Annotated in this window: 44 protein-coding genes and 5 pseudogenes; 17 read left to right on the top strand and 32 right to left on the bottom strand. The window is 71.1% G+C overall.

Annotated features, from left to right (window positions below; genetic code table 11):
- Positions 1–249: response regulator transcription factor (locus tag NFU81_RS30280; RefSeq protein WP_251496797.1), on the bottom strand; the 249-nt coding region annotated here is incomplete at its 3' end.
- Between the two features lie 221 nt (positions 250–470).
- Between NFU81_RS30280 and NFU81_RS30275 the strand changes: the two genes are divergently transcribed.
- Positions 471–986, top strand: coding sequence for a flavodoxin domain-containing protein (locus tag NFU81_RS30275; RefSeq protein ID WP_251496793.1), 516 nt, complete (start codon positions 471–473; stop codon positions 984–986).
- Positions 987–1,028: 42 nt separating this feature from the next.
- Here the strand turns inward: NFU81_RS30275 and NFU81_RS30270 are convergent, their stop codons facing one another.
- Positions 1,029–2,018 (bottom strand): Acg family FMN-binding oxidoreductase, encoded by a 990-nt coding sequence (locus tag NFU81_RS30270; protein ID WP_251496789.1) that lies wholly within the window; start codon positions 2,016–2,018, stop codon positions 1,029–1,031.
- Positions 2,019–2,274: 256 nt separating this feature from the next.
- Between NFU81_RS30270 and NFU81_RS30265 the strand changes: the two genes are divergently transcribed.
- Entirely contained in the window at positions 2,275–2,898 is a 624-nt protein-coding gene (locus NFU81_RS30265; protein WP_251496786.1) for a hypothetical protein, read from the top strand.
- A gap of 153 nt (positions 2,899–3,051) precedes the next feature.
- Here the strand turns inward: NFU81_RS30265 and NFU81_RS30260 are convergent, their stop codons facing one another.
- Positions 3,052–3,891, bottom strand: coding sequence for a universal stress protein (locus tag NFU81_RS30260; protein WP_251496856.1), 840 nt, complete (start codon positions 3,889–3,891; stop codon positions 3,052–3,054).
- A gap of 592 nt (positions 3,892–4,483) precedes the next feature.
- Between NFU81_RS30260 and NFU81_RS30250 the strand changes: the two are divergent.
- Both NFU81_RS30250 and NFU81_RS30245 read left to right on the top strand, forming a co-directional pair.
- Positions 4,484–4,639: pseudogene (locus tag NFU81_RS30250) on the top strand (FMN-binding protein); the annotation flags it as partial.
- Complete coding sequence (locus NFU81_RS30245) at positions 4,632–5,024, top strand: hypothetical protein (protein WP_251496783.1); 393 nt, start codon at positions 4,632–4,634, stop codon at positions 5,022–5,024. The pseudogene NFU81_RS30250 and the gene NFU81_RS30245, both read left to right, overlap by 8 nt.
- A gap of 231 nt (positions 5,025–5,255) precedes the next feature.
- Here the strand turns inward: NFU81_RS30245 and NFU81_RS30240 are convergent, their stop codons facing one another.
- The 3 genes from NFU81_RS30240 to NFU81_RS30230 all read right to left on the bottom strand — a co-directional run bounded on the left by NFU81_RS30240 (position 5,256) and on the right by NFU81_RS30230 (position 7,064).
- Positions 5,256–5,789 (bottom strand): DUF2231 domain-containing protein, encoded by a 534-nt coding sequence (locus NFU81_RS30240; RefSeq protein ID WP_251496780.1) that lies wholly within the window; start codon positions 5,787–5,789, stop codon positions 5,256–5,258.
- Positions 5,790–5,851: 62 nt separating this feature from the next.
- A complete protein-coding gene (locus NFU81_RS30235; protein WP_251496777.1) occupies positions 5,852–6,154 on the bottom strand; it encodes a hypothetical protein in 303 nt (100 codons plus the stop codon).
- 172 nt (positions 6,155–6,326) lie between these two features.
- The gene (locus NFU81_RS30230) at positions 6,327–7,064 is read right to left on the bottom strand and encodes a YoaK family protein (protein ID WP_251496774.1); all 738 of its coding nucleotides are present in this window, start codon (positions 7,062–7,064) and stop codon (positions 6,327–6,329) included.
- A gap of 378 nt (positions 7,065–7,442) precedes the next feature.
- On the opposite strand from NFU81_RS30230, the gene NFU81_RS30225 reads away from it, so the two are divergent.
- The 5 genes from NFU81_RS30225 (at position 7,443) to NFU81_RS30205 (ending at position 11,785) form a co-directional block, all read left to right on the top strand.
- Positions 7,443–8,165, top strand: a complete 723-nt coding sequence (locus NFU81_RS30225) for an alpha/beta fold hydrolase (RefSeq protein ID WP_251496853.1) — start codon at positions 7,443–7,445, stop codon at positions 8,163–8,165.
- A gap of 219 nt (positions 8,166–8,384) precedes the next feature.
- Positions 8,385–9,503, top strand: coding sequence for an LLM class flavin-dependent oxidoreductase (locus tag NFU81_RS30220; protein ID WP_251496850.1), 1,119 nt, complete (start codon positions 8,385–8,387; stop codon positions 9,501–9,503).
- Positions 9,500–10,132 carry an FMN reductase gene (locus tag NFU81_RS30215; protein WP_251496772.1) on the top strand — a complete coding sequence of 211 codons (633 nt, stop codon included), beginning with the start codon at positions 9,500–9,502 and terminating at the stop codon, positions 10,130–10,132. The genes NFU81_RS30220 and NFU81_RS30215 overlap by 4 nt, the downstream gene beginning before the upstream one ends.
- Positions 10,133–10,146: 14 nt before the next feature.
- Positions 10,147–10,470, top strand: a complete 324-nt coding sequence (locus NFU81_RS30210; protein ID WP_251496769.1) for a GNAT family N-acetyltransferase — start codon at positions 10,147–10,149, stop codon at positions 10,468–10,470.
- Positions 10,471–10,825: 355 nt separating this feature from the next.
- Positions 10,826–11,785 (top strand): hypothetical protein, encoded by a 960-nt coding sequence (locus tag NFU81_RS30205; RefSeq protein WP_251496767.1) that lies wholly within the window; start codon positions 10,826–10,828, stop codon positions 11,783–11,785.
- 533 nt (positions 11,786–12,318) lie between these two features.
- Here the strand turns inward: NFU81_RS30205 and NFU81_RS30200 are convergent.
- The 13 genes and pseudogenes from NFU81_RS30200 to NFU81_RS30140 all read right to left on the bottom strand — a co-directional run bounded on the left by NFU81_RS30200 (position 12,319) and on the right by NFU81_RS30140 (position 24,690).
- Complete coding sequence (locus tag NFU81_RS30200; RefSeq protein WP_251496765.1) at positions 12,319–13,746, bottom strand: sugar porter family MFS transporter; 1,428 nt, start codon at positions 13,744–13,746, stop codon at positions 12,319–12,321.
- A 79-nt stretch (positions 13,747–13,825) separates the two neighbouring features.
- The gene (locus NFU81_RS30195; RefSeq protein WP_251496763.1) at positions 13,826–14,461 is read right to left on the bottom strand and encodes a histidine phosphatase family protein; all 636 of its coding nucleotides are present in this window, start codon (positions 14,459–14,461) and stop codon (positions 13,826–13,828) included.
- A gap of 41 nt (positions 14,462–14,502) precedes the next feature.
- Positions 14,503–14,649 (bottom strand): annotated as a pseudogene (locus NFU81_RS30190) (NAD(P)H dehydrogenase); the annotation flags it as partial.
- A gap of 124 nt (positions 14,650–14,773) precedes the next feature.
- Entirely contained in the window at positions 14,774–15,739 is a 966-nt protein-coding gene (gene gnd / locus NFU81_RS30185) for a phosphogluconate dehydrogenase (NAD(+)-dependent, decarboxylating) (protein ID WP_340188954.1), read from the bottom strand.
- Positions 15,736–16,668 carry a glucose-6-phosphate dehydrogenase assembly protein OpcA gene (gene opcA / locus NFU81_RS30180; protein WP_251496759.1) on the bottom strand — a complete coding sequence of 311 codons (933 nt, stop codon included), beginning with the start codon at positions 16,666–16,668 and terminating at the stop codon, positions 15,736–15,738. Before opcA ends, gnd begins: the two co-directional genes overlap by 4 nt.
- Positions 16,665–18,206 (bottom strand): glucose-6-phosphate dehydrogenase, encoded by a 1,542-nt coding sequence (gene zwf / locus NFU81_RS30175; RefSeq protein ID WP_251496757.1) that lies wholly within the window; start codon positions 18,204–18,206, stop codon positions 16,665–16,667. The genes opcA and zwf overlap by 4 nt, the downstream gene beginning before the upstream one ends.
- Positions 18,207–18,210: 4 nt before the next feature.
- Positions 18,211–18,474 (bottom strand): hypothetical protein, encoded by a 264-nt coding sequence (locus tag NFU81_RS30170; RefSeq protein ID WP_251496755.1) that lies wholly within the window; start codon positions 18,472–18,474, stop codon positions 18,211–18,213.
- Positions 18,475–18,502: 28 nt separating this feature from the next.
- Positions 18,503–20,578, bottom strand: a complete 2,076-nt coding sequence (tkt, locus tag NFU81_RS30165; protein ID WP_251496753.1) for a transketolase — start codon at positions 20,576–20,578, stop codon at positions 18,503–18,505.
- 59 nt (positions 20,579–20,637) lie between these two features.
- The gene (locus tag NFU81_RS30160; protein ID WP_251496750.1) at positions 20,638–21,213 is read right to left on the bottom strand and encodes a Dps family protein; all 576 of its coding nucleotides are present in this window, start codon (positions 21,211–21,213) and stop codon (positions 20,638–20,640) included.
- A gap of 606 nt (positions 21,214–21,819) precedes the next feature.
- Complete coding sequence (locus tag NFU81_RS30155; protein ID WP_251496847.1) at positions 21,820–22,269, bottom strand: DUF5709 domain-containing protein; 450 nt, start codon at positions 22,267–22,269, stop codon at positions 21,820–21,822.
- 196 nt (positions 22,270–22,465) lie between these two features.
- Positions 22,466–23,338 (bottom strand): alpha/beta fold hydrolase, encoded by an 873-nt coding sequence (locus tag NFU81_RS30150; RefSeq protein ID WP_251496747.1) that lies wholly within the window; start codon positions 23,336–23,338, stop codon positions 22,466–22,468.
- Positions 23,339–23,531: 193 nt separating this feature from the next.
- Positions 23,532–23,714 (bottom strand): annotated as a pseudogene (locus NFU81_RS30145) (hypothetical protein); the annotation flags it as partial.
- Between the two features lie 4 nt (positions 23,715–23,718).
- Positions 23,719–24,690 carry an alpha/beta hydrolase gene (locus NFU81_RS30140; protein ID WP_251496744.1) on the bottom strand — a complete coding sequence of 324 codons (972 nt, stop codon included), beginning with the start codon at positions 24,688–24,690 and terminating at the stop codon, positions 23,719–23,721.
- A gap of 417 nt (positions 24,691–25,107) precedes the next feature.
- Here NFU81_RS30140 and NFU81_RS30135 point away from each other — a divergent pair, with 417 nt between their 5' ends.
- On the top strand, positions 25,108–25,968 hold the full coding sequence (locus tag NFU81_RS30135; RefSeq protein ID WP_251496741.1) for a LysR family transcriptional regulator: 861 nt from the start codon (positions 25,108–25,110) through the stop codon (positions 25,966–25,968).
- A 59-nt stretch (positions 25,969–26,027) separates the two neighbouring features.
- Here the strand turns inward: NFU81_RS30135 and NFU81_RS30130 are convergent, their stop codons facing one another.
- From NFU81_RS30130 to NFU81_RS30115, 3 genes are all read right to left on the bottom strand, one after another.
- The gene (locus tag NFU81_RS30130) at positions 26,028–27,272 is read right to left on the bottom strand and encodes an MFS transporter (RefSeq protein ID WP_251496738.1); all 1,245 of its coding nucleotides are present in this window, start codon (positions 27,270–27,272) and stop codon (positions 26,028–26,030) included.
- A gap of 465 nt (positions 27,273–27,737) precedes the next feature.
- Positions 27,738–28,175 (bottom strand): tetratricopeptide repeat protein, encoded by a 438-nt coding sequence (locus NFU81_RS30120; protein ID WP_251496735.1) that lies wholly within the window; start codon positions 28,173–28,175, stop codon positions 27,738–27,740.
- A gap of 133 nt (positions 28,176–28,308) precedes the next feature.
- A complete protein-coding gene (locus tag NFU81_RS30115; protein WP_274037746.1) occupies positions 28,309–31,095 on the bottom strand; it encodes a helix-turn-helix transcriptional regulator in 2,787 nt (928 codons plus the stop codon).
- Between the two features lie 197 nt (positions 31,096–31,292).
- Between NFU81_RS30115 and NFU81_RS30110 the strand changes: the two genes are divergently transcribed.
- The 4 genes from NFU81_RS30110 (at position 31,293) to NFU81_RS30095 (ending at position 37,422) form a co-directional block, all read left to right on the top strand.
- Complete coding sequence (locus NFU81_RS30110) at positions 31,293–34,109, top strand: helix-turn-helix transcriptional regulator (protein ID WP_251496729.1); 2,817 nt, start codon at positions 31,293–31,295, stop codon at positions 34,107–34,109.
- 107 nt (positions 34,110–34,216) lie between these two features.
- Positions 34,217–35,215, top strand: coding sequence for an alpha/beta hydrolase (locus NFU81_RS30105; protein WP_251496727.1), 999 nt, complete (start codon positions 34,217–34,219; stop codon positions 35,213–35,215).
- A gap of 153 nt (positions 35,216–35,368) precedes the next feature.
- Positions 35,369–36,349, top strand: coding sequence for an AraC-like ligand-binding domain-containing protein (locus tag NFU81_RS30100; RefSeq protein WP_251496724.1), 981 nt, complete (start codon positions 35,369–35,371; stop codon positions 36,347–36,349).
- Entirely contained in the window at positions 36,331–37,422 is a 1,092-nt protein-coding gene (locus NFU81_RS30095; RefSeq protein WP_251496721.1) for an AraC-like ligand-binding domain-containing protein, read from the top strand. The genes NFU81_RS30100 and NFU81_RS30095 overlap by 19 nt, the downstream gene beginning before the upstream one ends.
- 176 nt (positions 37,423–37,598) lie before the next feature.
- Here NFU81_RS30095 and NFU81_RS30090 read toward each other — a convergent pair whose 3' ends face one another.
- The 7 genes and pseudogenes from NFU81_RS30090 to NFU81_RS30065 all read right to left on the bottom strand — a co-directional run bounded on the left by NFU81_RS30090 (position 37,599) and on the right by NFU81_RS30065 (position 41,888).
- Positions 37,599–37,976 (bottom strand): nuclear transport factor 2 family protein, encoded by a 378-nt coding sequence (locus NFU81_RS30090; protein ID WP_422665324.1) that lies wholly within the window; start codon positions 37,974–37,976, stop codon positions 37,599–37,601.
- 75 nt (positions 37,977–38,051) lie between these two features.
- Positions 38,052–38,293: pseudogene (locus NFU81_RS41405) on the bottom strand (IS630 family transposase); the annotation flags it as partial.
- A 98-nt stretch (positions 38,294–38,391) separates the two neighbouring features.
- Entirely contained in the window at positions 38,392–39,120 is a 729-nt protein-coding gene (locus NFU81_RS30085; protein ID WP_251496719.1) for an alpha/beta fold hydrolase, read from the bottom strand.
- Between the two features lie 36 nt (positions 39,121–39,156).
- Positions 39,157–40,128: an alpha/beta hydrolase gene (locus NFU81_RS30080; protein ID WP_251496716.1), complete on the bottom strand. Its 972-nt coding sequence runs from the start codon at positions 40,126–40,128 to the stop codon at positions 39,157–39,159.
- 141 nt (positions 40,129–40,269) lie between these two features.
- Positions 40,270–40,614, bottom strand: a pseudogene (locus NFU81_RS41400) (helix-turn-helix transcriptional regulator); the annotation flags it as partial.
- Positions 40,615–40,894: 280 nt separating this feature from the next.
- Positions 40,895–41,683 carry an alpha/beta fold hydrolase gene (locus NFU81_RS30070; protein WP_251496714.1) on the bottom strand — a complete coding sequence of 263 codons (789 nt, stop codon included), beginning with the start codon at positions 41,681–41,683 and terminating at the stop codon, positions 40,895–40,897.
- 28 nt (positions 41,684–41,711) lie between these two features.
- On the bottom strand, positions 41,712–41,888 hold the full coding sequence (locus tag NFU81_RS30065) for a KR domain-containing protein (protein WP_251496711.1): 177 nt from the start codon (positions 41,886–41,888) through the stop codon (positions 41,712–41,714).
- Between the two features lie 1,344 nt (positions 41,889–43,232).
- Between NFU81_RS30065 and NFU81_RS30060 the strand changes: the two genes are divergently transcribed.
- Positions 43,233–46,022 (top strand): AAA family ATPase, encoded by a 2,790-nt coding sequence (locus tag NFU81_RS30060; protein ID WP_251496709.1) that lies wholly within the window; start codon positions 43,233–43,235, stop codon positions 46,020–46,022.
- Positions 46,023–46,070: 48 nt separating this feature from the next.
- Here the strand turns inward: NFU81_RS30060 and NFU81_RS30055 are convergent, their stop codons facing one another.
- Positions 46,071–46,538: an SsgA family sporulation/cell division regulator gene (locus tag NFU81_RS30055; RefSeq protein ID WP_251496706.1), complete on the bottom strand. Its 468-nt coding sequence runs from the start codon at positions 46,536–46,538 to the stop codon at positions 46,071–46,073.
- Between the two features lie 659 nt (positions 46,539–47,197).
- Here NFU81_RS30055 and NFU81_RS30050 point away from each other — a divergent pair.
- The gene (locus NFU81_RS30050) at positions 47,198–47,452 is read left to right on the top strand and encodes a hypothetical protein (RefSeq protein WP_251496704.1); all 255 of its coding nucleotides are present in this window, start codon (positions 47,198–47,200) and stop codon (positions 47,450–47,452) included.
- 11 nt (positions 47,453–47,463) lie between these two features.
- Here the strand turns inward: NFU81_RS30050 and NFU81_RS30045 are convergent, their stop codons facing one another.
- Positions 47,464–48,147, bottom strand: coding sequence for a hemerythrin domain-containing protein (locus tag NFU81_RS30045; RefSeq protein ID WP_251496702.1), 684 nt, complete (start codon positions 48,145–48,147; stop codon positions 47,464–47,466).
- Positions 48,148–48,198: 51 nt separating this feature from the next.
- On the opposite strand from NFU81_RS30045, the gene NFU81_RS30040 reads away from it, so the two are divergent.
- Complete coding sequence (locus NFU81_RS30040; protein ID WP_251496697.1) at positions 48,199–48,825, top strand: TetR/AcrR family transcriptional regulator; 627 nt, start codon at positions 48,199–48,201, stop codon at positions 48,823–48,825.
- Positions 48,826–48,945: 120 nt separating this feature from the next.
- Here the strand turns inward: NFU81_RS30040 and NFU81_RS30035 are convergent, their stop codons facing one another.
- Entirely contained in the window at positions 48,946–49,734 is a 789-nt protein-coding gene (locus tag NFU81_RS30035; RefSeq protein ID WP_251496694.1) for a TetR/AcrR family transcriptional regulator, read from the bottom strand.
- Positions 49,735–49,765 lie beyond the last annotated feature (31 nt).

The following is a 49,765-nucleotide window of genomic DNA, read 5'->3' as shown; positions in this document are numbered from 1 at the left end:
GGCCGACCGCAGCTCCCGGCACACCGAGATCCCGTCGCCGTCGGGCAGCCGCACGTCCAGCACCGCGACGTCGGGCCGCAGTGCCGGCCCGCGGGCCACCGCGTGGTCCGCGGTGCCCGCCTCCCCGACGACCTCGATGTCCGGCTCCGCGTCCAGCAGGTCGTGGACACCCCGGCGTACGACCTCGTGGTCGTCGACCAGGAAGACCCGGATCGGGGAGTCGGGGGAGAACTGCCGTGCGTCGCTCATGTCGGACCCTCGCCCTGCCGTCTGCCGCCTCGGACTTCCGATCATCAGCCCTTCGACGCCTCTCGCACTAGGGCCGAACGGACCCCGGTGAGTCGGACACCGGGACCGCCGGAGAGCCCGCAGAGGTCGCGGTGCAGGTAGATGTCGAGGAAGGTGACGGTGGAACGGCGGCTCGGGCCGGCCGGGCATGGTCAGTGACGGGCAGAGGCGAGGTGAGGTCGATGAGCACGCCGCACGTTCTCGTCGCGTATGCATCGAAGAACGGCTCGACGGAACAGATCGCCGGGTGGATCGCGGACGTCCTGTCCGCCCGGGGGACGGTGGCCGACGTACGGCCGGCTGGGCAGGTGGACGGTCTGGCCGGATATGACGCCGTAGTGCTCGGCTCCGGGGTGTACGCGGGCCGCTGGCTGCGGGACGCCACGCGTTTCGCGCGCCGGAATCGCAAGAGGCTGCGGGAACTGCCGGTGTGGCTGTTCAGCAGCGGACCGCTCGACGCCGAGGTGGCCGATCGCGCGCCCGCCCTCGTCCGCGGCGCCGTGCGGGTCGCCGACATGGTCGACGCCGCCGATCAGGTGACATTCGGCGGCCGGTTGGACGACAGCGCGCGCGGTTTCGTCGCCCGGCAGATCCTCAAGCAGGGCAAAGGGGGTGACTTCCGGGATCGGGATCGGATCCGCGCCTGGGCGTCGGGCATCGCCGACCAGATTGCCGCAGCGTGGGGCCGATCGGCGTGAGGCGGTTCGTGCGTGACGGCTCTCCTCGCGTCTCCGCCCCGGTCAGTCCGGCCCGGGTTCGACGTCCTCCAGGACGTCTCGGACGGGCCGACGGGGGCTTGCCGGGCCTTCCGGGCCGTAGCCGAGCCTGATGAGCATCTGCACGTGCCGGCCGCCCCCGCGCGGGTCGCGAAGCGCCCACCTGATGTCGGGCCACTCGAGCCCCTGGTGGAGCAGCGAGGCGCGCACACCGTGGACGGTGGCGACCAGCAGGGCGCGCTCCAAGGCCTGTCCGGCCCGCAGCCAGTCCGCGTGGTGGTCGTGGGTGGTGGTCAGCACTGCGATGACGGGGTGCTGCTCGAAGCGGGTCGAAGGCTGCTGGTCGGCCGGGCGGAGCGCTGAGAAGTCCCGTACCGGCAGTCGCGCGTTCGCGTCCTGCGGGCCGAGCACCGCACCGGGCAGTCCGTCCTGGGCGCCGTCGCGTACCCAGCTGCGGCTCTCCGTACGATGTTTCGGGTCACTCACGGCGAAGCGCTCGGCCTCCGCGGTGAGCTGGAGGATGCGGCTGGTCTCGCCGGGCTCCGGCAGGCGCAGCCGCGCGCCTTCTGCGTCGGCCGCCTGTGCGATCTCGCTGAGGACGTCCGCCGGGACCTGCCGCCCGGAGAAGGGGACCCGGGAGCTGTGCCGGCGCCACAGGGCGTCGTAGAAGTCTTCGTCGAGGTGCCGGGCGGTTCGGGGCGCACCTGCGAGCCGTACGGACACGAGGTGGTCCGGTTCGCTCGGCCGGGGAAGCAGCCGTATCACCGGCTCCCAGCCGAAATGCCGGACGGCGACCCGCAGATTGAAGACGGCGGCACCCACCGATATGTGCAGGGCGCGGCCCTGCGGGTCCGCCTCCCGCAGCGCCCGCTCCGGCGCGGCGCGGACCTCGATCGTCGAAGTGTCGGGGTCGAGCCGATACCGCCAGGGCTGTGTGTTGTGGAGGGAGGGTGCCGCCACAGCCGCCCGGATGAGTGTCTCCAGCGTCGCCGCGTCCAATGTCGTGGTCTGCATACCGGTCTCCTTGCGCCGCCTCACCTTCCAGCATCACGACGGGCGAGCCGGCGCGGCAGGGGTCCGTCGGTCACCGGTCCGGGGCCGGTCGGCCCCACGGCGGTGTAGCGGGGGTTTGCGCGGCGGAGGCGGCCGCACCATCAAAGGGCCGTTCGGCCCAGGGGCAGGGGCCGTAGGCCCCCAGCGGCGACATCGCAGTGCACAAGACAGTAATGGCGTACCGAGCCCCTACCATCTGAAACAGCAGGGAGTCATCATGGCCGTCCACGACCACGCCCGGCAGCGCACCGGATTCCACCTTCCCACCTGGAACAGGACATTCGCCGACGGCGGGAGTGGCACGGCGACCGCCGCCGCCGACGCCACCTTCGCCGCCAGGTCGCTGGCCGCCGTGCGAATCGCGATCGGCTTCATCTTCCTGTGGGCCTTCCTCGACAAGACCTTCGGCTGGCACTACGCCACCCGATCCGGCAAGGACTGGATCGATGGTGGCTCGCCCACCAAGGGCTTCCTGTCCGGTGTCTCGGCCGGCCCCCTCCAGTCCTTCTTCCACGACATAGCCGGAAAGGGCTGGACCGACTGGCTGTTCATGCTGGGCCTGCTCGGCATCGGCGTCGCCCTCGTGAGCGGCGTGGCCCTGCGCCTCACCGCCGTCGCCGGGACTGCCCTGATGGCGATGATGTGGGCCGCCGAATGGCCGCCCGCACAGCACCTGTCGAGCGGCGGCCCCAGCATGTCCTCCAACCCGCTCGTGGACTACCACGTCATCTACGCCCTGGCGATGATCCTCTTCGCGCTCACCGCCGCCGGTACCACCTGGGGCCTCGGTCGCCTCTGGGCACGGATCCCCTTCGTGCACCGCAACCCCTGGCTCCGGTGATCCACGGGACCCGAAGAGATCGGGGCACCGCCACAACGGCGGTGCCCCGCACGGCTGTCCACGAGCTGGTTCCTACGGTGAGCTGAACCGCCGACGACCGGGGTCCTCCCGTGCACACCGTGCCGGAGGACCCCGGTCAGCCGCCCGCCCGGCTCAGCGCCGCGGGGCGAGGAGCAGTGGGCAGCGGGTGTGATGGGCTACCGCATGGGGAACGCCGCCGAACCGTCGGCCGGTACGTGCCTCACCGCGGCCGACCACCAGCAGACCCGCGCCGCCGGAGGCCCGCACCAGCGCGTCCGCAGGTGCCAGCAGACGCAGGTCCGGTAGGACGTCCACGGCCGGGTACTTCTTCTTGCCGCCGCGCAACGCGTCCTCCAGCACCTGCAGTTCCTGGTCCTCGCACTCGGCCCGGTCCTCCTCCACGGGCATCAGCGGCCGCTCGTCGAACGGGGCCGGAAGGCGCCAGCCGCTCACCGCCCGCAGCCGTGCCTCCCGCCGCCGGGCCGCGTCGAACGCGAGGTCGAGCGCCTGCGGGTCCGGGTGGTGCCCGTCGACGCCGACCACGACCTCCCTTACGCCGCTGTCGTGCGCCCAGCCGACCGGAACGAGTGCCACCGCGCAGTGCGAGCCCGCCGCGACGCCCAAGGCGACGGATCCGAGCCGCAGCCCGGCGAACCCGCCGCACCCCCGCGCCGCGACCACCACGAGCTCCGCCCCGCTGCCTACATCGTTGAGCACCTCTTCTGGGACACCTGTGAGCTCCCGCCCCACCACATCGAGACGAGGGTGCAGGTGCGCCACCTCCGCAACCGCCTTCTCCATGAGCCGCACAGCCGACGGCTGGCCCACGTCTGCCTCCGGCGCACTGCCGAACACGGCACCGTGGCGGGGCACCACCATCACCACACGCAGCGCGTACCCACGCGCCACAGCCTCGCCCGCCGCCCAGTGCAGAGCTGCCAGACTCGCGTCCGACCCGTCGGTCCCAGCCACCACATAGCGCGTCACTGCGTCCCGCCTCCCGCCTCCCGCATCAGTCCCGTGGTATCGGCTCCGCGGGTACTCCCTTCCCACACTCGCCGATCCCGCCCGGTCGGGCCTACCGGCTGATCGGCCCGCACCGGGATCCAGAGGTCCCGCCGGGCGACGAGGCGCTCCAGGTCGTGCCGTCCGCGGTGACCGCGAAGGCGCGGGTGCCAGGCAGCGACTCCAGCCAGCCGTGCCCTCTCCACCCCCACCCCTTGACCAGCCCGGTGGGGTCGAAGCCGTCTGCGTACGGCGCTGAACCAGCCGTCGCCGCGCCGCTCGGCCGCCTCGCAGAGCCCGAGCACCTCCCAGGCCTCGGGGGGCACGCGGACAGCGCCGGTGTCCCGGCCGCCAGCCGGCTGACCTGGCTCTGCGGCCGGTAGGTCGAGAAGACCTCGTCGACGTGGCCGAGCCGGCGTGGTCGGCCAGACGAAGACCGTCGTGCTGACGTACCCGGCATGCTCGAGGGCACGATCGGCGGGCTGCTCCTGCTCGGCCTCAAGCCGCACACGACCAGCGCCACCACCGCCCACATCGCGGCGCCGGCGTCCAGCCAGTCCGCGATCAGGAGATCACCGGCTTCGCCGTCCCCCAGCTCACCCAGGAGGCGCCGGCGGCGCAGAGCCCGCGGATCGACACCGTCTCGGGGGCGACGTACACCAGCGAGGGCTACATCCAGTCCCTGCAGAGCGCCCTGGACCGGGCCGGTGGCTGACGGCGGTGCCCGGCTGCGCCGGGTCGAGCACACCACGGGTACGGGCCTGGACCGGGTGTCCCCACCGGACGAGGGCGACGTGGACGACCGGCAGGCACACCGTGTAGCGGCCCAAGGAGGAGTGCCGGCGGGCCGTCGACCTCACCCGGCTCGTGCTGGACGCCGTCGACGACCCGCGCGGTGGGACCCGGCCACCGCTGGGCACGCCACCTGCCGGAAGCCCCGATCACGACGGCCGGCGACCCGCTACGGCTCCAGCAGGGTCACCGGGAACCTGCTCGCTGACGCCGGGCTGCACACCCGGCTCGGCAGCCGGGTCACCGTCCGGCTCCGGCAGGACGAGGCGGCCTCCCGCCTCGTGGTCGAGGACGACGGCCCCCGGTAACCCCCAGGTCATCTGCGACACCGTCGTCGAGCGCTTCGCCCGCGCCGACCACACCCGACCGGGGCCGGAAGGCCACGGCGCCGGCCTCGGCCCCGCAATCGTCCGCGCGGGCGCCACCGCCCATAACGGATCGGCAGAGGTACGAAGCCGCCCGGGCGCGACCGCGTTCATCGCCACACCGCCCAGGCACTACCAGCCGGGCGGGCAAACCCTCGGTTTCGTGCGTGCCCGTCAACCGTGGTGGCCTTCGGCGGACTTGTCGTAGCTGTCGTGCCAGGCCGCCTTGGCACCGGACTCGCCGATCCGATAGACGTCCACGACGGCACCGGCGGAGACAGCGACGGCCAGCACGACGGCCGCCGTGCGCAGCACGGTCGGCGAAGTCCAGCGGGCAGCGCCCGCTGAGGACACGCCCTCGGCCGTCTCTGCGCTCTGCGCGAGACGGCGGCCCAGCCACCAGATGGCGAGCGTTATCAGGAAGAGAGCGACGGCCCAGGGCAGCAGGCCGTCGCCCAACTCCGTGTGCTTGCGTACCAGCGGATCATTGCCGACCCGCGACTCCAGCCACTCGCCCGCATGCGTGGTGACTGGCACCAGCCCCAGCGTCACGAGCCCGAGCAGCGGCAGCGCCAGACCCATGCGCCGGGCAAACTGGGGCCGAACCGCACCGACCACCGCGGCCAGTGCGGTCAGCGGCACCAGCACCACAACTGCATGCACGAAGAGGACGTGCGCGGGCAGACCGTCGATGTGTGTCAGGCTCATGGGCGTCTCCACGGAAGAGGGCGTGCGCGAGGAGCCCGCCGGGAGATCCCGACAGGCGCCGCTCACGGAGAGATCGCAGCCTTCCACGCCAACTTCTGAGCTTCTTCTGAGTGTCGGACGTCGGTTCCTTCGGCGACGGGCGCGCCGGTGGGGCCCAAATCTCGGAGTCGGTCCTTGGCCTGCGGGTTCGTGGTGATGTCAGCCGGCATCCGGTACTGGTTGACGAGCCCGCCGGCGATGCTGCCCTGCTGGGCCGCGGGCAGATGCATGCGGGCGAAACGGCGGGAGGTGTCCTCGGAGGATCTCAGGGCCGTCACGCACATCATGCGGGCCATGTGGCGGTCGTTGTCGTTGATCAGGCTCATCCGCCCGCCGGTGGCCCCGATCGCGGGGCGCAGGTCGACATCGCAGTGTCCGAGGCAACCGCGTTCCTGCGGCAGACCTCGATGCTGGTGCCCTTCGGGGCGGAGGCCTGCATGGCTGCGACGTCGGCGAGAAAGTCAACTGCCCCAAGCACTCGTGCCGCAGTGCGGCTTCTCAGGGCTGCGGTTTCGTCCACACGGCGTTCGACGCCGACAGTCGGTGCGCGGTCAGGGACGTCACCACGAGCAGCAGCAGCGAGAGGCCCAGAGGGACGGCGAGTTCGGAGTGCAGTAGCAGTACAGCACCAGCCAGCGCTCCCAGGAACATGACCAGTACCGAGAGGATTCGCCGCCCCGGTCGAGGTGCGGCGCCGCCGGCTGGGTGGGAGTCCGCGGCCAGGCCCGTCAGTGTCAGGGTCAGGACGGTCGTGGTCAGGTCGGGGACGCCCAGGCGCCGGGCGACCGCGTTCTGTATGCCCATGGCGAGGCCCAGCACCACGATCAGGGTGTACTGGACTGCGGTGGGCACGTCGCCGTGGGACACCAGGGCCGTGACGACGGCAACGGCGACCAGCGCGGACTGGATCGCCGCGGTGACGGCGAGCAGCTGCCCGCGATGCGCCGCGAACCGGGCGCCGAGCCGGCCTCCCGCCAGCGCACCGACGAGGAAGGCGGCGATCGCGACGACGGAGGCGAGTGCGGACAGGCCTTCGGCGCCGGCCAGAGCGAACCCCAGGAAGACCACGTTTCCGGTCATGTTGGCAACGAAGACATGCCCGAGCGCCAGGTAGCTGACGGCGTCCACCAGGCCGGTCACCGCCGTCAGCATCAGCATGAGCGGCGGCAACGGGCCGTCTCTGTCGCCCTTGGGCGGCGCCAGCGTGCGGGCCACATCAGTCAGCAGCTCAGGCATGCCGAGTTGTTCCTTCCGTCTCGGAGGAGGGATGCAGCACCACACGTGTGAGCAGTCCGCTGGCAGGTTCCACCACGCTATTTCCTGCAGATGTCTCCATGTGTTCCGGGAGTGCACTGGAACCGTGCCGACCGTGCACTGTGCCTCGGGGTGCACTGTCAGGTGAGGGCCAGTGCACGGGTGGGTAATTCTGCTCGCTCAGGGGATCTAGCGTGGGCAGCGGAATCCGCGCAGGTCCATTGCATCTGCCTCGGAGTCGTTGCGGGCGCACCCACGACCGCCCGGTCCGTGAACCGGCCGTTGGCGCGCGGGCCGCGGTGGTCTTCGCCGGACCCGACAGCCCCCGCTCACCAGCACCAAGGAGAGAGAGAAATGAACATGGCCACCGAGCACACCCCTACGGTCGTCCTCGTGCACGGCGCCTTCGCCGACGCCGGCAGCTGGTCAGGCGTCATCGCGGAGCTGCAGGACCACGGCGTTGCAGTGGTGGCACCGCCCAACCCGCTGCGCGGCCTGGTCTCCGACGCTGCCTACATCGCCTCCGTGGCGTCTCAGATCGACGGTCCGGTGGTCCTGGTGGGCCACTCCTACGGCGGTGCGCTCATCACTGTGGCCGGTACCGCGGCAAACGTCGTCGGACTCGTCTACGTCGCGGCCTACGCCCTCGAAGAGGGCGAGAGCCTCGGCGAGCTCCAGGGCCGCTTCTCCCTCTCGGCGCTGGTGAGCAACCTCAAGGAGGCGACCTACCCCGTCGAGGGCGCCGAGCCCGCGGTCGAGGTCACCATCGAGCCCGAGGCGTTCCCGGCCATCTTTGCCGCGGATGTCCCGGCCGCCGTCACCAAGGTCCTCGCGGCAGCTCAGCGCCCGCTGGCCGCAGGCGCGTTCGGCGAAGCGGCCTCGGCCGCCGCATGGAGGACCAAGCCGTCCTGGGCTCTCATCGCCGGCGCGGACCAGGCGATCAATCCGGAGGTGGAGCGCTTCGGCGCTCAGCGGGCCGGGGCGACGATCGTCGAGCTCGACGGTGCCTCGCACGCGGTCGCCGTCTCGCAGCCCAAGGCCGTGGCGGAGCTGATCCTCGACGCGGTACGCGCGACGAGCTAGCCGGTTTCTCCAGGGGTGCGGACCGACCTCGGCCGGTCCGCACCGCTCGTCGCGAGTCCCCCGCCACGAGCGGTGGTCCGCACCGCTCGTACAGGCGTCCCTTTGCCACGAGCCGCAGCGACGATGCCGGCGACGGCAGCGATATCGAGTTCAGGGACGCGCCCCGAAAGCCTCCCGGAGAGAGTCCGAGTGACACCAGAGCCACGCAGTTCAGCAACGATCCAGTTCGGGATCTTCGCGGTGGGTGACGTCACCACCGATCCGACCACGGGCAGGACGCCGAGCGAGCACGAACGGATCAAGGCGATCACCGCCATCGCGCTCAAGACCGAGGAGGTGGGGCTGGACGTCTTCGCGACCGGCGAGCACCACAATCCGCCCTTTGTGCCGTCGTCACCCACGACGATGCTGGGCTGGATCGCGGCCCGCACCGAGAACCTGATCCTGTCCACCTCCACCACCCTGATCACCACGAACGACCCGGTGAAGATCGCCGAGGACTTCGCGATGCTCCAGCACCTGGCCGACGGCCGCGTCGATGTGATGATGGGGCGCGGCAACACCGGGCCGGTCTACCCCTGGTTCGGCCAGGACATCCGGCAGGGCATCCCGCTCGCGGTGGAGAACTACGCGCTGCTGCACCGGTTGTGGCGCGAGGACGTGGTGGACTGGGAGGGCCGGTTCCGCACCGCGCTGCAAGGCTTCACCTCCACGCCGCGGCCGCTGGACGGCGTACCGCCGTTCGTCTGGCACGGTTCCATCCGCTCGCCGGAGATCGCCGAGCAGGCCGCGTACTACGGTGACGGCTTCTTCCACAACAACATCTTCTGGCCGTCCGACCACACCAAGCAGATGGTCGACCTGTACCGCACGCGATTCGCGCACTACGGGCACGGCACGCCGGAACAGGCGATCGTGGGGCTCGGCGGGCAGGTGTTCATGCGGAAGAACTCGCAGGACGCGGTCCGCGAGTTCCGCCCGTACTTCGACAACGCCCCGGTATACGGCCACGGGCCGTCGCTGGAGGACTTCACCGAGCAGACGCCGCTGACCGTCGGCTCGCCGCAGCAGGTGATCGAGAAGACGCTGTCCTTCCGCGAGTACGCCGGTGATTACCAACGCCAGCTCTTCCTGATGGACCACGCGGGCCTGCCGCTGAAGACGGTCCTGGAGCAGATCGACATGCTCGGTGAGCAGGTCGTGCCGGTACTGCGCGAGGAATTCGCCAAGGGCCGCCCGGCAGGCGCGCCGGACGCGCCCACCCATGCCTCGCTGGTCGCCCGGCGCGACGCGGAGGCCGCCGGCGGGGCCGGGAAGCAGACGGAGTCCGTCAAGTGAACCGCGAACCGATCAAGCTCGTGGTCGTCTCGGCGGGGCTGAGCACCCCGTCCTCCTCCCGGCTGCTCGGCGACCGGCTCGCCGAGGCCGTGCGGCAGTCCGCAGCGGACGGCGGCCGCCCAGTCGAGGTGCGGGTGGTCGAACTGCGCGACCTGGCAGTGGACGTCGCCCACAACCTGGTCGCCGGCTTCGCCGGGCGCACCCTGGCGGAGGCGATCGAAGCGGTGGCCCAGGCCGACGGGCTCATCGCCGTCACGCCGGTGTTCAGCGCGTCGTACAGCGGGCTGTTCAAGTCCTTCTTCGACGTGTTCGACAACGACGCGCTCACGGGCACGCCCGTCCTGATCGCCGCTACCGGCGGCACCGCTCGGCACTCACTGGCGCTGGAGCACGCCCTGCGACCGCTCTTCACCTACCTGCGCGCCGTGGTCGTGCCGACCGCCGTCTACGCCGCCTCCGAGGACTGGGGCGGCAGCGGTGACCCGCTGATCGACACACTGCCGACCCGGATCGCCCGCGCCGCGGGCGAACTGGCCGGCCTGCTCCTGGCAAGGCCGCCCGCGCCCCGCGCGGCGGCGGGTGCGGTCGTCCAGTTCGAGCAGCAACTGGCCGCCCTGCGGCCCGAGTAGGAAAGAGCAGCACCATGGCAGCACGAGTCGCGGACAACCCGGACAAGTCGCGCTACGAGATCTTCGAGGCGGTGGACGAGGGGGGCGCGCAGCAGCGTGCCGGTTTCGCCGAGTACCACCTGTACGGCAACGAGATCGCGTTCATCCACACCGAGGTGGACCCCCGCTTCGGTGGCAGGGGCCTGGGCGGGATCCTCGTCCGCGGCGCGCTGGACGCGGCGCGCGACCGGGGGCTGGAGGTCCTGCCGTTCTGCCCCTTCGTCCGGGGCTGGATCGGCAGGCACCCCGAGTACCGGGAGCTGGTCCCCGAGGGCCAGCGCGCGCGCTTCGGTTTCTGACTCCCGCTCCGGCCTCCGAGGATCGGGGGAGCCGAAGGACCGGTCGACGGTATGGGTCGGGTCGGACGCGAGCGGGTGCCCGTATTCAGGTGGAGCGCACAACACTGAGGGACTTCCTCGGGCACAGCTCACGACGAACGCCGCGTGCGGCTGTCGCTGGCGTACAAACGGGGCCGACCCCGGCAACCTGGAGCTGACCTGCGCCATCAACGGTGAGGAAGTGCAGCACGGGTACACCGGGCACCTCATCATTCTGCGGCAGAGGTTCGTCGACCCGATCGCAATTCTCCCCCCGACCACCTCGACGGCGATTTCCGACTGATTCTGAGAGAGAAGACACATGAAGGGAACCATCATGCGAACGCGCATCGGCCTCCTGGCCACTGCTGCCGCGATGACGCTCGCCGGGACCGCCGTCGGCCCCGCGCTCGCCTCCGGTACCGACTCGACGGCGGACGCGCGCTTCGTGACGCACCTGGACATGGCCGCCGGCCAGCGGCCGGAGAACATCACTCTGGAGTCCGGGGGTGCCGTGGACGTCACCTTCGCCTACAGCCGTCAGGTCGCCCGCATCAGTCCCGACGGCCGGGCACGCATACTCGCGACCCTGCCGGAGCCCCCGGCCGGCGCCACTACCCCCGCGTTGTCGTCTCCGTTCCTTGGCGGAATCGCCCGTGCCCACGACGGGACGCTGTACTTCCTGTACGCCACGGGCAGCAACAACCTGACCGGCCTCTGGCGTCTGTGTCCGGGCGGTACCCCGAGGCGCATCGCCGCGCTGCCGGCCGCGGGCCTGCCCAACGGACTCGCCTTCGACGAGACCAAGGGACTGCTCTATGCGGCCGACTCGGTGCTGGGCACCGTCTGGCGCATTCCGCTGACCGGGGGTACGCCCACCAGGTGGGCCACGGCACCCGAGTTGGCCGCCGCGGGGTTCCTGGGCGCCAACGGAGTCAAGATCCACAACGGTGCAGTCTGGGTATCCAACCTGGACAAGGGCACCGTGCTGCGCATCCCGATCGCCCGCTACGGTGGCGCCGGCCCGATCGAGACGCGGGCCACCGGTCTCGTCAACATCGACGACTTCGCATTCACCGGCCGCGGTGACACACTGCTCGCCGCGATCAACGCGGACAACGAGGTGGCCCTGGTGAGGCCGAGCGGTAGTCACACCGTCGTGCTGACCGGCGTCGACGGGCTGGAGAACCCCACCTCCCTCGCGATACGGGGCAATACGGCCTACATCGCCAGTGGCGCCTACTTCACCAACAACGACCCCAACATCCTTGCCGCCCGGATCACCTCCGGCAGCTAGGACTGCGGAGGGCGGCCCCATCCGGGCCGCCCTCCGCACACGCGTCGACCGCCGACCCGGCCCAAGGCTCCGGCAGCGTGTACGACCGTGACGGACCACCCGTGCGTGACACCGGCTTCATTTCCTTTACGACCCGTTCGCGACCGCGCCCATGGGGACGACGGTTGCCACGCTGGCAGCCGGGGCACTGGCCGTCTGGGCGGACTGGCGCGCTGCTTTCGCCAAGACCGCTGTCGGGACCGCCGTATTCCTGGTGCTTCTTCGGGGTGTCCTGCTGCCGGCCGGCGACGGAGCACGTCGCGACGTCCGCAGCGCCTTCACCGCCTGGCCCCTGTGGACTTCTTGTCTCGGGTTTCTCGAGGGCGCGATTCTGCTCGACGGAACCAGGGAGTGGCCGAGGCGAGGACCACTCCTGGTGGGCACTGTCAGGCCGTAGCGTGCGTGCGCGCGGTCGCCTGCCGCTCGCAGGGGGGTGTGGTGCTCGGGTCCAGCGAGGCCCCATGACCCCACCCCCCGACCCCTGGTAGGGCTGCTCAGCCCAGATCGGCCAGTTCCTTGCCGTTCGTCTCGCGGACGAACCTGCTGATGAAGCCGAACGACAGTACGGCGAACGCGGCGTAGAAGCTGTAGGTGGCCGACAGGTTCCAGTCCGACATGCGCGGGAAGCTCTCGGTAACCGCCCAGTTGGCGATCCAGTTGAACGCGGTGGCCGCGGACATGGCGGCGGCGCGGATCCTCAGCGGGAACATCTCGCCGACCATGACCCACAGGATGACGCCCCAGGAGACGGCGAAGAAGAAGACGAAGGTGTGCGCGGCGATCAGTGCCACTGTTCCCTGCGCGTCCGGGATGGACAGGCTGCCACCACTGCCGGTCTTGTAGGAAAACGCCCAGGCGGCCAGGGCGAGAGAGACCGCCATTCCGGCCGACCCGATGAGAGCCAGCGGCTTGCGGCCGATCCGGTCGATGAACAGCATCGCCACCACAGTTCCCACGATGTTGACCACCGAGGTGGACAGGCTGATCAGCAGCGAGCTGGACTGCTCGATTCCCACCGACTGCCACAGGACCGAGGAGTAGTAGAAAATCACGTTGATGCCGACGAGTTGCTGGAAGACAGCCAGACCGATGCCGGTCCAGACGATCGGCAGGAGACCGAAGCGGCCACCGAACAGGTCGCCGATGCGGGGCTTGTCATTTCCGTCCAGGGACCGTCGGATCTCCGTGATCCGGGCCTGTGTGTCCACGTCGTCCCCCTCCACGTCGCGCAGCGCGGCGCGGGCCTGGTCCAGGCGTCCGGTGGTGATCAGGAAATGCGGAGACTCGGGAATGCGGCTGGTGAGGACGACGTAGACGACGGCTGGAACCACGGCGGCCATGAGCATCCACTGCCACGCCTCCAGCGGGCCGAGGGAACTCTGGCTCGCTCCTCCGGCGCGTTGGGCGATGACCCAGTTGACGAGTTGGGAGGCGGTGATGCCCAGCACGATCGCGGCCTGCTGGAAGGAGGCAAGACGTCCGCGGTACCGAGCGGGGGCCACCTCGGCGATGTAGGTCGGGCCGATCAGGGACGCGAGCCCGATCGCCACACCGCCTACGCCTCGCCAGACTCCCAGGCCCCAGACGGAGAATGGCATCGACGAACCGATCGCGCTGATGGCGAAGAGGGCGGCGGCGATGTGCATGACGCGCAGTCGGCCGATGCGATCGGCGAGACGGCCGGCGACGGCCGCCCCCACGGCGGACCCCACGAGAGCGGAGGACACTATGGTGCCGGTCTCCGAGGACGAGATGTCGAAGTGGTGCTGGATTCCGGTGACGGCGCCATTGATGACGGCGCTGTCGTAGCCGAAGAGAAAGCCTCCGATCGCCGCGGCGGCGGCGATGAAGGTGACGCGGCGGAGGCTTGGGCCGGCCGGCTGCACCGCGGTTCGGATGTCCTGGGATGCGCTGGAGGTCATGGGAGCGTGCTCCGTTTCGAGGCGCCCCGTCCGGCATGCCGAATGCCACCGGCCGGGGGAGTGATGGAAGCTGTCGGGATCAGAAGGCTGCGAAGGTGGCGGGTGCCTCGGCGACGGAGGGGTGCCTGCTGTTCCACTCGGTGATCACAGGGCGGCCGTGCTCGGTACCGAGGTGGCTGACCGCCCCGGTGTCGATGCGGAACAAGGCACCGGCGGCGGGCGGCAGGCCCAGACGCCGGGAGGTGAGTACCCGGAGGAAGTGGGCGTGGGCGACGAGGACCACGTCGCCGCCTGCCGGGTCGTCGAGCAGCGGGCCGATCCGGGAGAGGACCCGGTCGGCGCGAGCACCGATGTCCTCCGGCTGTTCCCCGGGGTGCCCGGGCGGGCCGGGGATGACACCGTCGGTCCACAGGTTCCAGCCGGGGCGGGTGCGGTGGATCTGGGCGGTGGTGACGCCTTCGTAGCCGCCGTAGTCCCACTCGTGCAGGTCGGGTTCGATCGTGGCACGACGCAAGCCGGCGAGTTCGGCGGTGCGTTGAGCGCGCTGGAGCGGACTGGTCAGTATCAGGGCGGTCGGCCGTCCGGTGAAGTGCCGGGCGGCCGACCGTGCCTGGTCCTCACCACGCGCGGTGAGTGGCAGGTCCGTGTAGCTGGTGTGCCGACGCGAGACAGTCCACTCGGTTTCGCCGTGGCGGACCAGGACGAGGTCACCCATGGTGGGTCATCTTCTTTCGGGCCTTGTGCGGCCGGGAGGGATCAGGCGGCGAAGCCGGCCTTGAAAGCGCTCGTGAGCAGGACCACGCGCTCGGCCTGGTGGCGGGCGGCGTTGCGGGTCTGCTCGCCGATGGGGTTGTTGCCCTGGGCATCGACATGCGAGGTGCCGTACGGGTTGCCGTCGACGAACGTGACGATGAGCTGCGGTTGGGGCGCCGGCCCCAGGTGCCCGTGGGGGAGGTTCTCTTCCTTGGGGTCGACGACTCCGGCGGCGATCTTGGTGCCACCGAGGTCGACTCCGACAGTGGGGCCGTCAGTCTGCATGGTCACCAACGCCGTCCGTGTTCTCGACCGCGTGGCCGCCGAACTGGTTGCGCAACTGGGCGATCATCTTCATCTGCGGGGATTCGTTCTGGCGCGAGGCGAAGCGGGCGAAGAGGGAGGCTGTGATCGCCGGCAGCGGCACGGCGTGGTCGATGGCCGCCTCGACGGTCCAGCGGCCCTCGCCGGAGTCCTGGGCGAAGCCCCTGACCTTGTCCAGGTGCTCGTCCTGGTCGAGGGCGCCGACAGCGAGGTCGAGCAGCCAGGAGCGGATGACCGTGCCTTCCCGCCAGGAGCGGAAGACCTCGCGGACGTCGGTGACCGAATCGACCTTCTCCAGCAGCTCCCAGCCTTCGGCGTAGGCCTGCATCATCGCGTACTCGATGCCGTTGTGGACCATCTTGGAGAAGTGCCCGGCCCCCACCTTGCCCGCGTGGACGTAGCCGTACGGGCCCTCCGGCTTGAGCGCGTCGAAGATCGGCCGGACCCTGGCGATGTGCTCGGCGTCGCCGCCGACCATCAGCGCGTAGCCGTTCTCCAGCCCCCACACGCCGCCGGAGACACCCGCGTCGACGAAGCCGATTCCCTGGGCGAGCAGTTCGGCGGCGTGCCTCTCGTCTTCGGTCCAACGGGAGTTGCCGCCGTCGACGACGGTGTCGCCGGGCGCGAGGAGCTCTGCGAGTTCGTCGATGACGGACTGGGTGGGAGCGCCGGCCGGGACCATCACCCAGACCGTGCGCGGCGCTTGGAGTTTGTCGACCAGTTCGGACAGGCTGCCTGCGTCGGAGAGTTCGGGGTTGCGGTCGTAGCCGACGACGGTGTGGCCTGCGCGGCGGATCCGCTCGCGCATGTTGCCGCCCATCTTGCCGAGACCGACGAGTCCGAGCTGCATATCAGTTACTCCCGTGCTGTGCGTAGTCGGCCAGATCCCCGCTTCGCGGGGGCAGCGCGGTGTCATGCACCGATCTTCACGTCCTCGGCGGTGGCGCTCAGAGCGGCGGCGTAAGCCTCGTCCGGGTCGAGACGGCGCAGTTCCTCGGCGATCAGCTCGGCCGTGCTGCGGACGCGCAGGGCGACGGTGCGGGTGGGCTGGTGGGGGATGGACAAGGTGGCCAGGGCGCCCCCCGGGCGGTCGATGACGATCTCGCCGTCGGCGGTGTGCAACCGCACACCCGTGACGACGGGACCCTTGGTCACCACCCGCTGCACCGGCACCCCGAGCCGGTCGGCGAGCCAACGGGCCAGCAGTTCCGCGCTCGGATTCTCCGCCTCGCTCTCCACGACCGCCCGGGTCACCGTGGCCCGGGCCTGGTCGAGGGCCGCCGCCAGCATCGAGCGCCACGGGGTGAGCCGGGTCCAGGCGAGGTCGGTGTCACCGGGCGTGTACGTGGTCGCGCGTACGCCCAGCTCCCGGAGGGGCTCCTCGACGGCGTACGAGTCGGTGATGCGGCGGTGAGCCAGCGCGCCGAGCGGATCCTTCACCGGGACGGCGGGGGCGTCCACCGGCCACCAGACGACCACCGGCGTGTCAGGCAGCAGCAGGGGGACGACGACGGAGCCGGCGTGTTCGGTCAGCTCGCCGTACAGCCGCAAGAGGACGGTCTCGACGCTGCCCGCGTCGCTGCCGACACGTATCTCGGCGTCGAGGTGGGTCCTGCCGCGGCGCTGCTCTTTGCCGGTCGGTCGCTTGATGACTGCCAGGACGCGTGAGGGGTGCTCGCGGGAGGCGTCGGAAGCGGCCTTGACCGCGTCATGCGCGTTCTCCTCGTCCGTGACGATGACGAGGGTGAGCACCTTGCCGACGGCAGGGCTGCCGTTGGCCCGGCGTGCCTGGACCAGAGCTTTGTTGATCTTGCTGGCTGTGGTGTCGGTGAGGTCGATGTTCATGGCCGACGCCAGCTCCTTCCGTCTTGTGCGAGCATCTGATCCGCCTCGACCGGCCCCCAGCTTCCGGCCGGATAGTGGGCCAACCGGCCGTGCTTTTGCCAGTACTCCTCGATCGGGTCGAGGATCTTCCAGGACTCCTCGACCTCCTCGGTGCGGGGGAAGAGGTTGGCGTCGCCGAGAAGGACGTCGAGGATCAGCCGCTCGTACGCCTCGGGGCTCTCTTCGGTGAAGGACTCGCCGTAGGCGAAGTCCATGGTCACGTCGCGGATCTCCATCGAGGTGCCCGGCACCTTGGACCCGAAGCGGACGGTGACGCCCTCGTCGGGCTGGACGCGGATGACGATCGCGTTCTGGCCCAGTTCCTCGGTGGCCGTCGAGTCGAACGGGGAGTGCGGGGCACGCTGCAGCACGACCGCGATCTCCGTCACCCGCCGGCCGAGCCGCTTGCCGGTGCGCAGGTAGAAGGGGACTCCCGCCCAACGCCTGTTGTCGATCCCCAGCTTGATCGCGGCGTAGGTGTCGGTCTTCGACGCGGGGTCGATGCCGTCCTCGTCGAGGTAGCCGATGACCTGCTCGCCACCCTGCGAGCCCGCGGAGTACTGCCCGCGCACGGTGTGCCTGCCCAGGTCGGCGGGGAGCGTGGCGGCCTTGAGGACCTTCAGCTTCTCCGTGACCAGGGACTCGGCGTTGAAGGCGGACGGTTCCTCCATGGCTGTCAGCGCCAGGAGTTGGAGGAGGTGGTTCTGGATGACGTCCCTGGCCGAGCCGATGCCGTCGTAGTAGCCGGCGCGGCCGCCGATGCCGATGTCCTCGGCCATGGTGATCTGCACATGGTCGACGAAGGACCGGTTCCAGATCGGCTCGAACATCTGGTTGGCGAAGCGCAGCGCCAGGATGTTCTGGACGGTCTCCTTGCCCAGGTAGTGGTCGATGCGGAACACCTGGTCGGGCGGGAAGACCTCATGGACGACCTGGTTCAGCTCCTTGGCGCTGGCGAGGTCGTGGCCGAACGGCTTCTCGATGACCGCACGCCGCCACGAGCCCTCGGGGGCGTCGGACAGGCCGTGCTTCTTCAGCTGCCGCACCACCTGCGGGAAGAACTTCGGCGGAACGGAGAGGTAGAAGGCGTAGTTGCCACTGGTGCCCCGGGTCACGTCGAGCTCGTCGACGGTCTCGCGCAGCTTCTTGAACGCCTCGTCGTCGCCGAAGTCGCCGGGAACGAACCGCATCCCCTCGGACAACTGGCGCCAGACCTCCTTGCGGAAGGGGGTCCGGGCGTGTTCGCGTACGGAGTCGTGCACGATCTGGGCGAAGTCCTGGTGCTCCCACTCGCGGCGGGCGAAGCCGATCAGCGAGAAACCCGGCGGCAGGAGACCGCGGTTGGCGAGGTCGTAGACGGCCGGCATCAGCTTCTTGCGGGACAGGTCGCCGGTGACGCCGAAGATGACGAGACCGGACGGTCCCGCGATGCGGGGGAGGCGACGGTCCGCGGGGGAGCGCAGCGGGTTGGCCCAGCCGTCGACCCCGATGTCTGACATGGTGTCAATCTCTTTCAGTGGGAGGTTGCTTGTGCTCGGTGGTGGCGAGGGCCGACTCGGCGAGATGAGGCGCGCATCCGTCACCTTGTGCGGTGGCCACCTGGAAGGTCGACGGGGTGGTGGTGACACCCACCACGTGCCGCCGGCCGGCGCGTTCGGCGAGGTTGGCGGCCCCGGACCGCTTGCGCGACAGGCCGTCCAGCCAGATCGAGATGCCCTCGTCGGAGAGGCGCTCGAACGCTCCCGTGGTGCGGGTCGTTTCGGACAAGGCGATCATCTTCTTTCCGGCGATCGGATCAACCGCGGGCGGCAGCCAGTGATTCCCGGGCTGCGGCGGCGACGTTCTCGGGGGTGAAGCCGAATTCGGCGAACAGGGTCTTGGCCTCGGCGGAAGCGCCGAAGTGTTCGAGGGAGACGATGCGTCCCGCGTCACCCACGAACCTGTGCCAGGTCAGGCCGATCCCGGCCTCGACGGCGACGCGAGCCTTCACCGACGGCGGAAGGACGCTGTCGCGGTACTCGCGCGGCTGCTCCTCGAACCACTCGACGGACGGCATCGACACGACCCTGGTGCCGATCCCCTCGGCCTCCAGCAGCTCACGGGCGGCGACGGCGAGCTGGACCTCGGAGCCGGTGGCGATGAGGACGACAGCGGGGGTTCCCGTGGAGGAGTCGTCCAGGACGTAACCGCCGCGCGCGGCGTCCTCGTTGGGCGCGTAGGTCGGAACGCCCTGGCGGGTGAGGGCCAGGCCGTGCGGGGACGGATTGGCGGTGTGGCGCCTGAGGATCTCGCCCCAGGCGATGGCGGTCTCGTTGGCGTCGGCGGGCCGGACGATGTTCAGGCCGGGGATGGCGCGGAGCGAGGCGAGGTGCTCGACCGGCTGGTGTGTCGGGCCGTCCTCGCCGAGGCCGACGGAGTCGTGCGTCCACACGTACGTCACGGGAAGCCGCATCAGCGCGGACATGCGGACGGCGTTGCGCATGTAGTCGGAGAACACCAGGAAAGTGCCGCCGTAGACACGGGTGTTGCCGTGCAGCGCGATGCCGTTCATCTCTGCGGCCATCGAGAACTCGCGGATGCCGAAGTGGATGGTACGGCCGTACGGGTCGGCCTCGGGCAGCGGGTTGCCCCTCGGCAGGAAGGAAGACGTCTTGTCGATGGTGGTGTTGTTCGAGCCGGCCAGGTCGGCAGAGCCGCCCCACAGCTCGGGCAGGACCGCGCCGAGCGACTGGAGCACCCTGCCGGAGGCGGCCCGGGTGGCGACCGCCCTACCGGGTTCGAACACCGGCAGTGCGTGTCTCCAGCCCTCTGGCAGCTGACCGGCCACGACCCGGTCGAGGAGCTTCGCGCGCTCCGGTCGGGCGCCGCGCCACTTGTCGATCTGCCTGTCCCAGGCCGCGTGCAGCCCGGCGCCGCGGTCCAGGGCCGCGCGAGTGTGGGCGAGGACCTCGTCATCGACCTCGAAGGTCTTGTCAGGGTCGAAGCCGAGTACCCGTTTGGTTGCCGCGACCTCGTCCGCGCCCAGCGCGGAGCCGTGCGCGGCCTCGGTGTTCTGGGCGTCCGGGGCAGGCCAGGCGATGATGGTGCGCATGCCGATGATCGAGGGACGCCCGATCTCGGCGCGCGCCGCCTTGAGCGCCGCGTACAGCGCGTGCACATCGATGTCGCCGCTCTCAGCGGGCTCGATGCGCTGCGTGTGCCAGCCGTACGCCTCGTACCGCTTCAGCACGTCCTCGGAGAACGCGGTGGCGGTGTCGCCCTCGATGGAGATGTGGTTGTCGTCGTAGACGAAGACGAGGTTGCCGAGCTTCTGGTGACCGGCGAGGGACGACGCCTCGGCGGAGACCCCTTCCTCGAGGTCGCCGTCGGAGATGATCGCCCAGATGGTGTGGTCGAAAGGGGACTCGCCCGCGGGGGCGTCCGGGTCGAACAGGCCGCGCTCGTAGCGGGCGGCCATCGCCATGCCGACGGCGTTCGCGACGCCTTGGCCCAGCGGGCCCGTGGTGGTCTCCACGCCGCTGGTGTGGCCGTGCTCGGGATGGCCGGGTGTGAGTGAACGGTGGGTACGGAAGGACTTGAGGTCGCCCAGCTCAAGGCCGTACCCGGCGAGGAAGAGCTGGGTGTAGAGCGTCAGGGAGGTGTGGCCCGGGGACAGGACGAACCGGTCACGGCCGGCCCAGTCCGCGTCGGCCGGATCGTGACGCATCACCTTCTGGAAGATCGTGTACGCGGCCGGGGCCAGGCTCATGGCGGTGCCGGGGTGGCCGTTGCCGACCTTCTGTACGGCGTCGGCTGCCAGGATGCGGGCGGTGTCCACGGCCCGCTGGTCCAGGTCTGTCCATTCGAGACCGCGGCTTGAAGGCTTGCTCATCCTGATCAAGCTCTCTCTGTCGGCGTAGGGGTTCAGGTGTGCACGTGGTTGAGCTGCGGTCAGGCGCGGACAAGGGGTGTGTCGACCAGGTGCTCGGCCAGGAACCAGGCCTGCAGCTCACCGGTGCGGATCACCTGGGAGACCAGCAGGTCGTTGCTGCCGTCGTCGCCCAGCTCGGCAGACCGGGCAGCGGCGTCGTGTGCCTGGACGAGGATCGTCTCGTGGGCCTCCAGCAGCCGCGACAGCATGGCCGGGACCTCCTCGACCCCGTCCGGTGGCCGTGGGATGGAGGTGATCTCGCTGACGTGCCGCGGGTCGGCCACGGCCACACCGCCCAGGCTCTGCACCCGCTCGGCCAGGGTGTCGACGAGTTCCAGCTGCTCCCCGGCGTGCTTGTCCAGCACCAGGTGCAGCTGGTAGAAGGTCGCCCCGCGGACCAGCCAGTGATGCTTCTTGTAGAGGGAGTAGAGGATGTGCGTGTTCGCCAGCACCTGGTTCAGGCGCTGGCAGGCATACATACGCGTGTCGTAGGACAGTCCGATCGGGAACTGCTTGACGGTCCCGAACTCCTGGATGACCGCGCCCTTCTGATGCAGCCACGGCTGGCTGCTCCCCGGGGTGGTGTGAGTGCTCATGTAAGGGGTCTCCTGCAAGTGGATGGGTGCCGGCGTGTGCTTACGCATCGACGCTATGTCCAGCTCCGGGGCTCGTGTTGCCCGAGAATGCATGCGGATGTGCCCGGCAGTGCACGGGGGTTCGGCGGTGGCGGCCGGGTGGGAGGACCTGGCCGCATGTGAGGACCGCGTCTTCCGGACGGCGAACGAGCGGTGCGACACGGTGCTGGCGCCGGTGCTGAGCCAGCCGCCGTTTGCCCCCCGCACATGGCCCGCCACACATCTACCTCGCGCCCGTCGCGGATCTGCAGCTGCGCTCGCTGCCAGCCGGCTACGTGCTCGCGGGAGGCCCGGTGCCGGAGGATGAGCTGACCGGGTTTTTCGCGCGGCCGGCCCGGGGGAACGAGGGCATCCAGGGTCTGGACGACCGGCTGGTGGCCCGGTGAGCCGCGTGGTCGCCGGGCCACCCTGCCCGAGGTGGGGCGACGAAGAGATGACCTACGGGCCGGGCCGTCGACTGCCCGTGGCCGACCGTGCGGGTCGAGGGACACACGGCGAGCGCGGGTCGGATGACGAGGCAGGGCCGGTCCGAGCGGGCACCGGCCCTGTCCTGCGCCCGCCGTCCCGTCAGTAGGTCTCGGAGTCGGGGATCAGGTGTATCGCAGCCTCCTCGGCCGATGCCCCGGCGCCGTCCAGGCCGATGTCGAAGGCAATCAGGTCGGATTCGGTGTTCCCGTGGCTGCCCTCGTCAGGCGCGACCAGCCGTCCGGCGCGCTCGTCGCCGACCTCGTCGTCGATGAGTTCACCGTCGGTGTCCCAGGTGTCTCCGACACCGTCGCCTTCCGGGACACCGATGTCGGGCACCTCCTCGGACAGACGCTCGTCCAGACTCTCGCCCCGCAGCCGCTCCGAAGCCGTGACACCGGCGCGCTCCACGCCCCAGGGCCTCTCCGGAGGCGAGTAGCCCTCGTCAAGAGCCTGGTCGCCGGCCCGGTAGTCCAGGGTGTCCGACGCGTCGAGCAACCCGACGTCGTCCTGCACCCCGGAACCGTCCGGCTGGTAGACCTCGTCACCCATCGCTTCGTCGACCACTTGCGCTCCCTAGTCGCTCTCGGGCGCTGGAGGTTGGGGCTGGCCAATCCTCATCAGGCCCGTCCATTGCACGCACCGTCCTGGCGAAGGCGGTGCGGCCACAAGTGTCCCCCGGCGGCTCCCCTGACGTCGAAACTGTGCGCTCCTGAGCAAGGAGTGGGCGCCGGTGGATACGGCCGTGTCAGGAGCGGTCGGCCGCTCGGGCGGCGTCGAGGATGACGTCGGTCACGGCGTCGGGCCGGGTGATCAGTGACAGGTGACCGGCGTTGACCTTCGTGACGTGAGCGCCCGCACGGGTGGCCATGGCCAGCTGTTCGGCCGGTGGGATGACGTGGTCGGCGGTGCCGACCACGGCCCAGGAGGGGATGGTCTGCCAGGCGGGCGTACCGGACGGTTCGGATCCTGCGCTGACGGCGAAGGGGCGCTGACCGGCCGCCAGGAGTGCGGCCTGGGCGCCGGGGACGCCGTTGGCGAAGCAATCCGCGAATCCCTTGTAAGCACCGTTGGGCGCGGTCTTGAGGTAGGCGTCGTAGTCGCCCGCGGGCGAGCCCGGGTAGGGCACCAGGTTCAGGAACGTCGACGGGTCGGCGGTGACGCACGAACCGGGCCGGGCGGCGTTGATCTGGAACACGGTCTCGCCCTGGGCAGGGATGTAGGCGTCGTCGTAGACGAGTGCCTTGACCTGGGGATTGCCCGCGGCGGCATTGGTGATGACCACGCCGCCATAGGAGTGCCCCACCAGGACGACGGGGCCCTGGACGGTGGCCAGGTAGTCCTTCAGGGTCTGGGCGTCGTAGTCGACACCGCGCAGCGGGTTGGGCGGGGCGGCGACGGTGTACCCATCGTGCTGGAGGCGGCTGATCACCGCGTTCCAGCTCGACGCGTCCGCCCACGCCCCGTGGACGAGCACGATGGTCGGCTTGGCGCCGCGGTCCTCCGCGGTGGTCGCCCGCGCAACCACCTGGGTCGCCGGCACCAGTGCCCCGGCGGCGGCCAGGGCGCATGCGGCGGTCAGCACGCGGGACTTGCGCGTGCGCATTCCTCGGAGTCGCATAGTGGAGATCCTTTCCGTGGCCCCGTTTTGGGGCGGTATGAGTGGGCTCACCGAGCGTCGATGCGCTGCGGCGCCGGCTCGGGAGCGGACACGGCCGGGACGGTGAAACGGTCCGGCGTGCCCCGGAGGGCGAACCGATGGGCGGCTCGCCCCTGTAGTGGTGGCGGCTCCGCGCGGGTGCGGTTCGGGGGAGCTAGTCCGCGCGGCCGGCTGTTCCCTCGGTGAGGCCGGTGGCACGTACCGCGTCCATGATCAGGCCGGCGACCCGCGCCGGCTGGGACACGGCGACCGCGTGCGAGGCGCCCTCGGCTTCGATGACCGTCGCCGCGGCCCGCCGGGCGCCGAAACGCTCGACCTCGGGGTTGATCGCGTTGTCGGGCTCAGGCGGCGTGCAGCACGGCGCGCAGGGTGTCGGTGGCGAGCGTGATGGCGGCCTGCGCCGCGTGCGTCCCGCGCAGGGCGTTGAGCATCACGAAGTCGTGGATGATGCCCTGGAACCGCACGGCGGTGACGGGCACACCGGCCCCCCGGAGCTTGTTCGCGTACGCCTCGCCCTCGTCGCGCAGCACATCGGCCTCGCCGGTGATGACAAGGGCGGGGGGCAGTCCGGTGAGCTGCTCGGTGGTGGCACGCAGGGGAGAGGCCGTGATCTGGGCACGCTCGCCCTCGTCGGTCGTGTACTGGTCCCAGAACCACTGCATGCCGTCACGGCGCAGGAAGTAGCCAGTGGCGAACTGGTGGTACGAACCGGTGTCGAAGCTCGCGTCGGTGACCGGGTAGAACAGCACCTGCTGCACCAGCGGAACGTCGCCGCGCTCCTTGGCCATCAAGGTCAGCGCGGCGCTCATGTTGCCGCCGACCGAGTCTCCGGCCACCGCCAGCCGCGTACCGTCCAGGCCCTTGGAGGTGCCCTGCCGGACGATCCACTGGGCGACGGCGTAGTTCTGCTCGATGGCGACCGGGTAGCGGGCCTCGGGAGACAGGTCGTACTCCGGGAACACCACGGCGGCGCCCGCACCGACGGCCAGTTCCCGCACCAGGCGGTCGTGGGTGTGTGCGTTGCCGAACACCCAGCCGGCGCCGTGGATGTAGAGGACCACCGGCAGGATTCCCTCGGCGCCCGCGGGCTTGACGATGCGGGCACGGACGCTGCCCGTCGGACCGCCCGGGACAGTGATCCACTCCTCGTCGATCTGCGGCTTCTCGATCTCGCCGGACTGCACCTCGTCGACGGCCTTGCGCCCTGCGGCAGGGGGTATGCCGAACAGGTACGGCGGATTGGCGGTGGCCTCCGCGAATGCGGCTGCCTCGGGCTCCAGCACCGGCTGAACGGGCCTGACGGTCTCGGGCATGTGGATCTCCTGAATCGGTCATGGGGACACCGGCGCTTCCGGCAATGCGGCCAGATCCGTGAGCACATCCTGGAACCGCTGCCCGCCACGTTAAGCCTCCGGGTCCGCGGCAATTGTCCGTGCGCGCACCGCTGCTGTCGTCGCCGGGCACAGATGTCCTCAGCGTCGCGAGAGATGCTTTCGGCACGTCGATATGGTCCGCCGGAGCCAAACGGATCGGCGGGCGGGAACGAGGACTTCCGCCGTGACGGCTTCCGCGGTGGAACTCCGACGCGCTCGTCGCGGGAGGCCGTCAGATCGGTGCCGGATCGCCCGTTCGACCGCGTCGATGTCCTTCCCCGCGTATCGGATGCGATGATCACGCCCGGGGCGGATCTCCACAGGGGATGGCCGTCCGGCTCGCCTTCGGGAGTGGATATGGATCTGCGTCAGATGGAGGTTGTCGTCGCCGTCGCCGAGGAAGGACGGTTCACGGCGGCGGCACGGCGTCTGCATGTCGTGCAGTCGGCGGTGTCCGGTACGGTGCGCGCGCTTGAGAAGGAGTTGGGGACCCAGCTGTTCGACCGCACCACGCACCGGGTCTCCCTGACCGCGGCCGGTGAGGCGTTCGTGCCGGCTGCCCGCGCGGCGCTGCGGGCGGCGGACCAGGCCAGGGCGGCGGTCGACCTCGTACGAGGCGAGCTGCGAGGGCAGGTCACGGTCGGCACCATGCAAGGTGTCTGGGCCGGTCTGCACCATGCGCTGGCCGCGCTGCGGGCCGAACACCCCGGTGTGGTGGTCCGGCTGCGGCAGGCGGCGGTCGCCGACATCCGGGAGGCGCTACGCGACGGATCGGTGGACCTCGCGGTGGTCGCCTTCGACCGCCAGCAGCAGCGCGGGCTGGAGACCCGACTGCTGGCACGTGAGGAGATGGTGGTGGCGGCGTCGCTCTCCCGTGCCTTCGCCCAGGACGACCGGGTCACCTTCGCCGAGATCGCCCGGATGCCGTTCGTCGACTTCACGCCCGGCTGGGCGATCCGCTCCGCGGTGGACCGGGTCTTCCGGGCCGCCGCGGTCGAGCGCAGCGTCGCCTTCGAGGTCAACGACATCGTCGCGGCCTCCGAACTGGTCCGGCACGACCTCGGGGTCTGCGTCATGCCGGAGTCCATCGCCGGCCGCTTCCCCGACCTGGTCCTGCGCCGGTTCGCCCGGAATCCGCCGCGTTGGAACGTCCTGGTAGCGCGTCCCGGCGGAGAGGCACCTCCGGCGGTTGCCGCGCTGCTGCGGCACATCACCTGACCGCTTGCGGCGGCACACCACGAGCGCCGGCGCTCGTGGTGTGCGACCGGCGCGCGCCGTCAGCTTGCGGCGGGGCCCGCGGATCGGCGCTCCGTGGTCCAGTAGAGCAGGGCCGCGACGGGCAGGGCAGCGCCGAGAGCGGTCACCGCGGTCCAGCCCCCGGCGTGGTAGGCGACCGACCCGAGCTGCGACCCGATCGCGCCGCCGAGGAAGAAGATGGCGATGAAGGAGCTGTTGAGGCGTGCGCGGGCAGCCGGGTCCAGCCGGTAGACGGTGTGCTGGCCGAGGATGAGGGTGGTCTGCACGGCCATGTCCAGCAGGACCGCGGCCAGCGCGAGGAGCACGATGCTGTGCTTGCCGAAGCCGGCCAGCGCGGCGGCGAGCGCCGCGACGGCCAAGGCGGCACCGGTGATCGGCCGTACCAGTTCGCGGTCGGCCCAGTGGCCGGCCAGCGGTGCCACGGCGGCACCCGCTGCGCCGACCAGGGCGAAGATCCCGACGCCCAACGCGGAGTAGTGGAATCCGGGGCCGGTGAGGACGAACGACACGGTGGTCCAGAAGGCGCTGAACACGCCGAACATCGCCGCCTGGTACAGCCCCCGGCGTACCAGCGCCGGATGGGTGCGCACCAACTGGAGGGTGGAGCGGAGCACATGGTGGTAAGGGGCGGTGGTGGTCGGGGCATGTTCCGGCAGGGCCAGGTGCAGGCCCAGGGCGAGTAGCGCCATCAGGACCGCGGAGCCCAGGTAGACGACGCGCCAGCCGGCGATGCCGGAGACCAGGCTGCTGAGCGTGCGGGACAGCAGGATGCCGGTGAGCAGTCCGCTCATCACCCGGCCGACGATCCGGCCCCTGGCGTGGTCGGGGGCCAGACTGGCGGCGAAGGGGACCAGGATCTGGGCGACCACCGAGGTGGCCCCGCTGATCAGGGAGGCGATCAGGAGCATCGGGAAGCTGGTCGCCGCACCGGCCGCAACCAGGGCGAGCGTGGTGACTGCCAGCAGGGTGGTCACGAGGCGGCGCTTCTCGATCCGGTCACCCAGCGGGACGAGGAAGAGCATGCCCACCACATAGCCGATCTGAGTGATCGTGATCAGCGCGCCGGCCGTGGCGGTGCTGGTGTGGAAGACGTCGCTCAGTGACGACAGCAGGGGCTGGGCGTAGTAGAGGTTGGCGACCGTCATTCCGGAGGCGACCGCCAGGAGCGCCACCAGCCACCCGGGCACGCCGGAGGCGGCCCTGGGCGACGGGGTGCCCGGTGCGGTCGGGCTGGTCGTACGGGTGGAGCGGGAGTCGGTGGACATGTGCGCCTTCCCTGATGGGGCTCCGTGGTGGTCGAGCGGCTGCTTCGGCGCTCGCACGGGTACCAGCGCTCTTCGGGTACTCCATGCTTCCCCTCTGACAGCGATGATCAGAGACAACGGTCATCTGGAAAGGAGATGACCGTCCGCAGGTGCGACCGGTGCGTGTACGGGGCGGCAAGGCGTCTTCATCCCGCGCGCACCAGGCCTACCGGCGCAGGCGGGGAATTCGGTGCACGATCGCGGAACCGGCCGACCAGGTCGAGCACCGCTAACGGCGCGGAAGGGCGGGGGCCGGCCTCCGGCTCTCGACCGCGAGACCAAGGCCCGGCACGCGGTCGAGTGCGGCATCAACCGATTGAAGAGGAACCGCGCCGTTGCCACCCGGTTCGACAAGCGGCCGCCGCTGACCGGGTGGCGGGGTCACCGCCTGGCCCGGCCGCCGCCACGGCGCAGGCCCGGCCGGGCTCAGTTCGGGGTGGCGTCGCCGGAGAGCGCGCCTGCCATGCGCAGCCATGGGGCGGCCTCCTGCTTGCGGCCCTGGCGCTCCAGAGTGCGGCCCAGCATCAGATGCGCGTAGTGTTCGACCGGATCCCGGTCGATGATCACGCGCAGCTCTGCCTCGGCACGCCGCAACTGGGCCGAGTGGTAGTAGGCCCGCGCCAGTAGCAGCCGCGCCGCCACGTGCTCCGGGAATTCGGCGACGATGCCGGTGAGGAGGTTCGCCGCTTCCACGTAACCTTTCTCCTCGAAGAGCAACTCGGCGAGCTCCCAGCGCTCCGCCGCGGTCTGTTCGCGCACCACGGTCGCGCTGCCGCCGACGTCGTCGAAGAGGTGCAGAGCACTCGCCCAACGGTCCGCCGTGGGCTCGCCGTCGGGACGGTGGCTGTTGAACCTGGTGGTCACGGTGGTTCTCCCGTCCGGGGTGGTTGAGGCTCGCCGGGGCCTGTACCTCTCCCCGGCGGCGGTGTAACCGGGAGGCCCCCGCCGCTATTCCGCCCGGACGAACCGGACGCCCGACACGCTCACAGTGCGGCGTTCACCGCGGCGGTTGCCGGGCGTCGGGGGAGAGGGCGTCCCGCAGCTGGGTCCTGGACCTGATGCCGAGTTTGGGGAAGATCTTGTGCAGGTGGTAGCCGACGGTCCGAGGCGAGAGGTAGAGCTGCGCGGCGATGTCCCGGTTGGTCATGCCCTGCGCGGCCAGTTCCGCGATCTGCTGTTCCTGGGGTGTGAGGTCGGCGGTGGGGCTCGCGGCCGGCGCCGGCATGGGCGCGCCCGCGGCGCGGAGCTCGGCTGAGGCACGTGCGGTCCACGGCTGGGCACCGAGTCGCTGGAAGATCTCCAGGGCACCGCCCAGCAACGGGCGGGCTTCCGCGGCCCGGCGCCGGCGGCGCAGCCACTCGCCGTAGTCGAGACGGGTGAGGGCGAGTTCGAACGGCCAGCGTGCGCAGGCCGGATCGGTCACGGCGGCAAGGAAGTGCCGCTCCGCGTCGTCCGAGCCACTGAGCAGCGCGGCGGCCCGCTGGACGACGGCGTGCAGGCGGGGGGACACTGCGGCGCCGAGCCCTTCCCGGGCTGATTCCAGTACGGCCCGGGCGTCGTCCGCCCGGCCGGCCCGGACGCCGGCCGCGGCGAGGTCGCCGAGGTAGTACAGGGATGCGTGGTAGTGCACGGGAAGCGGGCGGAAGTCGTGAGTGAACGTCTGGCGCAGCAGGTCGTAGGCGGTGTCGTTGTCGCCTGCGACGGCGGCTGCCAGGCCGAGCGCGTGCCGGTAGCGCACGTTGAGGCTGCGGGACTTGCGCAGGTCGATGCCGTGGACGGCTTGTTGCGCCAGCGCGCGTGCGTCCTCGTGGTCTCCGCGTAGGGCGCGCAGGGTGGCCTGCAACAGCAACGCGCCGACGGTGACATTGTCGGCTCCCGCTTCCGCGGCCATCCAGAAGGCGTCCTCGGCGGTGGCCTGCGCGGCACTCCACGCGCCGGTCTCGAACTGGGTGAAGGCCACGGCCTGGGCCACGGTCGCATTGGTGCCGGCGGTTCCGGTGCGGCGCAGGTGGTCCATCGCCTGACCGAGCAGGCGTACGGCCAGTTCCGTCTCGTCCAGGACCCACGCGGTGGCGCCCAGTTGGGCGAGTTCGCTGAGGGAGTCCTTCGCCATGGCCCCCTGCGCGCGGCGCAGTCGGGAGAGCGCGTCGGCGTGCTGGGTGTGCGGATGGAGTGCGGCATGGCTCCAGGCCGCGTCGATGGCGGCCTGCTCTTGGTCGATTCGCCCGGCGATGCGGTCGAACTCGCCGTGGTAGTAGGGGTCTCCCGAGTTGTAGGCGGAGGTGGCCGCCGTACTGAGAGCGCCGAGGGCCAGGGCCGGTGCCGGGCCGGCCATGGTCTCGGCGACGGGGAGCAGGACCGATATCGCCTCATCGTGCGCGAGGGTGACCCCCAGCGCCCAGCCGCGCCACAGCGACGCCTCGGCCCGGAGCCGGGGGTCCTCGGTGAGGTCGGCGACCCGGCCTGTGAGGTCGCTGACCCACTGCGGGTGGCCTGCGTACATGGCGGACCGTGCCGCCGCGAGCAGCCTCCCGGCGTGCTGGTCGGGGTCGGGGCTGAGCTCTGCCGCGCGTTCCAGGGCCGTGGCCGCGGCGGCGTGGCCGCCACGGTCGCGGGACCGCCCGGCGCTCTCGGCGAGCGCGTCGGCGACCTCCTGATTCGGTTCCATCGTGGCGGCGGACAGCTGCCAGGCGCGGCGGTCCGGCTCTTGGACCAGCACGTTTGCCAGGGCGAGGTGCGCGGCGTGGCGCTCGGCGAAGGTGGCCGCCTGGTAGACGGCGGAGAGTACGAGTGGATGGCGCGCTGCGACCTGGCCGTCCGCGACCCGGACCAGACCCGCCTGTTCGGCCGGCAGCAGGACCCGTACCCCGTCGAGATCCGGCGCGGCCCGCAGGACGTCCGACAGCCGGGTGGTACCCGAGGCGGCCACCAGCAGTAGCGCCTGCCGGGTGTCGGGGGGAAGCCCGGGCAGGTCGGCGGCGAAGAGGCGTTCCAGGCGGCTGGTGAGCGGCAGGGTGGCCGGACCGGCGGGCGCGGTTCTGCCCTGCGCGTGTGCACGGCTCAGTTCGATCAGGGCCAGCGGGTTCCCTGCGGCCTGCTCCAGGATGTGTACGCGGGCACGACCCCGGGGCGGTTCGGGCTGGGCGTCGAGCAGCTGCACCGCCGGCGTCCGCCCCAGCGCTCCGGCGGACAGGTGCGGGAAGTCGCGGTCGAAGCGCGACGGGACCGACTCCTCGCGGGCCGCCAGCAGCAGTGCCGCCCGCTCACTGTCAAGACGGCGGGCGACGAAGGCAAGGAGGTCGAGGGTCGCGAGGTCCAGCCACTGGGCGTCGTCCACCAGGAGCAGCAGCGGCTGCCGGGTAGCGGCGTCGGAGAGCAGCGTGAGCACCCCGAGGTGGAGCAGGAACGGGTCGGCCGCCTCCGCGTCGAAGGCCTTCCCCAGGCCGAATGCGCTCCGTAGCGCGGCACGCTGCCGCTCCGGCAGTTCGTCCACGCCGCTCAGCAGCGGGCGCAGCAGCTGGTGCGCCCCCGCCAGACACAGGCCGGACTCGCCCTCACTGCCGCGGACCCGCAGCGTCCGCAGGTCCCGGCCCCCGGCCTCGGTGGCCGCCCAGTCGACCAGGGTGCTCTTTCCGGCGCCCGGCTCACCGGTGAGCACCAGGACCTTCTGGCCCTCGCCGTCCGCGGCCTCCAGGAGCCGGCGCATAGCGGCCATTTCCCGGTCCCTCCCCACGATCTGCGGTGGAGGCGGGGGTGCGGCAGGGGGATGCACGGGCTTCCTCATCTCTGGCGCCTGATCCGATGTGGTCATTCTGCCAGGTCAGCGAGTCGTCGCGGACGACTGGTCATTCGACAGATGCACTACACCCCGGGCGCCGTGAAGATCGTTGTGCAGTGTGCCGGTGTCCGCCGGGACGTACGAGTGCAGTGTCCGGGGGTGCGCGAATGATGATCGAGGCAGCAGGCAGGGCGGGCGGGGGCGTGGCAGTCGGACCCTGTGAGTGGGACGAGGAGGCGGGCCACGGGCTGGTCGGCCGGGACACCGAACTCGAACGGATTCTTCGCGGCTCCGGGCCGGTGCAGGGCGCGTCGCCCCGGGGTCTGCTGCTGCTCGGCGAAGAGGGGATCGGCAGGACGCGGCTGCTGCGTGCCGCCCGGGAGCAGGCAGGCCGCCGGGGCGCGCTGGTGCTGTCCGCGCACGGGTGGGCCGGGGACCGGGAACGGCCCTACGCCGGCGTGTGCCAGTTGCTCGCCTCCATCGCCGAGGAGATCGGCGTCCTGCCGGAGCTGCACCAGCAGGTGCTGGGCGCGGTGGTCACCGGGACGCCGGGGCCGTCACTGCCCGACCCGCCGGCCGTGCAGGGGGCGGTGCTGCTCCTGCTCCGGCACCTTGCCGCCGACAGGCCCGTTCTGGTGACGGTGGACGATGTGCAGGACTGTGACCGCGCCTCCGTGGACCTGATCGGTACGGTCCTGCGCCATCTGGGCGACGGGGTGTCGGTGCTTCTTGCCGCTCGCGGTGAGGCCGCTCCGACCGGGCTGCCGACGGAAGTCGGCGTGATGCACCTCCCGCCGCTCAGCCCGGGGGCGGCTGCCGCGCTCCTGGACGCGCAGCCCGGTGCGCCCAGGGGCCGGCGCAGGCTGGAACTGCTGGGGGAGGCGCAGGGGAATCCGCTTGCCCTGCTGGAATTGTGCCGACTCGCGCAGCCGGACGTCGAACGGATGCTGCCGGGGAACCGGCGGCCCCGGCATCCGCTGCCCCGGCACGGGGTCGAGGACGTGCTCGCCGCCCTGCCCGCCGGTACGCAAGGCGCGCTGCTGCACGCGGCGATCGCGGACCTGGGGGAGGACGTGGCCACTGTCACGACCGCGGCGGGCGCCCAGGACCTGGGCGTGTGGGCTCCCGCCGAGGCCGCGGGCATCGTCACCGTGACAGACCGGAGAGTCTGGTTCCGGCACCCGTTGATGCGCCGCGCCGTCGGCGCGCGCCAGCCGGCTCAGTCGCGTCGCGCGGCCTATCTGAACCTGGCGGAGGCGGCCGTCGCACCGGCGTCCCGTGCCCGCTACCTGGCAGCTGCCGCACTAGGCCCCGACGAGTCGATCGCCGGCGCGCTCGAAGCGGCTGCCCGGGACTCGCAGAACGCGTTCACCGCGGCGGCCGCCCTGGAAGAGGCCGCCCGACTCAGCCCCGACGCCCGCGACCGCGCGCGCCGGCTGGCCGAGGCGCTGTCCGCCGCCCACCTGGTCGGGGACGCCGACTGGGTGACCGACCTCTACCGTGACTTCACCCGGTCCGGTGGCGACGCCGGGCAGGCCTGCGTGGCCGCCGCCGTCATGAGCACCGCACTTTCGCTGTCCTCACTCCAGCAGGAGGCCCTCGACCTGCTGCTCGACGTCAGTGAGCGGGCATGCCCCGATGGCGGCTCCGAAGCGCTCGCGCTGGCCCTGGTGGGCGCGGCGGTCACCGATCAGTCCGCGCGGCCGGAGCACCGCGGCCACATGAGGGCGCTGTTCGCGCGAACCGACCACGAAGCCCGGCCCCCGGTCCGCGGCGCCGGGCCGCTGTCCCGGCTCGGCACGTCTGAGGCGGCGTCGGCCCTGCACGCTTGCGTGTCCGTGGTGGCGACGCCCGACAGCTCGGCCACCCGGCTGCTGCGCAGGCTCGATCCTCCTCGCCTCGGGCCGCTCCCGGATACTCCTGACCAGTTGGTCAGACGGCTCGCCGTGGCGTGGGTGGCCTATCGGGCGGACGAGCCGGACACCTGCTTGCGGCAGTACCGCAAGGCCGACGCCCAGTTGCGCGCCCGTCAGGCCCTCGGCCTGCGCGCATGGTCCCTGGCGCCGATGGCGGACACGCTGCTGGCGACGGGCTTGTGGGCGGAAGCCGAGACGCTGCTCAGGGAGGGAAGCGGCGATGCCGCCGTACTCGGCCAGTCCCGGGTCCGGGCCGACCTCGACGCGCTGACGCTGACCTTGTCCGCATTGCGCGGTCAGGCCATCCTGCCGTCGTCCGGAACGGAGGCGAACTGGCGTGCTCTCGACCTGGCGGAGAACCGGGCTACGCACGCCCGCATCCTCCGTGCCCGGGCACTGGCGGCGGTGGTCCACGGCGACTGGTCCAGTGCCTACCGCGAATTCCGGATGCTCTTCGACGCGGACGGCTCGCCGCTGCATCCGTTCCTGTCGCCGATCTCGGTGGCCGACCTCGCCTCCGTGGCTCTGCGCACGGGTCGGCTGGCGGACGCGGCGCGGGTGCTCGTCCAGGTCCGCGACCAGCAGGGCGAGCGGCCGACGGCCCGGATGACGCGGCTGCTGCACCATGCCGCCGCGTTGCTGGAGCCGGACGGCGACCCTGAGGAGCATTTCCAGCTCGCCGTGGTTAACCCCGAGGGCGAGCGCTGGCCGTGGGAACGCTCCAGGGCACGCCTCGGCTACGGGATCTGGCTGCGCCGCGCCCGCCGCCCGCTGGAGGCGCGGGAGCAGTTCACCGCGGCTCTGCAGCTGGCAGAAGGACTCGGTGCCGTACCCCTGGCCGCGGCCGTCCGTGCGGAGCTACGGGCGAGTGGAGTCGGTGCCGCCGCGGAACCCGAAGGCGCGCTGGCGGAACTGACCGCACAGCAGCGGCAGATCGTCACACTGGCAGCCGGCGGTCTGTCGAACCGGGAGATCGGGGAGAGGCTCTATCTGTCGCCGCGTACTGTGGGAACGCACCTGTACAACATCTATCCCAAGCTCGGAGTGAGCCGCCGCCACCAGCTCCGGAGCCTGCTGACCGAGGTCGAACTCGGCGCCGGCTGAGGGATGTGCCAGCGTGCGGCACGCGCAGGTGCCGGTGATTCGTCATCTCCTGGCAGCTGGGGCGACGAAGAGATGCCCGAGGGCTGAGCGAGAGATGAGGGCCACCCATGCAGTCGGACTCCTGCGACGGCGCAGGCGAACCCTCGCCGTGCGGGATCGTGCTCGACCCGGCGGTGGAACGGCTGGTGACCGCCCTGGCCGCGCCGCCGTTCCTCGACGAACTCGGCCCGGTCCTCGGCCGGCAAGCGCTGCGCGAGTCCCAGGCCGACCGGATCGACGACTTCGATATGGACGCCGCCTTCCGCGTGGCGCCGGTCGGCCCCTCGGGACTCGTCGGCTTCTGGATCTTCCGCCCCCGGGGCACCACCGGGCCGCTGCCCGCGCTGTTCTACGTCCACGGCGGCCGCTGGATGCTCGGCGACGCCCAGACGCACGTCCGGCTGATCAGCGAGTTCGTCCGGGAGCTGGGCACCATGGCGATCGTCCCCGAGTACAGCCGCACCCCGGAGGCCCGTTACCCAGTGGCGCTCGAGGAGTGCTATGCCCTGCTGGCCTGGACCGCCGCGCACGCCGACGAACTGCAGCTGGACCCCGAACGGCTCGCTGTGGCCGGCGACTGCGCCGGGGCGACACTGGCCACCGCGTTGACGATGCTGGCGCGTAGGCGCGGCGGACCGTCGATCCGCGCCCAAGTGCTCTACTACCCGCTCACCGACTCCCGCTGCGACAGCGAGTCCCAACGGCGCTTCGCCACCGGTTACCTGCTCACTCGCGAGGCCCTGCGGGGGTACTGGGAGCAGTATGCGGCCAAGCCGCGGCAGATGCGCCTACCCACGGCCTCCCCGCTCCGGGCGACCCGCGCGGAGCTGGCCGGGCTGCCGCCCGCGCTGGTGGTGACGGCCGAGGCCGACGTCGCCAGAGACGAGGGGGAGGAGTATGCGCGGCGGCTGCGTGCTGCGGGGGTCGAGGCGAGCGCGATGCGCTTCCTGGGCACCATCCATGACTTCGTCTCCCTCGCGGCTCTGCGGGACAGCCCGCCCACCCGGGCAGCGGTGCGTCAGGGCTGTGATTTCCTGTGTGCGAAGCTGCTGAACGAACCAAGTTGATGTGTACGGGTCAGTTGCTGGGCGGGGGACCAGTCGGCCGACGTATTGAGCCGGGTTGTGCTGTTCGCGCAGGCTGATCCCATGGCAGAAGAGAACAGCCCTGGTGGGGGGAACAGTGGGCGGGACCGCCCTGGTGCAGGGCCGCGGGCACGTGTGCTGTCCACCCGTTCGGTTCCGCTGCACGAGAGCATGGAGTTCTGGCACGACGCGGTGTTCACCGCTCTGGTCGGTATGGACATCAGCGCCCCCGGCGGTACGTACGACGCCACGATGCGCACCGACCGCCTCGGCGGTCTGCAGATCATCACGGTCGACTGCGACCCGGGCCGGGTCGACCGATCCCCCCGTTACGTTGCCGGCGGCGATGGGAGCCAGGTCTTCGTCGCGGTGCAGGGCAGCGGCCTGACGCAGGCCGAACAGGACGGACGTATGACCGAACTGCGGGTGGGCGACATCTGCTTCTTCGAGACGGTCCGGCCGTTCCGCACGACCTACCCGGGACGCTTCCAGCAGAAGATATTCGCCGTGCCCCGCGAAATGCTCGGCCGGGGTGAGGCGGACCTGTGTGCTCTCACCGGGCGGGCACTGCGGCCGAGCGGCGGACTGCCCGCGCTGCTGTCCCCGTACCTGTCCCGGCTGGCCGACGCCTCCGAGTCCTACTCCGCCGCGGTCGGTGAACGGCTCGGGGCGACCGTCGCCGACCTGCTGGCAGCCACCGTCGCCGAGGATCTGGACGAGCCGTCCGATGACCTTCCCGGCGCCGAGCGGGTGCTGCTGCTGCGCGTGCAGGGTCACATCCGCTGGCACCTCGCCGACCCGGCTCTCGGCCCGCAGGCCATCGCCCGGGCCCACGGTATCTCGGTCCGGTACCTGCACCGGCTCTTCGAGGGCGAGGGCACCACGGTGAGCCGCTGGATCCGCGACCTGCGGCTCCAGGAGTGCCGCCGGGAGCTGGCCACGACGGTTGACGTCGGCGCCGACCTCGGGCAGATCGCCCACCGATGGGGCTTCAGCGGGCCGTCCCAGTTGGGGAAGGTCTTCCGTGCCTCCGTCGGCCTGTCCCCGACGGACTGGCTGCGGCAGGAGCGGATCCGGCGTGACGGTGGGGAGCAGCCGTGGCCGGCGACCGCCTGACCGGCAGCGGAGCATTCGCGTTCTCCACCCTGGCCGTCCCCCCGCACGCACGAAGTGCCGCCTGGCAGGCGGCACTCTCCCGGGCGTTCGGCCACCTCCGCGTGACCGTGAAATCCGCGGGGACGTGGAGCGGTACGTTGCGTGCTGAGCACTTCGAGTCCCTGCGGATCGTCACCGAGGAGTCCGGACCCGCCGAAGTGGTCCGCAGCGGTGCCGCGGACGGGCGTGACCAGCTGATGCTGCGTCATCAGCTCGACGGCAGCGCATTGCTGTTGCAGGACGGGCGCTCGGCCCGGCTGGTCCCCGGCGGTCTGGCCTTCTACGACGCGAGCCGGCCGTTCAGGCTCGTGCTCGGCGGCGACCAGCGCGCCCGGGTGCTGACGCTCCCACGTGCCCTGCTGCGTCTGCGGGAGACGCAACTGCGTCGTCTCACCGCGACGACGCTGGACGATACCGAGGACGGCCCGGAAGCGCTGTTGCTGCCACTGCTGTCCGGCCTGGCGGAAGAGGCCGTGGCCGCTCCCGATGACCGTCGCGAGCAACTCGCCCGCGCGGCCGCGGACGTGATCGCGGTCCTCGCCCTGCACCGGGTGGCGGAGCAGCCGGCACCGACGGCGGCCCTGCTCTCCCGGATCGAGGCGTTCATCGAGTCCCGGCTGGGCGATCCGGACCTGACTCCGCAGTACATCGCGGACCAGCACGGTATCTCCCTGCGCTATCTGCACCTGCTCTTCCAGCGGCAGGGCATGACGGTCAACTCCCGTGTGCGCGCCCGCAGACTGGCGGCCGCCGGGGAGGAACTGGCCCGGCCCGAGGCAGCCCGGCGCGCGGTCGGCGCCGTCGCGGCCCGCTGGGGGTTCACCAGTTCCGCCCATTTCAGCCGGGTCTTCCGGGAGGCCTACGGAATGTCGCCGGTCCAGTGGCGGCGCGACGCGCTGGCGGCCTGGAAGCCGTACGCCGGCGCCTCCACACTGCCGACTCATGGAGGAACTCCTCCGCCGGATCCGCGCCTTGTGGGACCGGCGGACCGCCGAAGCCATCCTGGGGAAGTGTTCCAAGGGACGACACGGTGAGGAGCCGTGAATTACGACCTCGGGGAAAATTGAGGTCGGGACGTGCTGGCCCGGCGCTTCGGCTGGTGCTGCTCGCGGCGACGTTCCGGCTGATTTGGCCGTGACATGAGAAGGGCCGCGCAGGTTGAGTGAGTTGTGAAGCTGAGCTGGGTCCGCGCGGCCTGCTCCCAGCCGCTTCACATGGGTTCAACCAGAGCCGCCCGCCACTCCGGGCGCGGATCAGCCCCAACACTCGTCCAATACTCCCGGCCACGCACGATCCGTCCCTGCTGGACGGTCCAGAACGAGGCCGCGCGGAACACGCCGAACTCGTCGTGCGGGACCTCGACCTCGGAGACCACCTCGTTGCCGTCAGCCACGATCCGCAGTACCCGAATCGACCAGCCCTCCGGGTATTCGCTGTTCACCGCGACGAAGTTCTTGTTGCCGACGATGCGCTCCGCGCTGATCGGCCACTCGACCACGACGTCCTCCGCGACCAGGTCGGCGACAGCTGACCAGTCGCGCGCCTGGATCCGATCCCACAATGCCTCGACCACTCCTGAAGAGTCCATGGGGGCACCCTTGCACGGGCCACTGACATCCCGGCCCTGAGGGTTGTTCGGCGATGTTGCGGCGCATCCCGGTGGTGAGGCCAACGGCAAGCGGCGGCGGGAGCGTCCTCTCACGCGGAGGACCGGCGTGTGACCGCGGCGCGATGACGTGCGGGTGGTCGGCGGGGTCATCGAGAAGCCGGCCTCGTCCTCGAAGACGAGCCGGCCGTCGAGCGCCGCCACGGTCCTTCCCCGTCCGGCCGGGTCTCCTTCACCCAGCCGGCCACCCCGGCGTCGTCGCGCTCCATCGCCCGGCGGGCGGGCACCTGGCAGCTCCAGTAGCGGCTGACCGCTGATGTGATCTCCTGGACGGGGGTACGCGCTGCCGGCTGCTGCCGTCCGTCCGTGCGGCAGCAGCCTTCGGCGGGCGCTGTGGTCAGTGAGCCGAGGTGCGAGCGGCTTCGCGGATCAGGTCGGCGACCCGCTTGGGGTGGGCGAGCATGACCAGGTGCGAGGAGTCGACCTCGACGGTGGTCATCCCGGCGCGCTGGTAGCCGTAGCGCTCCACGTCGGGATTGATGGTGTGGTCGGCGGCGGACACCAGACCCCAGGAGGGCTTGGTCTCCCAGGCCGCGGCCGGTGCCCGGTCGGCGAACGCCTGGGCGGCCAGCGGGCGCTGGGAGACGGCCAGCACCGCGGCGAGCTCCGGGTCGACGTCGGCGGCGAAGATCGCGGGGAACTTCCCGGCGTCCACCGTCACGTCGGTGCCGCCCTCGGCGGAGCCCTCGATCGGGAAGGGGGTGTACACGAGTGCGGCGGCCAGGTCGGAGTCGGGGAAGCGGCCCTGGAGCTCGCCCAGGCTCTCGCCCTGCTCAAGGGCGTAGCCGGCGAGGTAGACCAGGGCTTTCACGTTGTCCTCGACACCGGCCACGGTGATGACCGCGCCACCGTAGGAGTGGCCGACCAGGACGACCGGTCCGGGGATGTTCCGTACGACGGAGGCGATATAGGCGGCGTCACCGATGAGGCTGCGGTTGGGCACCGCCGGCGCCACCACGTCGAAGCCGTCGGCCAGCAGCTCCGGGATGACGGCCGCGTAGCTGGAGGCGTCGGCGAACGCGCCGTGTACCAGGACGATGGTGGGGGTGGTGGATGGCTGGGTCACGAGGGGTTCCTCACGTATCGGGGCTGCAGGCCGGGGTCAGGCCGGGTGGAGAGCGGTGCGCAAGGTGGCCGTTGCCAGGGTGATGGCGGCCTCGGCGCCGTGGGTGGAACGCAGCGCGTTGAGCATCACGAAGTCATGGATGACGCCCTGGACGCGGACGGCGGTCACGGCGACGCCCGCGGCGCGGAGCTTGGCGGCGTAGGCCTCGCCCTCGTCGCGCAGCACGTCGGCCTCGGCGGTGATGACAAGGGCGGGGGGCAGTCCGGTGAGCTGCTCGGTGGTGGCCCGCAGCGGGGACGCGGTGATCTGCGCGCGCTCGCCCTCGTCGGTCGTGTACTGGTCCCAGAACCACTGCATGCCGTCACGGCGCAGGAAGTAGCCGGTCGCGAACTGGTGGTACGAACCGGTGTCGAAGCTCGCGTCGGTGACCGGGTAGAACAGCACCTGCTGCACCAGGGGTACATCCCCGCGCTCCTTGGCCATCAGCGTCAGCGCGGCGCTCATGTTGCCGCCGACCGAGTCGCCGGCCACCGCCAGCCGAGTGCCGTCCAGGTCCTTGGCGGCCCCCTCGGTGACGACCCACCGGGCGACGGCGTAGTTCTGCTCGATGGCCACCGGGTAGCGGACCTCGGGCGACAGGTCGTATTCGGGGAAGACAACCGCGGCTCGGGCGCCGACGGCCAGTTCGCGAATCAGCCGGTCGTGGGTGTGGGAGTTGCCGAACACCCAGCCCGCGCCGTGGATGTAGAGGATCACCGGCAGGACACCGGTGGCCCCGGCCGGCCGCACGATCCGGGCACGGACGCTGCCGGTGGCTCCCCCGGTGACGGTGATCCACTCCTCGTCGACCGCAGGCTTGTCGATTTCACCGGACTGCACCTCGTCCACGGCCTTGCGGCCGTCGGCAGGAGGCAGGTCGAACAGGTACGGCGGGTTGGCGGTCGCCTCGGCGAAGGCCAGGGCCTCCGGTTCGAGAACGGGCTGGACAGGTGTCGTCACGTCGGACATGTGCAGTTCCTCGGAAGTAGGGGTTACGTCATTGCTGACGTTCACGCTAGGGGTCGATGACCTGCGTGTTTGACGCTGTGTGCACTGCCTTCACCCTGCCCGTGCACGTCGTGGCCCGGCCGGCCGGACATCGCGGGACCCTCAGACCGAGGTCCGTACATCCATGTCCACCACGGCAGGCGGTTCAGAGGATCCGGTACGCGCGACGACCTGCCATTCGCGCGGTGAGAGCCCGTAAGCGGCCCGGAAGACCCGGCTGAAATGGGCAGGACTGACGAACCCCCAGCGCTGCGCGACTGCCGCGACCGTGGGGGCGGCGCCGGATGCGCGGGACAGGTCGCGTCGGCACATGCGCAGCCGTTCGCGCTGGATCCAGCGGGTGAGGGTGACGCCCTCGAACTGGAAGAGCTTGTGCAGATACCGGACCGACACGTGGTGAGCCGCCGCGATCCCGTCAGGGGAGAGGCCGGGGTCGGCCAGGTGACGCAGGACGTACTCCTTGACCCGCGTCAGCATGCCGCGGGCCGCTTCAGGGGCGCGCGGGTCCGGACCGCCGCTTCGCTGCTGGACCAGGAGCGTCAGCAGGTCGGCGGCGGACATGGCCAGGTGGGCGCCGCGGCCCGCCAGCGGCAGGCGCCCCAGCCATCGCCGAGCGGACGAACGGACATGCTGCACCGCCCCGTGACACATCTCCGCTGACGCACCGTCCGCCCGGCTGCCGGGCGGACCCGTGCGAGCGGCGCCGGGTCGGCCTCGGCCGGTGCGCTCACGCCAGCAGGCGCGCGAGCCGCTCCGGGTGGGCGAGGTGGGGGAAGTGGCCGCCCTTGGGCAGGACGGTGACGATCGCCTCGGGCAGAGCGGCGCACAGCCAGCGCCGGTACTCCGGGTCGGGCTCCGCACCGGCGACGTAGTGGTAGGCGGTGCCGTCGGCGGCGATCCGCGCGAGGCGCTCGGCGTGCCGTTCCTGCAGTTCGGGCGCCGGGGTGGACAGCAGCTCGTCCCAGTATCCGAGCAGGAGCTCCTGTGCCGGCACCGTGCTCTGCCCGGCCAGGCCGCGGACGTCCGGCGGCAGTTCGTCGATGCCCATGCCGCCGGCCAGCCGGTTCCAGAGGGTGCCGTAGCCGGGCCCGCGCAGCAGCTGCTCGTTGTCCCGCAGCATGGCGGCGAAGCCGGCCACCCAGAGCGGCTGATCGATGTTGACCGCGCCGAGCACCGGGTACACCGCTGCATACGCGGTGGCGATCGCACCGCCGAGGGAATGCCCGACGACGACCGGTGCGGCCAACCCGGCCTCACCGACCGCCTGGTGCACGACCGCCGCGACGTCGTCCAGCCCCTGCCGGCCGAGCAGCGGCGACTGCCCATGGCCGGGCAGGTCGACGGCGAGGACGCTGCGGCCGGGATCGCAGACCTCCAGTGCCCGCAGCAGCGGGCCCCACTGGCTTCGGTCCCCGCCCAGTCCGTGCAGCAGGACGAACGGCGGGCGGCCGTCCGGCTCGCCGTGGCGCTCCGCCCTCAAGCCGGCGTATGTCAGGGGCTGTCCGCTGGTGTTCACGTAGGTGTTCCTTCCCCGGGATGCGTGCTTACGTGACAGGAGGCGTAACGCCACGGGGAACGAACTGTGCGTGGCGGGCGTCTTTTCGCGCACTACGGCCGTGCAGGATCAGCGTGTCGCCGTGTACGGCGAGCGCGTGGGCGAGGACCCGGCCGAGTCCGTCGGTCGCGCCCGTGACGAGCACCGTCCGGTGCGTATGGCTCATGGCTGCTTCCTCCTCTGTCGGGGGCCGGACGGAACCAGCGGTCCGCTGTCAGCTGCGCGGCACGTCGCGAAGTGCGGTGCGCCGACTCCGCTCATCACACGTGCCGTGCCTCGTAACAGGTTCAGTCGCCGGCGTCGGCTCTCGGCGCCGAGAGTGCTCTTCGCGACACCTATTCCATGCCCTTTCGCCGACACACCCGAGCCTTACTCCCGTATGCGACGGAAGCCGGCGCTTGCCTTGCCTGAGGGATGAGTGGTCACTCCGCGCCGGCCCCGGGTACGTCCTCGGGGCGGTCGGCGGGTCAAGCCTGCCTCGTCCTCGAAACAGATGCAACCCTCGCCCACGGCCGCCCGGGCTCTTCCATCTCGGTCCAGGTCGCCGCCTTCCGGACGGTGGCGGCCTGCTTGTCGCGCTCGGCGACCCGCCGTCCGGGAATCTGCGGGCCGAAACCCGGGCCGGTGCGTCAGCCTGGTCGCTCCGGAGACGATGGAGGAAACATGTCTGTGGCGACGCGATGTCAAGGGTCGCGAGTGTTGCCGGGGAGTCCCTGCCCGCGGCACACGGAGACCCCGTGGCACCTCTGTGATCGATGACACACGTGTGAGTCACCTGTGGATGAGTACGATCTCGTCCGCGGATCGTCCGTTCCTCGGACGTCTCTGCCGATCGGGCGGCAGCCCACAGATTGGCGGCGACCGCCTTTTATTGCAGGTCAGACAGCAGACACACCAGAGCCCTTGCCCTACTCGACGTGCTCCGAGCCATTCGGAGCCATCATCAGTACCGGTCGAGCGGCGTTCACTGGAGAGCAGGAACCCGGTACTTTCCCAGCCGCAGTTCACCAGGTGGGGTGGCCACAGGACGACGGTCAGGGATCCGCGATCGGGGATCCCCGTCCCACGGTGCCGGATCGGAGCGATCCACGAACAGTCGCCGGACGGCCAGGACGCGACGCAGGACGACGCGGAGGAGTCCGCCGCGTTCCCCGTCCTCGTCGGCGCCCTGATGACCACGGGCCGCGGGTCGGCAGGTTTCCGGACGCCTCACACGTCCCGGGTCCCTCGGACGCCCGGGTGGTCCGGCCCTGCGGCCACCGATCACCGGCGGTCTCCACGACGTCCCCGGTCGCACCTGGATCGACTCCCGCGCATTGACGGCGGCACGGAACGGGCACTGCGCTCCTACAATGGCCGGGCACCCATGGAGGAACGCAGATGGCACGGTTTGCGAGGACGCGAACGACGTACGCGTCGCCGCCCAGGGCCGCCTCGATGGCGTCGGACACGCGCTCGGCGGGCGACGCTGTACGCCGTGCCCCGGGCCGTACGGCGAGGGCGGTGGCCCGTGGAGTCCAGTGACTCGCTGCGCGTCGGCTCCGCCGACTCCTTGGTGGGGCGGGACGTCGACCTCGACCGCGTCCGGGAACTGCTCGGGCAGCGCGAGGGCGGCGCCCTTCTGCTGTCCGGGGATCCCGGCGTCGGCAAGTCCGCGCTGCTGGACGCCGTGGCCGCGGCGGCCGCAAGGAGTGGAACCCGCGTGCTGCGCGCCGCCGGTGCCGAGTTCGAGGCGGACGTCAGTTACTCGGTGCTGAACCAGATTCTGCTGCCGCTGCACAGCGTCCTCGACCGGCTCAGCGCCCCCAGCAGAGAGGCCATGAGCGTCGCGCTCGGGTTCGGATCCGGTCCGCCGCCGAAGCGTCTGGTCGTCTGCAACGCCGCGCTGGCTCTGCTCCGGTCAGCAGCCGAGGACGGCCCGGTACTGCTCGTCGTGGACGACCTGCCGTGGGTGGACCGGGCGAGCGCCGCCGTCTTCGCCTTCGTCGCCCGGCGGTCGACCGGTGACCGCGTCCGGTTCCTCGCGGCCTCCCGCACGGGTGTCGGCAGCTTCTTCGACGGCAGCGGAGTGCCGTCCTACGTGCTGCCCGCCCTGGACGCACAGGCCGCCGCCCACCTCGTCGACCTGCGCTTTCCCGACCTGGCGCACCCGGTGCGCCAGCGCCTGCTGGATGCCGCGCGGGGTAATCCGCTGGCACTGCTCGAACTGCCCGGCGCGCTGCGCACGGAACAGCGCGCCGCCCAGGAGGTCCTGCCGGCGGTCCTGCCGCTGGGTGAACACCTGCAGTCGCTGTTCGGCTCCCGCGTCCGGTCCCTGCCTGCCGCGACCCGCACCCTTCTCCTGCTCGCCACCCTGGACGGCACCGGCGACCTCGGTGTGCTGTCCAAGGCCGCGCGGGAGATGGACGGCGAGACGGACCTGCGGGATCTCGACGCCGCGGAGCATGACGGGCTCGTGCGGGTGGACGAGTCCTCGCGCCGCCTGGTGTTCCGGCACCCGCTGATCATGTCGGCCGTCGTCGAGACGGCCACCAGCAGTAGCCGGCGCGCGGCCCACCGCGCCCTGGCACAGGTTCTGGGCGACAAGCCGGAGCAGCGGGCCTGGCACCTGGGAGAGGCGACGCTGCAGCCCGACGAGGAGGTGGCCCTCCTGCTGGAGCGGACGGCGCACCGCATTCTCAACCGCGGCGACGCCGTGGCAGCGATCGCGGCGCTGACCCGGGCCGCGGACCTCAGCCCGCTGGACACCGACCGCGCGCGCCGGCTGGCCGAGGCCGCCTACGTCGGCGCCGAGGCGATCGGCGCGCTGCGCGGCGCGTCCGTGCTGCTGGAGGACGCCTGGCGCGCGGATCCCGGACACGGTGCGTCCCTTCGCTCCGCGACCGCCGCGGTACAGCTCGTGTTGAACAGCGACGGGGACCTCGCGACGGCGCACCGCCTGCTGGTCGGCGCCATCGAGCAGGGCGACCACGGCTACGACGCCGAGGACCCGGCACTCAACGACGCGCTGCACTTCCTGCTGCTGCTGTGCAACTACGGTGCGCGCGAGGAGCTGTGGGCGCCCTACTACGCAGCCGTCTCCCGGCTGCGCCCCGCCCCGCCGCCGCTGCTGCTGGTGGCCGCGCGTACCTGGGGTGACCCTGCCCGTGCCGACGCGGCGACGCTGCGTGAGCTGGACGAGATCATCGACGGCGCGACGAAGGAGACGGACCCGGCCCGGGTCGTCCGGGTGGGTACCGCCGCGCTGTACCCGGACCGGCTGGCGGCGGTCCGTGAGGCGTCCTGGAGGCTGGTCCGGCAGGGGCGCGAGGGTGGCCCGGTCCGCCGGCACATCGGCGCCCTCCTGCACCTGTGCCTGGACGACTACCACCGGGGCAGGTGGGCCGAGGCCCTGGAACTGTCGGAGGAGGGGCTGACGTTGTGCTCGAAGTCCGGGTACACCGTCTGCACCTGGCTCTTCCAGTACTCCAAGGGCCTGGTGACCGCGTCCCAGGGCGACACCGAGACCGCACACGCACTCGCGGACGCGATGACGAACTGGGCGGTGCCCCGCGGCTTACGGGAGGCCGTCTACGGCGCCCGGGAGGTGCACGCCCTCGCGGACATCGCCGGCGGCAACTTCGACGCGGCGTTCGGCCACGTCAACGCCGTCAGCCCCGCCGGCAGCTTCCCGCCGTACGTCGCGCACGCGACTTGGGTGTTCTTCGACCTGGTGGAGTCCGCGGTGCGCACCAACAGGCGCCCGCAGGCGGCCGCACACGTGCGCGCCCTGCGCGAGACGAACGTCGCCGGGCTCTCTCCCCGCCTCGGGCTGCTGGCCGCCGGCTCCGAGGCCCTCGTGACGGAGGACGACGCCGAGGCGGCCCGCCTGTTCACCGAAGCGCTGGCCGCACCGGACACGGACCGGTGGCCGTTCGCCCAGGCGCGGGTGCGCCTGGCCCAGGGCGAACGGCTGCGCAGGGCAAGGGCGTTGTCCGAATCCGAAGGCCCTCTGACGGCCGCGTTGAAGACTTTCCAGCAGTTGGGCTCCTCCTCCTGGGCCGAGCGCGCACGCAAGGAACTGCGGGCGGCGGGCCGGGTCGTACCGTACGCCGATGGCGGGGGAACGGCTGCCCTCACCGCACAGGAGCGCGAGATCGCGGAGCTGGCCGCCACCGGTCTGACGAACAGGCAGATCGCGGAGCGCCTGTTCATCTCGCACCGCACCGTCGGCGCCCACCTGTACCAGATCTACCCGAAGCTCGGCATCGCTTCCCGGGTGGCGCTGCGGGACGTGCTGCGCCGGACGCCCCCGGACTGACCGTCGGCCTGGGTCGGGCGGGCTCGCCCTCCCCGGCCGGGTCCCGCGTCAGCCGGAGTCAACCCCGGGGCTCCGGAGCAGGTTCGCGGCGAGGTCCCAGTCGATCCCGGCCAGCTCACGATCCGCGTTGACGACCTCGTAGGTGTGCTCCAGCCACTCTTCCAGTGGTGGCACGGGCAGCTCGAACAGGGCTGCCATGTCACCCGAAGCCAGCCGGAGCCATGCGGTCGCGCCCTCTCCCAGGCTTGTCGGCCAGATCTGGACGTCACCGAGTCCGCTCACCGAGTACAGCCCCTGCGTGATGAGGTCGCGCCCGATACGCCACCGGACCCGTGGCCCGCCCTCGACGAGAAACTCCACGGACACGGTCGAGGGGCACGTCGGATCGAACCGGAAGGTGGCCCTGACCGCCTGCCGGGTGGATATGCCCAGCAGGCGCTCGATGTCCAAGATCAGCTCGGGATGATTTTGCGATGCCATTCGTTGGGTGTGGACCCGTGATTGGTGAGCGCTCATGTCGGGCGGATCCTTTTTCTGGGGCCTGGGGCTGGCCCGACCTACTTTTGTCGCTGTGCGGCCGTCGCACATAGGTAACTTGACCGTGCTGTTTCGGCGGTTCCGACGGTGGTCGCTGCAGGCGCGAGTCTCCCGGCGATCAGGGAGCGCCCCGACGTCATGGTCGCCAGGCCTTGTGCCCGCGGCCGGGGAAGGCTGGGTGCGGGGGTCGGGTGTGACGCCCGCGAACCGGAAGACCTCGACCTGGGCCTGCCACCAACCGGCCTCCAGTAGCAGCACACGGACCTCGGCGTTCCCGGTCAGACGCGCGGCGGGCACGCCACGCGGCCGTTCCGCCGCCGCCGGCGAGGACATCGCCGGCAGGTTTCCGCGCAGACATGATCATCCAATCCTTCGCGAACCATCGATCCGCAGTTCACTATACCAGTGAGTCGAATCGATGGTTCGTTATTTCTGATATCGGTGAATTAGGCGGGTGACCCGGGTGGTGGCCCGGCCCTCCTCCCGAGCCGCTGCGGCCTGCCTGGGCCCGCGGAGCGGGCCACCGGCTGACGCTGACGGTCCCGTTGGGGCGCCCGTGGCAGCACCGCGCGCCGCGGACGACAGGACCGGCGGTGTGCGCATCACCGGTGACGAGGTGACCGGTGCCGGAGCCGCCGGTGCGAGGCTCCCCCCGGGCGGTCGTCGCCGGCACCGTGGTGTGGGGCGCGGAGGGCAACGGCATCCTGGTCGGCGACCGGGCCGAGGTCCGCGTCACCGGTGGAACCGTGCGGAGGACCGCCTACAGCGCCGTCCGCGTCGCCGGTGAGGCGAAGGCCGAGATCACCGCCCTGCAGGTGGAGGACACCCCGCAGCACGGCATCGGTGCCACCGAGCACTCCCGGCTGATGCTGGGGCCCCGCTCGGTGACATGACGGCACGGGCTTCAGCGCGACGCGCCGGCTCGTACCCGCCGCACGTGGTCGTCGTACCGGCGGGCACCCGTTGTCCGCCACAGCAGCCGGGCCGGGGCGGGCATCTCCGAGAGGAACCAGCTGCGTTCGCCCGGCGTGGCGTCCTCCAGGATCATGCCGGCCAGGGTCAGCTTGCCGGACAGCGTCCTGGGGCCGTTCTTCATGGCGTGCTTCTGCGGCGCCAGCCATTCCGCCACGGTGATGTGCTCGTGGATGAGCGGAAGCACATCCGCCTCTTCCAGGTCCAGGTGCTCGGCCAGGGCCGGGCCGAGATCCCGGAGGGCGCCGGCAAGCCGGTCCCGGGCCGCGGGGTCGGCCTCGGCGGTCCAGGCGGGCAACTGGGCGGCTACGGCGGCGACGGCGTCGGCGATCGCCGTGTGCTGCTTCTCCATGGTGGCGATCAGGTCGCGTTCGTACGGGACACGTTCGACGAGGATCGGCCAGAGCAGTTCGTCTTCGGCCTCGTGGTGCTCGTGCAGCAAGCCCAGAACCAGGGAGAGGTGCTCACCGAGCAGGCGCGCACGGGCGGTGTCGGCGGCGGGCACCCCGGCAACGAGACCCGGGAGTCGGTCGAACTCCCGTCGCATGGCCTGATGGATGACCTTCATCTGCTGGATCTCGGGCTTGTCGACAGGGGAGTCAGGGTTAATGAGCATCTATTGATAGTACTCTGATTAATATCAATCGATGCCTGTGATAGTAGTGAGATGACGAAGCGCACGTACAGTTCCACGGTCCGGACCATCGCCGCCGGTCAGACACGTTCCGCCGTCCTCGTGGCCGCGGAGGAGCTGTTCGTGGAGCGGGGATACGCGAGGGCCACGGTCTCCGCCATCGCGGAGCGGGCGGGGGTCGCGCTGAACACCGTGTACACGAGTGTGGGCGGCAAGCCGGCGCTGGTGGAGGCGCTGGCCCGGGAGGGCACGGAGGACGAGGAGATCGAGACCGCCCTCACCGCTCTGCGGGCCGTGACCGACGGCCGGGAGATCCTGCGCCTGACGTCCGAGAGAACCGGCGAGGTCACCCGCCGCCATGAACGTGTGCTGAACTTCCTGCGCGACAACGCGACCACCGACCCAGCGGTGGCCGCCGCGGCCGAACATTCCGTCGAGCGCTACCGCGAACGGCTGGCACTCGTCGCCGACCACCTGGTGGCTGTGCGGGCGGTCCGCCCGGACGCGGTCCGGACCGAGCAGATCCTCTGGTTCTACTTCGGTCAGGGGGCATGGCGGACCGTCCGCGGGTTCGGCTGGAGCTGGGAGGACGGCGCGGCCTGGCTGGCCGCACAGGCGGCTGACGCTCTGCTGCACACGCCCACGGGCGACGGCCCCTGACAACCGGCGGGCGCCCGCCGCGGAGCCGGCCCGGCCCTACCGGCCCGCGCCCCTACACCCTCGACGTCATCCCGGACCGACCGGGTACTGCCCGGAACCGGACACCGGACGCGGGTGGTCTCACCCGCCGTCGCCGGGGCCCAGGGAGGTACGCGGCCGGGCCGGCTGCTCCCGCACGGTGTCCGCGAGGCGGTTGAGCCACTCGACGAGCAGGGGCTGCTCCGCCCTGCTGAGGGCGTGGACGGCACCGGGGCCCAGTGCCGCGCGCAGCTCCATCGCGCTGCTCGCTACGAGGCTGTCGCCCTCGTACTTCCCCTCGTCAGCTGCACGGGGCGGGGTGACAAGGGCGCCGAGCACAAGCTCGCGTGCCACGTCGAACACCACGAGATCACGCGACTCCTCGGGGACGCTGATCATCGTGATGATCGTGCCAACGCCTACGGCGTGCATGACATCGGCGGCTCGCTCGACACTCATCCGCAGCCGCCCCGCGGCGGCCACTCGCGTCACCATACGCCGCAGTTCCTCGACGGCCTGCCGGCCGGCTCGCGGGAGGTGGCCGGAGCGCGCCTGGCCGTAGACCAGCGTGTAGTACACCGGATGTGCCAGTCCGAACTGGACCTGCAGATCCCAAGCCGCGCGCAACTGCTCCACCGGGTCCGCGATGGATGTGAGCCGCAGCTTGGAGTCCAGGTACATCTGGAAACCGTGTTCGCCCACGGCCTCCAGCAGCCCGTCCTTGTCTCCGAAGGTCCGGAAGATGGTGGGCGGCGGAACTCCCGCGGCTGTTGCCACCGCGCGGGTCGAGACCGCCTCCAGCCCGCCTTCCTCCAGTAGTCCGGCGGCGGCCTGAACGATCCTCTGCCGCAACGTCGCGGGCACCTGGCCCGCATCCGACTCATCAGCCATGATCCGACGGTACCAAATGGGACGGATCACC

Source organism: Actinacidiphila cocklensis, assembly GCF_907177275.1.
Lineage (GTDB): Bacteria > Actinomycetota > Actinomycetes > Streptomycetales > Streptomycetaceae > Actinacidiphila > Actinacidiphila cocklensis.
Note: the sequence above shows the minus strand (reverse complement) of the source record. Positions and strands in the feature narration are given on the sequence as shown.

What these genes read in the sequence shown, in the direction of transcription:
- NFU81_RS30275 (WP_251496793.1), top strand. Translation starts at nt 471, where the DNA reads ATGAGCACGCCGCACGTTCTCGTCGCGTATGCATCGAAGAACGGCTCG.
- NFU81_RS30270 (WP_251496789.1), bottom strand. Translation starts at nt 2,018, where the DNA reads ATGCAGACCACGACATTGGACGCGGCGACGCTGGAGACACTCATCCGG.
- NFU81_RS30265 (WP_251496786.1), top strand. Translation starts at nt 2,275, where the DNA reads ATGGCCGTCCACGACCACGCCCGGCAGCGCACCGGATTCCACCTTCCC.
- NFU81_RS30240 (WP_251496780.1), bottom strand. Translation starts at nt 5,789, where the DNA reads ATGAGCCTGACACACATCGACGGTCTGCCCGCGCACGTCCTCTTCGTG.
- NFU81_RS30235 (WP_251496777.1), bottom strand. Translation starts at nt 6,154, where the DNA reads ATGAGCCTGATCAACGACAACGACCGCCACATGGCCCGCATGATGTGC.
- NFU81_RS30230 (WP_251496774.1), bottom strand. Translation starts at nt 7,064, where the DNA reads ATGCCTGAGCTGCTGACTGATGTGGCCCGCACGCTGGCGCCGCCCAAG.
- NFU81_RS30225 (WP_251496853.1), top strand. Translation starts at nt 7,443, where the DNA reads ATGGCCACCGAGCACACCCCTACGGTCGTCCTCGTGCACGGCGCCTTC.
- NFU81_RS30210 (WP_251496769.1), top strand. Translation starts at nt 10,147, where the DNA reads ATGGCAGCACGAGTCGCGGACAACCCGGACAAGTCGCGCTACGAGATC.
- NFU81_RS30205 (WP_251496767.1), top strand. Translation starts at nt 10,826, where the DNA reads ATGCGAACGCGCATCGGCCTCCTGGCCACTGCTGCCGCGATGACGCTC.
- NFU81_RS30200 (WP_251496765.1), bottom strand. Translation starts at nt 13,746, where the DNA reads ATGACCTCCAGCGCATCCCAGGACATCCGAACCGCGGTGCAGCCGGCC.
- NFU81_RS30195 (WP_251496763.1), bottom strand. Translation starts at nt 14,461, where the DNA reads ATGGGTGACCTCGTCCTGGTCCGCCACGGCGAAACCGAGTGGACTGTC.
- gnd (WP_340188954.1), bottom strand. Translation starts at nt 15,739, where the DNA reads ATGACACCGCGCTGCCCCCGCGAAGCGGGGATCTGGCCGACTACGCAC.
- opcA (WP_251496759.1), bottom strand. Translation starts at nt 16,668, where the DNA reads ATGAACATCGACCTCACCGACACCACAGCCAGCAAGATCAACAAAGCT.
- zwf (WP_251496757.1), bottom strand. Translation starts at nt 18,206, where the DNA reads ATGTCAGACATCGGGGTCGACGGCTGGGCCAACCCGCTGCGCTCCCCC.
- tkt (WP_251496753.1), bottom strand. Translation starts at nt 20,578, where the DNA reads ATGAGCAAGCCTTCAAGCCGCGGTCTCGAATGGACAGACCTGGACCAG.
- NFU81_RS30160 (WP_251496750.1), bottom strand. Translation starts at nt 21,213, where the DNA reads ATGAGCACTCACACCACCCCGGGGAGCAGCCAGCCGTGGCTGCATCAG.
- NFU81_RS30155 (WP_251496847.1), bottom strand. Translation starts at nt 22,269, where the DNA reads ATGGGTGACGAGGTCTACCAGCCGGACGGTTCCGGGGTGCAGGACGAC.
- NFU81_RS30150 (WP_251496747.1), bottom strand. Translation starts at nt 23,338, where the DNA reads ATGCGACTCCGAGGAATGCGCACGCGCAAGTCCCGCGTGCTGACCGCC.
- NFU81_RS30140 (WP_251496744.1), bottom strand. Translation starts at nt 24,690, where the DNA reads ATGCCCGAGACCGTCAGGCCCGTTCAGCCGGTGCTGGAGCCCGAGGCA.
- NFU81_RS30135 (WP_251496741.1), top strand. Translation starts at nt 25,108, where the DNA reads ATGGATCTGCGTCAGATGGAGGTTGTCGTCGCCGTCGCCGAGGAAGGA.
- NFU81_RS30130 (WP_251496738.1), bottom strand. Translation starts at nt 27,272, where the DNA reads ATGTCCACCGACTCCCGCTCCACCCGTACGACCAGCCCGACCGCACCG.
- NFU81_RS30115 (WP_274037746.1), bottom strand. Translation starts at nt 31,095, where the DNA reads ATGAGGAAGCCCGTGCATCCCCCTGCCGCACCCCCGCCTCCACCGCAG.
- NFU81_RS30105 (WP_251496727.1), top strand. Translation starts at nt 34,217, where the DNA reads ATGCAGTCGGACTCCTGCGACGGCGCAGGCGAACCCTCGCCGTGCGGG.
- NFU81_RS30090 (WP_422665324.1), bottom strand. Translation starts at nt 37,976, where the DNA reads ATGGACTCTTCAGGAGTGGTCGAGGCATTGTGGGATCGGATCCAGGCG.
- NFU81_RS30080 (WP_251496716.1), bottom strand. Translation starts at nt 40,128, where the DNA reads ATGTCCGACGTGACGACACCTGTCCAGCCCGTTCTCGAACCGGAGGCC.
- NFU81_RS30065 (WP_251496711.1), bottom strand. Translation starts at nt 41,888, where the DNA reads ATGAGCCATACGCACCGGACGGTGCTCGTCACGGGCGCGACCGACGGA.
- NFU81_RS30055 (WP_251496706.1), bottom strand. Translation starts at nt 46,538, where the DNA reads ATGAGCGCTCACCAATCACGGGTCCACACCCAACGAATGGCATCGCAA.
- NFU81_RS30045 (WP_251496702.1), bottom strand. Translation starts at nt 48,147, where the DNA reads ATGCTCATTAACCCTGACTCCCCTGTCGACAAGCCCGAGATCCAGCAG.
- NFU81_RS30040 (WP_251496697.1), top strand. Translation starts at nt 48,199, where the DNA reads ATGACGAAGCGCACGTACAGTTCCACGGTCCGGACCATCGCCGCCGGT.
- NFU81_RS30035 (WP_251496694.1), bottom strand. Translation starts at nt 49,734, where the DNA reads ATGGCTGATGAGTCGGATGCGGGCCAGGTGCCCGCGACGTTGCGGCAG.